This window comes from Streptomyces sp. NPDC030798 (assembly GCF_055572275.1).
The window spans coordinates 50188-107196 of the sequence record NZ_JBVIDR010000011.1 but is presented as its reverse complement, the minus strand read 5'-3'; the positions used below and the strand labels follow the sequence as shown (position 1 = coordinate 107196).

Genomic DNA, 57009 nt, shown 5'->3' with positions numbered 1-57009 from the left:
ACCCCGGTGACACCACGTCGCCCGACGCCGCGCTGCAGGCCTCGCTCGACACGGCGGCACCGGACAAGAACACCGTGGCCACCACCGCGGCCTCGTACTGGCAGTCCTTCACCTACGACGACATCGGCAACCGGGCCGCTCTCACCGAGCACGCCCCCGGCAACGCGGCACTCGACGCCACGTACCGGTACCAGTACGGCAAGCTCGTCACCGGCAACGGAACCTCCGAGCCCAAGCTGGTCCAGCCGCACATCCTCGCGGGCGTCGACCGCCCCACCGGTACGGATGCCGGCTACGTGAGCGACGCCACCGGCAACATGACCGACCGCCACCTCGCCGGGGGTGACCAGAGCCTCGCATGGAACGCCGAGAACAAGCTCACCACGGTCACCGGCATCGGCGACGGCGCCGCCCCCCTGGTCGGTCTGAGCGGCAAGTGCATGGACGTGCAGGGCGCCGGGACAGCCGACGGCACCCCGATCCAGCTCTACCGCTGCAACACCACCACGGCCCAGAACTGGTCCGTCACGGGCGGCACCCTCCGCGCGGGCGGCAAGTGCGCCACCGTCAACGGCACCCTGGTCCAGCTGGCCACGTGCGACGGCGGCACCGCGCAGAAGTTCACCCTCCGTGCCGACAAGACGCTGCTGAACGCGGCCACGGGCAAGTGCGTGGTCGTCCCGGGCGGCACCGACGCCGACGGCACGGACCTCCAGGTCGCGACCTGCGCCGCCACCTCCACCGCCCAGCAGTGGTCGCTCGCCGACAAGACCACGTATGTCTACGACGCGAGCGGAAACCGGGTGCTGCGCAAGTCCGCTGCCGCGACCACCCTCTTCCTCGGTGAGACCGAGGTCACCACCGACCCGAACGGCAGCTTCGTCAAGGCCAGCCGCTCCTACCAGCACCCCGGCGCGCCCACGGTGGTCCGGGTCAGCAACTACGGCAGCTCCACCCACCATCTCAGCGTCCTGCTGAGCGACACCGTCGGCACCGCCACCACCGCCGTCGAACTGAAGGACGGCCAGCCGGTCACCCGGCGCGCCTTCAAGCCCTTCGGGGAGGTCCGCGGCACCCGGGCCGTTTCGTGGCCGACCACCCGCTCGTACCTGGCCGCCGGCATCGACGACACCGGATCGGGTCTGACCCACCTGGGCGCACGCGAGTACGACCAGTCCACCGGGCGTTTCCTGTCCGCCGACCCGATGGTGGACTTCGCCGATCCGCTGCAGATCAACGGGTACGCGTACGCGAACAACAACCCCGTCACCAAGAGCGACCCGGACGGCCTCCAGCCCATCGAGTGCTGGGAGGGCACCGCCATCTGCCGTGGCGGCCGGATCATCGGCATGAAGAAGGAGGAGGTCAAGCCCCAGAACGCGCTGACGGAGCAGACGGTCAAGACCAAGACCGGCGAAAGGCGGGTCTTCTACGACGACCGGGGTGTGCCCCACACGGTGGGTGCGGCCGGCAAGAACCAGTCCGAGCGTGTGGCCATCCAGTACATGAACGAGGACCTCCGGATCGGACTGCAGTACTACGACGCGAAGACCGGCAACGGCAGCGAGTACTTCTGGCAGGACGAGTCCAACGGCGTCATCAAGGACAAGGGCCTGGTGCACGACGCCAACGGCAACCACCGGGCCGCCGGCGCCACCGCCGACTTCATCAAGGTCACCTGGAAGAACGGAAAGATCGTCAGCGTCACGACATGGGACGCGAACGAGTCCAAACGCGGCTACGACGCGGAAACCGTCGACGACATCGAGAAGACGGTCAGGAACAAGATGGACCCCCTCGGCAAGAAACAGGCGCAGAACGTGGTGTTCGTCGCCAACAGCCTCGAACAGGCCCAGGCGGTCGCGGACCGGTTCGTCGGAAACGCCAACGTCCGTGTGATCTACCCCGGTACCGGGGCAGCCGGTGAGACGATCTTCGACACCCATATCTCGGGCGGCGTCAAGGGCGCGGGCGGCATAGGTGCGGGCACCCCCCGTGCCACCGGCGAAGGCGAGGGTGAGGGCGGCGGAAAGCGGGGCACCGGCGGCCGCCTCGGCGGAAAGCTGCTCGGCGGCGCGGGCGCCCTCGGTGACCTGCTCTGGATCTGGGAGGGCATGAAGACCCTGGAGCGCGGATGCGACGATGTGGTGGTCCAGTGCGGGCCGCCACCGAGCGCCTGAGCCCCCGCCCCTCGCCCGCCCCGACGACATCGCGAGACACACAGCCATGGCAAAACAGCGGATCACCGTCTGCGTCCCACCACCCAGCGATCCTGCCGACCCCGACGCCCTGCACCGGGCGATCGGGGAGGCCATGGCGCCGTACTCCTACGACCGCGAGGACAGACCGCACCCCGACTGGGTGGGCGAGTGGGACCACTGGTTCGTCTCCGGGGCCAACTGCCCCTTCGCGGTGCTCCCCGGCCACGAGGACGACCCCCGGCTGGTCCGGTACGACGAGTGGACCGAGTCGTCCGAGGAGCTGCCCCGGGACCGCTGCCACGGCGGGCCCCGGGCCCTGCTCGACCTCGACACCGACCGTCAGGCGGCCGGGCAGGAGGCAGCCCGGCGGTGGGACGACTGGGCCCGGTTCGCCGCCGGCCACCCGCCGGCCCTGTCCAGCAGCCACTACCTCGGCCGGGCGTACCGGGACCCGGTCGGCTACCCCGAGCAGCGCGCCCGGGCCGAGTACGCCGCGCAGCCGCTGATCCGGGCCGTACTCGAGGACCCGGAGCTGGACGAACGGTTCACCTACGACCCGATCGAGTTCTTCGGCCCCGACCGTGAGGCGTTCGTGGCGGACCGCGTCGCGGAGGCCCTGCCCACCGTCGCCCTGCTCACACTGGACGGCCGGTGGGTCGAGTGCGGCGGGCCGGACCACCGCCGATGGTTCAACGACTATCTGGACGCGCTGCCGCCCGAGACGATGGTGGTCAGGGTGCTGTACCACGCGTAGCCGCGTACGCCGCAGGCCCCCACCAGCCCTCCGCCGGTCACCGGCGGAGGGCTGGTTCCGTCGGTGCTCCTGGGCAGAAATTCATGCAAGCATGCTTGATTGTTTTCGGCGCCGCTGCCATGCTCCCTGCCATGTCCGAGCCGACGCCCGTCTTTGACGATCTGCGTGAGGAAAGCGAAGAACTCGACCGGCTGGTAGGCGGGTTGAGCGAGGAGCGGTGGGGGCTGGTGACGCCCGCGCCGGGCTGGAGCATCGCCCACCAGATCGCCCATCTGCACTGGACCGACCGGGCCGCCCTGCTCGCCGTCACGGACCAGGGGGCCTTCCTCGAGGTCGTCCGGAAGGCGCTCACGGCGCCCGAGTCGTTCGTGGACGAGGCCGCCGAGGAAGGCGCCCGCGTCCCGGCCGCCGAGCTGCTGGAGCGGTGGCGCGCAGGGCGGGCCGCGCTGGACACCGCGCTGCGGGCGGCCCCGCACGGGTCCCGCTTCCCCTGGTTCGGGCCACCCATGTCCGCCGCCTCCATGGCCACCGGCCGGCTCATGGAGACCTGGGCCCACGGCCAGGACGTGGCAGACGCACTCGGGGTGGCGAGAACACCCACCGACCGGCTTCGGCATGTGGTCCGCATCGGGGTGCGGGCGCGGGACTTCGCCTTCGGCCTGCGGGGGCTGCCCGTGCCGGCGGAGGAGTTCCGGGTCGAGGTCGTGGCGCCCTCCGGCGCGCTGTGGGCCCACGGCCCCGAAGACGCCCGCCAGCGTGTCACCGGGCCCGCCCTCGACTTCTGCCTCCTCGTCACCCAGCGCGCCCACCGCGCCGACCTCGCCGTCCGTGCCGAGGGACCGGACGCCGACCGCTGGCTCGACATCGCGCAGGCCTTCGCGGGACCGCCCGGCACCGGCCGCCCGCCGCAGGGGGCCGCCCGGTGAATCCGCTGCGCATCGGCAACTTCTCCGGCTTCTACGGCGACCGCTCCGACGCCCTGCGCGAGATGCTCACCGGCGGCGAGGTCGACGTCCTCACCGGCGACTACCTCGCCGAACTCACCATGCTCATCCTCGGCCGCGACCGCCTGAAGGACCCGGCCGCCGGATACGCCCGTACCTTCCTGCGCCAGCTGGAGGACTGCCTCGGCCTCGCCCAGGAGCGCGGGGTGCGGATCGTCACCAACGCCGGCGGCCTCGACCCGGCCGGGCTCGCCCACGCCGTGCGGGAGCTGGCCGAGCGGCTCGGCGTCCCCGTCCGTGTCGCCCACGTCGAGGGCGACGACCTCACCGCCGCTCACCCCGGCGCCCTCGCCGCCCACGCCTACCTCGGCGGCTTCGGCATCGCCGAGTGCCTGCGCGCCGGGGCCGACGTGGTGATCACCGGTCGGGTGACCGACGCGGCGCTCGTCAGCGGGCCCGCCGCCGCCCACTTCGGCTGGCGGCCGGGGGAGTACGACCGGCTCGCGGGCGCCGTCGTCGCCGGGCACGTGCTGGAGTGCGGGGCGCAGGCGACCGGCGGGAACTACGCCTTCTTCCGGGAGGGCGACGTACGCCGCCCGGGGTTCCCGCTCGCCGAGATCCACGCCGACGGCAGCAGCGTCATCACCAAACACCCCGGCACCGGCGGCTTCGTCGACGTCGGCACCGTCACCGCCCAGCTGCTCTACGAGACCGCCGGCGCCCGCTACCTCGGCCCCGACGTCACCACCCGGCTGGACACCGTACGGCTCGGCCAGGACGGGCCCGACCGGGTGCGGATCACCGGGGTGCGCGGGGAGGCGCCGCCGCCGGCGCTCAAGGTCGGGGTCAACCGGCTCGGCGGGTTCCGCAACGAGGTCGTCTTCGTCCTCACCGGGCTCGACATCGAGGCCAAGGCCGCCCTGGTGCGCGAGCAGTTGGCCGACGCGCTCGCCAAGTCGCCGCCCGCCGAGGTGCGCTGGGACCTGGTCCGCACCGACCACGCCGACGCCGACACCGAGGAGACCGCCGGCGCCCTGCTGCGGCTCGTCGTACGGGACCCCGACCAGCGGGTCGTCGGGCGGGCCCTCACGGGAGCGGCCGTGGAGCTGGCGCTGGCCAGCTACCCGGGATTCCATGTGCTGTCCCCACCGGGAAAGGGCGCCCCTTATGGGGTCTTCGAGGATGTGTACGTCCCCCATGGCGCCGTAGACCATGTGGCTGTCCTCCACGACGGACGGCGTGTCCCTGTGCCGCCGCCCCAGGACACCCGGCCCCTGGACGCCGTACCGGAACCCGCCCTGCCCGAGCCCCTCCCGACCGGACCCACCCGCCGCGCGCCCCTCGGCCTGGTCGCCGGAGCCCGCAGCGGGGACAAGGGCGGGAACGCCAACGTCGGCGTCTGGGCCCGTGACGACGAGGCGTGGCGGTGGCTCGCGCACGAGCTGACCGCCGAAAGGTTCCGGCAGCTGCTGCCCGAGACCCGGGACCTGCCGGTCGTCCGGCACCTGTTGCCGAACCTCCGCGCGGTCAACTTCGTCGTCGAGGGCATCCTCGGCGCGGGCGTCGCCTCGGGAGCCCGCTTCGACCCGCAGGCCAAGGCCCTCGGCGAATGGCTGCGCTCCCGCCACCTGGACATCCCGGAGGCCCTCCTGTGACGGTTCTCAGCACCTCCCTGGACCCCGCCGGCGCGGACTACCGCGCCGCCCGCGAGGCCATGCTCGCCAAGCTCGCCGACCTGGAGGCCGAGCACGCCAAGGCGCTCGCCGGCGGCGGCGAGAAGTACGTCCAACGGCACAGAAAGCGCGGCAAGCTGCTCGCCCGGGAGCGCATCGAGCTGCTCCTCGACCCCGACACACCGTTCCTGGAGCTGTCCCCGCTGGCCGGCTGGGGCAGCGACTACACGGTCGGCGCCTCCCTGGTCACCGGCATCGGCGTGGTCGAGGGTGTGGAGTGCCTGATCACCGCCAACGACCCGACCGTGCGCGGCGGAGCCAGCAACCCCTGGTCGCTGAAGAAGGCCCTGCGCGCCAACGACATCGCCCTCGCCAACCGGCTGCCCTGCATCTCCCTCGTGGAGTCCGGCGGCGCCGACCTGCCCTCCCAGAAGGAGATCTTCATCCCCGGGGGCGCCATCTTCCGGGACCTGACCCGGCTGTCCGCCGCCGGCATCCCCACCGTCGCCGTCGTCTTCGGCAACTCCACCGCCGGAGGCGCCTACGTGCCCGGCATGTCCGACCACGTGATCATGGTCAAGGAGCGGGCGAAGGTGTTCCTCGGCGGGCCGCCCCTGGTGAAGATGGCCACCGGCGAGGAGAGCGACGACGAGTCCCTGGGCGGCGCGGAGATGCACGCGCGCGTGTCGGGTCTCGCCGACCACTTCGCCGTCGACGAACCGGACGCGCTGCGCCAGGCGCGCCGGGTGGTGGCCCGCCTCAACCACCGCAAGGCCTGTCCGGACCCCGGCCCGGCCGAGCCGCCCGAGCACGACCCGGAGGAACTCCTCGGCATCGTCCCCGGCGACCTGAAGACCCCCTTCGACCCCCGCGAGGTCATCGCCCGCATCGTCGACGCCTCCGACTTCGACGAGTTCAAGCCCCTCTACGGCACCAGCCTCGTCACCGGCTGGGCCACCCTGCACGGCTACCCCGTCGGCATCCTCGCCAACGCCCAGGGCGTCCTGTTCAGCGCCGAGTCGCAGAAGGCCGCCCAGTTCATCCAGCTCGCCAACCAGCGCGACATCCCGCTGCTCTTCCTGCACAACACCACCGGCTACATGGTCGGCAAGGAGTACGAACAGGGCGGCATCATCAAACACGGCGCGATGATGATCAACGCGGTCAGCAACAGCCGCGTGCCCCACCTCTCCGTCCTCATGGGCGCCTCCTACGGCGCCGGGCACTACGGCATGTGCGGCCGCGCCTACGACCCGCGCTTCCTGTTCGCCTGGCCCAGCGCCAAGTCGGCCGTCATGGGCCCGCAGCAGCTCGCCGGCGTGCTCTCGATCGTCGCCCGGCAGTCGGCGGTCGCGAAGGGGCAGCCGTACGACGAGGACGCGGACGCCGCGCTGCGCGCGATGGTGGAGCAGCAGATCGAGTCGGAGTCCCTGCCGACGTTCCTGTCCGGGCGGCTGTACGACGACGGCGTCATCGACCCGCGCGACACCCGCACCGTCCTCGGCCTGTGCCTGTCCGCCGTCCACACCGCCCCCTACGAGGGCGCGCGCGGCGGCTTCGGCGTCTTCCGGATGTGAGGCTCATGATTACTTCCGTTCTGGTGGCCAATCGCGGCGAGATCGCCTGCCGCATCGCCCGCACCTGCGGTGAGCTGGGAATCCGGACGGTCGCCGTGCACTCGGACCCCGACGAGAACGCGCTCCACGCGCGCATGGCCGACACGGCGGTACGCCTGCCGGGCGCGACACCCGCCGAGACGTACCTGCGCGGCGACCTCGTCGTGAAGGCCGCCCTGGCGGCCGGCGCGGACGCCGTGCACCCCGGCTACGGCTTCCTCTCCGAGAACCCCGGCTTCGCCCGCGCCGTCCTCGACGCCGGCCTGATCTGGATCGGCCCGCCCCCGGAGGCCGTCGAGGCGATGGCGTCCAAGACCCGCGCGAAGCGGCTGATGGGGCTCGAGCCCCTCACCGACGTCACCGCGGACGACCTGCCCGTGCTGGTGAAGGCCGCCGCCGGCGGCGGAGGGCGCGGGATGCGGATCGTGCGCCGCCTGGAAGAGCTGCACGCCGCCCTGGAGAGCGCACGCGCCGAGGCCACGAGCGCCTTCGGCGACGGCGAGGTGTTCGTCGAGCCGTACCTCGAACACGGCCGCCACGTCGAGGTGCAGATCCTCGCCGACGCCCACGGCACCGTCTGGCCCCTCGGCACCCGCGACTGCTCCCTCCAGCGCCGCCACCAGAAGGTCATCGAGGAGGCCCCCGCACCGGGCCTCTCCCAAGGACTCGAGGACGAACTGCGCACGCTGGCCGTCCGCGCCGCCCGCTCCGTCTCCTACGTCGGCGCCGGCACCGTCGAGTTCCTCGTCGCCGACGGCCGCGCCCACTTCCTGGAGATGAACACCCGCCTCCAGGTCGAACACCCCGTCACCGAAGAGGTCTTCGGCATCGACCTCGTCGCCGAGCAGATCCGCATCGCCGAGGGCCACGCCCTCCCCGTGGACCCGCCCCGCCCGCGCGGCCACGCCGTCGAGGCCCGCCTCTACGCCGAGGACCCCGCCCGCGACTGGGCCCCCCAGACCGGCACCCTGCACCGCCTCGCCGTACCGTCCGGCGTCCGCCTCGACACCGGCTACACCGACGGCGACACCATCGGCGTCCACTACGACCCGATGCTCGCCAAGGTCGTCGCCCACGCCCCCACGCGCGCGGAGGCGCTGCGCAGACTCGCCGGCGCGCTGGAACGCACCCGGCTCCACGGCCCGGTCACCAACCGCGACCTGCTCGTACGCTCCCTGCGGCACGAGGAGTTCGCGAGCGGCCGCATGGACACCGGCTTCTACGACCGCCACCTGACCGCCCTCACCGCCCCCGCCCCCGACCCGTACGCCCCGCTCGCCGCCGCCCTCGCCGACGCCCACGGCCGCTCCCGCTTCGGCGGCTGGCGCAACCTGCCGTCGCAGCCGCAGGTCAAGCGGTACGAGATGGCGGGGGAGGAGCACGAGGTCCGCTACCGGCACACCCGGCAGGGCCTCACCGCCGACGGCGTCCGGGTCGTGCACGCCGACGCGGGGCTGGTCGTCCTCGAAGCGGACGGCGTCCGGCGCACGTTCCACGTCACGCGCTACGGCGACCAGATCCATGTCAACACCACCCGCCTGACCGCCCTGCCCCGCTTCCCCGACCCCACCGCCCAGCTCGCCCCGGGCTCCCTGCTGGCCCCGATGCCCGGCACGGTCGTACGCATCGCCGACGGCCTCACCGAGGGGACCGCCGTCGAGGCCGGCCGGCCACTGATCTGGCTGGAGGCGATGAAGATGCAGCACCGGATCACGGCCCCGGTCACCGGCACGCTCCACGCTCTGTACGCCAGGACCGGGCAGCAGGTGGAGCCCGGCACCTTGCTCGCCGTAGTGCAGGAAACCCCTTCTTAGGAGCCCCATGACTCCCGTCATCGAATCCGAGGAACACAAGGCCCTCCGAGCCGCCGTCGCCGCCCTCGGCAACCGCTACGGCCGCGACTACATCACCCGCACCATCGCCGAGGGCCGCCACCCCACCGAACTCTGGTCCGAGGCCGGCAAACTCGGCTACCTCGGCGTCAATCTGCCTCAGGAGTACGGCGGCGGAGGCGGCGGCATCACCGAACTCTCCATCGTCCTCGAAGAGTTGGGCGCCGCCGGTACCCCCCTCCTCATGCTCGTCGTCTCACCCGCCATCTGCGGCACGGTGATCTCCCGCTTCGGCACCGAGGAACAGAAGCGCACCTGGCTCCCCGGCCTCGCCGACGGCACCCGCACGATGGCCTTCGGCATCACCGAACCCGACGCCGGCTCCAACTCCCACCGCATCACCACCACCGCCCGCCGCGACGGCGCCGACTGGCTCCTCACCGGCCGCAAGGTCTTCGTCTCCGGCGTGGACCAGGCGGACGCCACCCTCGTCGTCGGCCGCACCGAAGACGCCCGCACCGGCACCCTCAAGCCCTGCCTGTTCATCGTGGACCGCGACGCCGAAGGCTTCGCACGGCACCGCATCGACATGGAACTCAACGCCGCCGAGAAGCAGTTCGAGCTGGTCCTGGACGACGTACGCCTGCCCGCCGACGCGCTCGTCGGCGACGAGGACGCCGGCCTGCTGCAACTCTTCGCCGGACTCAACCCCGAGCGCATCATGACGGCCGCCTTCGCGATCGGCATGGGCCGCCACGCCCTCGCCAAGGCCATCGGATACGCCCGCGACCGCACCGTCTGGAAGGTACCCATCGGCGCCCACCAGGCCATCGCGCACCCCCTCGCCCAGGCCCACATCGACCTCGAACTGGCCCGGCTGATGATGCAGAAAGCCGCCCACCTCTACGACACCGGCGACGACGTCGGCGCCGGAGAAGCCGCCAACATGGCCAAGTACGCGGCCGGCGAGGCCTGCGTGAAGGCCGTCGACCAGGCCGTGCACACCCTCGGCGGCAACGGCCTCACCCGCGAGTTCGGACTCGCCTCGCTGATAACGGCCGCGCGCGTGGCTCGTATCGCTCCGGTGAGCCGGGAGATGATTCTCAACTACGTCTCCCACCAGACCCTGGGCCTGCCCAAGTCCTACTAGGCCGCCGTAGCCGCTTGGAGGAACCGTGTTCCGCAGCGCGTACGCAGACGTCCCGCCCGTAGACCTCCCCATCCACGAGGCCGTCCTCGGCCGGGCCGCCGAGTTCGGCGAACGGCCCGCCCTCGTCGACGGCACGGACGGCACCACCCTCACGTACGAACAGATCGACCGGTTCCACCGGCGCCTCGCCGCCGCGCTCGCCGACGCAGGAGTCCGCAAGGGCGACGTCCTCGCCCTGCACAGCCCCAACACCATCGCCTTCCCGACCGCCTTCTACGCGGCCACCCGCGCGGGCGCCTCCGTCACCACCGTGCACCCCCTCGCCACACCCGAGGAATGCGCGGGGCAGCTCCGCGACAGCGACGCCCGCTGGATCGTCACCGTCTCCCCCCTGCTGGGGCCCGCCCGCCGGGCCGCCGAACTCGCCGGCGGCATACGGGAGATATTCGTCTGCGACCACGCCCCCGGACACCGCTCCCTCATCGACCTGCTCGCCACCACCGCCCCCGAACCGGCAATCGCCTTCGACCCGGCCGAGGACATCGCCGCCCTGCCCTACTCCTCCGGCACCACCGGCATCCCCAAGGGCGTCATGCTCACCCACCGGCAGATCGCCACCAACCTCGCCCAACTCGAACCCGCCGTGCCCGCCGGACCCGGTGACCGCATCCTCGCCGTGCTGCCCTTCTTCCACATCTACGGCCTCACCGCCCTGATGAACGCGCCCCTGCGCAAGGGCGCCACCGTCGTCGTGCTGCCCCGCTTCGACCTCGAGACCTTCCTCGCCGCCATCGAGACCCACCGCATCACCGGCCTGTACGTCGCCCCGCCGATCGTCCTCGCCCTCGCCAAGCACCCCGCGGTCACCCGCTACGACCTGACCTCCCTGAAGTACGTCATCAGCGCCGCCGCACCCCTGGACGCCCGGCTCGCCGCCGCCTGCGCCGAACGCCTCGGCCTGCCCCCCATCGGCCAGGCCTACGGCATGACCGAACTGTCCCCCGGCACCCACGTCGTCCCCCTCGACACCCTCCACCGGGCACCCGCCGGCACCGTGGGCCGCCTCATCGCCGGCACCGAGATGCGCATCGTCTCCCTCGACGACCCCGACAAGGACCTCGGCACCGGCGAACCCGGCGAGATCCTCATCCGCGGCCCCCAGGTGATGAAGGGCTACCTCGGCCGCCCCGACGCCACCGCCGCCATGATCGACGCCGACGGCTGGCTGCACACCGGCGACGTCGGCCACGTCGACCCCGACGGCTGGCTCTTCGTCGTCGACCGGGTCAAGGAACTCATCAAGTACAAGGGCTTCCAGGTCGCCCCCGCCGAACTCGAGGCCCTCCTCCTCACCCACCCCGGCATCGCCGACGCCGCCGTCATCGGCACCCGCAACGACGACGGCAACGAGATCCCGCACGCCTTCGTCGTCCGCCGGCCCACCGGCAGCGACGACCTCACCGAGAACGAGATCATGCTCTACGTCGCCGAACGCGTCGCCCCCTACAAACGCGTCCGCCGGGTCACCTTCCTCGACACCGTCCCCCGCGCCGCCTCCGGCAAGATCCTGCGCCGACAGCTCAGGGAGCACCCATGACCCCCCTCATCACCCGCACACGCGCGCGCGGCGTCGACACCCTCAGCCTCGACGCCACCGCCACCCGCAACGCCCTCTCCGCACCCCTCGTCGCCGAACTCGCCGCCGCGCTGACCGACTGCGCCGAGGACCCCGACGTACGGGCCGTCGTCCTCACCCACACCGGCACCACCTTCTGCGCCGGCGCCGACCTGCGCGACCCGCCCCACCCCGACGCCCTGGTCCGCCTGCTCCGGCAGATCGTCGAGCTGCCCCGGCCCGTCGTCGCCCGGATCACCGGCCACGTCCGCGCCGGCGGCCTCGGCCTCCTCGCCGCCTGCGACATCGCCGCCGCCTCCGCCGACGCCACCTTCGCCTTCACCGAGGTCCGCATCGGCGTCGCCCCCGCCGTCATCTCCCTCCCGGTGCTCCCGCGCACCGACCCCCGCACCCTCGCCCGCTACTACCTCACCGGCGAACGCTTCGATGCCGTCGAAGCCGTACGCCTCGGCCTGCTCACCACCACCGCCGACGACGTCGACGACGCCCTCGCCCCCATCCTCGACGGCCTGCGCCGCTCCTGCCCGCACGCCCTGACCGAGACGAAACAGCTGCTCACGGCTAGGGTGCTGGAGACGTTCGACCGGGACGCGGCCCACCTGACCGCGCTCTCGGCCCGGCTGTTCTCCTCCGCCCACGCCCGGGAGGGGATGACGGCCTTCCTGGAAAGACGGGATGCGGCATGGGTGGTGTGAGTACGACGGCGGAACGCGACCGCGTACCCAAGCAGGACCGCAGCCGGGCCACCCGGCAGCGGCTCCTGGAGGCCGCCGTGGCCTGCCTCGCCGAACACGGCTGGGCAGGCTCCACGGTCGCCGTCGTCGCCGAACGCGCCGGCGTCTCCCGCGGCGCCGCCCAGCACCACTTCCCCACCCGCGAGGACCTCTTCACCGCCGCCGTCGAATACGTCGCCGAAGAGCGCTCCACCGCCCTGCGCGCCCTCTTCCCCGACGGGCCCGCCGACCGCACCGCCGTCGTCTCCGCCCTCGTCGACCTCTACACCGGGCCCCTCTTCCGCGCCGCCCTGCACCTGTGGGTCGCCGCCTCCAACGAGGACCAGCTGCGCGGCCGGGTCACCGAACTTGAGGCCCGCGTCGGCCGCGAGACCCACCGCATCGCCGTCGACCTGCTCGGCGCCGACGAGACCCGCCCCGGCGCCCGCGAAACCGTCCAGGGCCTCCTGGACATGGCCCGCGGCCTCGGCCTCGCCAACCTCCTCACCGACGACACCACCCGCCGCGCCCGCGTCGTCGCCCAGTGGGCCGCCCTCCTGGACGACGCGCTCGGCTGAGAACGCCACCGCGGGGGCGCGTTACCCTTGGCCCCATGCCTCTGCTGCTCGTCCGCCGCCGCCACGTGGACTACGTGCGCGTCACGAGCATGGGCTGTCGGCGCCCGTCCGCCTGACCCAGCCCCCTGCTCTCTCCAGCACCCGGGGGCCGCCCCCACCCCTCGGCGGCCACCCGTGCCCCGTACACCCCGCGGACGCACCATGACCACGCACACAGCGATGTCGTACGACCAGCTCCCCGTCATCGACCTCTCGGCCGCCGACCGCGGCCCCCAGGCCCGCACCCTCCTCCACGCCCAGCTGCACAGCGCCGCCCACGACGTCGGCTTCTTCCAACTCACCGGACACGGCGTCACCCCGGCCGAGACCGACGCGCTGCTCACCGCCATGCGCGCCTTCTTCACCCTCCCCGAGGCCGACCGGCTCGCCCTCGACAACATCAACTCCCCGCACTTCCGCGGCTACACCCGCACCGGCGACGAACGCACCGCCGGCGCCCGCGACTGGCGCGACCAGCTCGACATAGGCGCCGAACGCCCCGCCCGCGTCCCCGCCCCCGGCGAGCCCCCCTACTGGTGGCTCCAAGGCCCCAACCAGTGGCCCGCCGCCCTCCCCGGACTCCGCACCGCGGCCCTCGCCTGGATCGACCGGCTCAGCACGGTCGCCGAGCGCCTCCTGCACGAACTCCTCACCGCCATCGGCGCCCCCGCCGACTTCTACGACCCGATCTTCGGCCCCCACGCCCACCCGCACCTCAAACTCGTCCGCTACCCCGGCAGCGCGGACGACGGCACCGACCAGGGCGTCGGCGCCCACAAGGACTACGGCTTCCTCACCCTGCTCCTGCAGGACACCGTCGGCGGCCTCCAGGTCCAGCGCGAGGACGGCCACTTCCACCACGTACCGCCCCTCGACGGCGCCTTCGTCGTCAACCTCGGCGAACTCCTGGAGGTGGCGACCAACGGCTACCTGATCGCCACCAACCACCGCGTCGTCAGCCCGCCCGGAGCAACGGAACGCTTCTCCGTCCCGTTCTTCTACAACCCCCGCCTGGACGCCAGGGTCGAACCCCTCCCCTTCCCCCACGCGCCCCACGCCCCCGGCATCACCACCGACCCGACCAACCCGCTCCACGCCGAGTACGGCTACAACGAACTCAAGGGCAAGCTCAGGGCCCACCCCCTGGTGGCGGAGAAGCACCACAGCGCGCTGCTGACACCGGCGTGAGGACACACCGAGGGGCGCGTGGGCCGCATCCGCCTCCCACGCGCCCCTCGGTGCCTGTCAGTGGGCGATGTCCGCGAACCCCGCGATCTCCTCGGGCCGCCGCGCCCCGGGCCCCACATACCGGGCCGAAGGCCGCACCAGCCTCCCCGTCCGCTTCTGCTCCAGAATGTGCGCCGACCACCCCGCGGTCCGAGCACACGTGAACATCGACGTGAACATGTGCGCCGGCACCTCGGCGAAGTCCAGCATGATCGCCGCCCAGAACTCCACGTTGGTCGCCAGCACCCGGTCCGGCCGCCGATTGTGCAGCTCCTCCAGCGCCGCCTTCTCCAACGCCTCCGCGATCTCGAACCGCGGAGCCCCCAGCTCCCGTGCCGTACGCCGCAGCACCCGCGCCCGCGGATCCTCGGCCCGGTACACCCGGTGCCCGAAGCCCATCAGCCGCTCACCCCGGTCCAGGGCCCGTTTGACGTAGGCCTCCGCGTCCCCGGTGCGCTCGATCTCCTCGATCATGCCGAGCACACGCGAGGGCGCACCGCCGTGCAGCGGCCCCGACATGGCACCCACCGCACCCGACAGCGCGGCGGCCACGTCCGCGCCGGTCGAGGCGATGACCCGCGCGGTGAACGTCGAGGCGTTCATGCCGTGCTCGGCGGCCGACGTCCAGTACGCGTCGACGGCCGCGACATGCTTCGGGTCCGGCTCGCCCCGCCACCGGATCATGAACCGCTCGACCACGGAACCCGCCTTGTCGATCTCCCGCTGCGGCACCATCGGCAGCCCCTGCCCGCGCGCGGACTGCGCGACGTACGACAACGCCATGACAGCGGCGCGCGCCAGGTCCTCGCGGGCCTGCGCCGCGTCGATGTCGAGCAGCGGTTTCAGCCCCCACACCGGGGCCAGCATGGCCAGCGCGGACTGCACGTCGACGCGGATGTCGCCGGAGTGCACCGGGATCGGGAACGGCTCGGCGGGCGGCAGACCGGGGTTGAAGGCGCCGTCCACCAGCAGCCCCCACACGTTCCCGAAGGAGACGTGCCCGACCAGATCCTCGATGTCGACGCCCCGATAGCGCAGGGCGCCGCCCTCCTTGTCCGGTTCGGCGATCTCCGTCTCGAACGCGACGACCCCTTCGAGCCCGGGTACGAAGTCGGACATCAGGCGGCTCCTCGTGAAGTGTCGGCGGCGGTCACCCCGGTGATGCCCCGATGGGCCGGTGGTCACCCAAACCGCAGCGGAACCAGCACGATAACCCCGAGTGCCACAGTTGGGGAGCCCATACGACACTGAGTGCCATGCGCGTTCGATACGGCAGGATGACCGCGTGACCGACAGCGACGCCAGCCTCGACCCCCTCCTGGACCCCGCCGCCATGCGCAAGCAGTACCGGGCGGCAGGACTGGACGAGAAGGACCTCGCCACCCACCCCATGGACCAGTTCGCCGGCTGGTTCGAGGACGCCGCACGGGCGGCCCTGCACGGCACGCTCTACGAGCCCAACGCGATGGTCGTCTCCACGGCGGACGCCTCCGGCCGCCCCAGTTCGCGCACGGTCCTGATGAAGCAGTTCGACAGCGAGGGCTTCGTCTTCTACACCAACTACGACTCCCGCAAGGGCCGCGACCTGGCGGTCAACCCGCACGTCTCGCTGCTCTTCCCCTGGCACCCCATCGCCCGCCAGGTCATCGTCACCGGCGTCGCCCGCCGCACCACCCGCGAGGAGACCGCCGCCTACTTCCGGACCCGCCCGCACGGCTCCCAGCTGGGCGCCTGGGCCAGCGCGCAGTCCTGCGTCATCGCCTCCCGCGCCGACCTGGACACGGCCCAGGCCGACCTCGAGGCCCGCTACCCCGAGGGTGAACAGGTCCCGGTCCCACCCCACTGGGGCGGCTACCGCATCGTCCCGGAGACGGTCGAATTCTGGCAGGGCCGCGAGAACCGCCTCCACGACCGCCTGCGCTACGTCGCCCAGGCGGACGGCACCTGGACGGTCGAGCGCCTGAGCCCCTGACCGCCCCGAAAACGCAGACGACCCGCGGGCTGGGTTCCTCAAGGAGGAGCCGGCCGGACGTACCGGCAGCCCGCGGGTCGGGTGACTGCGTTGGATTGGGCCGGCTGCGTGTTTCTCGCACACGCTGGTCCGGCACCGCACAGAGTGTGGTGACGAGCCGCTAGCCCGCAGCCACCTCGCGCGTCCGGGTTTCACTCATGTACCGGATCACCTCCTTTCACACGTGGCCTCAGCCTAAGAAGCAGTCGGAGCAGACTCAACTGTTTTTCGAAGATGCTGCAGGAGTGGCTTCCGGCCGGACGTCGTAGCCGTATCCGTCGCCCCGCTGGAGTAGCCGCAGATGCCAGTGAGAGACGCTGATCCGGCCGGCGGCCGCGGTGAGGCTGTGCTGTCCCCTTGCCCGAACGGAGATGCGCCCGACCCAGGTGCCTTTCCACTTGCCCGAGGGCACGTCTGCGCGCACGAGGTCTCCGGTCACGTATCCGAAGTGCTGCTTCGTGCGAGCCCGCCACCCGGGGTGCGCGGTAGCGGCAGTTGGCCGAACGTCGTCTGTGCCGGTAGCCCGCGCGTTGCCGCATGGAGGTCTGGATCTGCGCGCCTCGATGTTGGAGCTCGACGGAGACGAGCCCGCGTCGGACCGTGACTGCACGACCGTCTTCGGTGGTTTCCTTCTTCTCGTCGGTGAGGGCGATCCCGGTCCCCTGGGAGCCGGGGTCGATGCGTAACTGCACGCCCTGGACTTCCGAGCCGGCCAGGGTGCGGTCCTTCAGCCGGATCGTGAAGGGCACCTGGCGCGCGACCGCAGCTCTGCCCTTGCGAAGGAGTTCGCGGGCGCGGGCGGGATGGCAGGGCATGAGTGGTCGTGCGTCCTTGGAGAGGACGAAGACCCTGCCGTCGCCCGTTCCGCCTGTGTGCCGGGACTGGCCCTGAGGAGCGTCACCGCTCCCGTTCTCTGCCGCCTTCGCTGCCTGAGCAGCGCGTTTGGCGTGACGCCGACGGGATCCGGTGCCGTGCCCGTCGGTCTCCCCTCGCCCATGTTCCCCGCCGGCGCCCCGCGCGGTGGCGGGGTGTCCGTGAGCCGTTTCGTCCCTGCTCCCGGGGGTGTCTGCTCTCACGGATTCCAGAGCAGGCTGCTGAGGAAGCACAGCCTGGTGGGTCTGCTCGCCTGCGGGAAACGTAGTCATCGGGGCACCTCCCTGATCTGTTGATCGTGATGACTGGGGCTGGTCACTCGACGGACGGCGCTGTGTCCCGGAGCGAGTGACCTCCCTTCTCGTGTGAAGGGGAAGCTAGTGAACTGCGACCTGGCGGGCCCCTTGATCAGCCTGAAAGTCGCCCAGAGTTGCGAAACCCTCGCATCTCCCGAACGCGTGAGCGGCCTTGATGGTAAAGGTGCTCGATGTGACTGATCTTCGTATCAAGCCCGTCGACGGCGACGACATGCTCGAGCAGTGGCGGTACGTGCACAACGTGATCGTGCCGCCCGCTGCGATGTCCGTGGAGGAGGTGCGGGAGCGGGCGGGGCGGTATCGGCTGGAGAACGCCTATCTCGGGGATGTGCTGGTGGGGTGTTCCACGGTGCGGCCGCCGGGTGGGGAGGGGGACGTGGCGACGGTGATCGCCCGGGTGCTGCCGGAGTTCCGGGGGCGCGGGTTCGGGGCGGCGCTGTACGAGAACGGGCTGGCCCGGGCGCGGGAGATGGGGGCCGCCGTGGTCGAGACGTGTGTGCTGGCCGTGAACGAGGACGGGCTCCGGTTCGCCGAGCGGCGGGGGTTCGTGGAGGTCGACCGGTATGTGCTGGACGGCGAGACGGACGAGTGGGTCGACCTGCGGCTGGGGGCCGGGGCCGGGCATTGATTCCCGCAATCTTGCGGGAACAGGATGTGTGCTGTGTCACGTTCCAGTTGAATGAAAGGCCAGTGAGCGAACCGAGCGCCGTACGTGCGCCGACGCAGCCTCAGGGGGTCCAGGTGAGTGCTTCCCGGCGGAGTGGGACCACCGACGAGCTGGGGCCGGACGAACCCGACGGTCCCGAGGAGTCCGGCGGTTCGGATCTGCTCGCCGCGCTGCTGGACGGCATGGACGCGGCGTTGTGCGCCTTCGACGCCGACGGGGTCGTCACGCACTGGAACCGGGAGGCCGAGCGGATTCTCGGCTGGACGGCGGCCGAGGCGGTGGGGCGGCACGGGTTCGCGGGGTGGGCGGTGCGCAGTGCCGACGCGGAGGAGGTGCAGGGGCGGCTGATGGCGGCCATGCACGCGCCCGGCCGTCAGGTGCACGAGTTCGCGCTGGTCACCAAGGACGGCGGTCGGGTGCTGGTGCGGACGCAGTCGGCGGCCGTGCGCGGGCCCGACGGGAAGCCGGCGGGGCTGTACTGCGCGTTCAGCGAGGTGCACGCGCAGATCGATCTGGAGCGGTCGATCGCGCTCAGCGAGGCGCTGTTCGAGGACGCGTCGTGGGGGGTCGTCCTCGTGGACGCGGATCTGCGGCCCGCCGTCGTCAACGCGCATGCGGCGCGGGCGCTGGGCATCGGGCGCACGTCCGCGCTGGGGCGGCCGCTCGGGGAGCTGCTGGCGCAGGGTGTGGAGGAGCTGGAGGGCGCGCTGACCCATGTGCTGGCGGAGGGGGCGCCGCCGGCGCCGGCCGAGATGTGGGTGACGGTGCGTACGGCCGAGGGTGAGAAGCGGCGGTGCTGGCGCAGTGGTTTCGTGCGGCTGGCCTCGCCGCTCGCGGAGGAGCCGGTGCCGCTCGGGGTAGCCTGGTTGTTCGTGGACGTCACCGAGGGCAAGCAGGGGGAGCAGGAGGGGGCGCTGCTGCGGTTCCGTACGAACCAGTTGCACCGGGCGGCGCGTGCCGCCGCCGAGTGCGAGGATCCGGCGGAGGCGGCCACCGTGCATCTGGACTTCGCGCTGGCCGGTTTCGCCGACCACGCCCTGCTGGACAGGGTGGTGGGCGCCCCGCGCGCGGAGGGTGACGAGGCGTCGGGTCCCGTCCGGCTGGTGCGGCTCGCCGCGACGCCCGCCGGGGCGCCGGGGCCCAGTTTGGTCACGGGTGCGGCGGGGCTGCCGCTGCGCTACGGGGAGGGGCATCCGGCGCTGCAGTGCGTGGCGCGGGCGGGTGCCGTGCGGGCGGACGCGGGGGCGGTGTCGGCCGAGCGGGCGCGGGAGTGGGCGCTGGAGCGGCAGTGGCCCGGCGACGTGGTGCACGCGCTGTGCGCGGTGCTGCGCAGCCGGGGGCGGACGCTGGGCGTGGTGACCTTTCTGCGCGGGGCCGGGCGCAGTCGCTTCGAGCGGGCGGACGCGGCGTACGCGGAGGACGTGGCGGTGCGGATCGCGGCGGCGCTGGACCTGGCGGACGCGGTGCGGGAGCGGCCGGGGGAGTGAGTCCCGGCCGGTCGATGCCGCTGGAGGATCCGGTTCAGTGCCGGTAGAAGATCCGGTCGCCGTACTGCTCCATGATCCGGTCGTTCCAGTCGTGGCCGCCGTCGACGTTGCCGGAGCGCAGCAGCGGGGGTTCGATGCCGCGGTCGGCGAGGGTGGCGGCGGTGGTGGCCATGACGGCCTGCATCAGGGCGGCGGTGACCACCGTGGAGGCCGGTGCGAAGGGGGCCGGGATGGTGTCGAGGGTGAGTTCCGCGTCGCCCACGGCGATCTTGGAGTCGAGTACGACGTCGCAGTGGTCCTTCAGGAAGGTGCCCGTGGTGCGGCGGGAGGTGGTCTGCGCGGCGTACGCGACCGAGGTCACGCCGATGACCTTGATGCCGCGGGCGCGGGCGGTGAGGGCCATTTCGACGGGGAGGGCGTTGCGGCCGGAGAGGGAGATGATGACGAGGGCGTCGCCGGCGCGGAGGGGGGAGGTGCCGAGGACGGCGGTGGCGAGGCCGTCCACGCGTTCGAGGGCGGAGCCGAGGGTGGCGGGGGTGACGTCGACGCCGACGACTCCGGGGACGGTGAGGAGGTTCATCAGGGCGAGTCCGCCGGCGCGGTAGACGACGTCCTGGGCGGGCAGGGAGGAGTGTCCGGCGCCGAAGGCGAACAGGCGGCCGCCGGCCGCGACCGTGTCGGCGAGCAGGGTTGCGGCGGTGGTGATGGCCTCGGCCTCTTCCTCCCTGACCCGGTGCAGGAGGGTGAGGGCGGCGTCGAAGAACAGGTCGGCAGGCGTGCCGTCGCTCATGCGGTGCCCCTTCGCAGCGTCTGTGTCGCGGATCACCGTGCGGTCTGGACCAATGCGGTGTCAAGGCCCTGCGCCGTGGCGCCCCGGTGCCCGCCGAGGACGACGCCGGTGCGCACCCCTGTTTTTTTGGTGTCGCACGGTTGTCAGTGGTATCCGGCAGAATTGAAGTCAGGGCCAGCGCACACCGCCGGGCGAGGTTCCGGCAGAGGTAATCGAGGGGCACGTATGTCCGGACTGATCGACACCACGGAGATGTATCTCCGCACCATCCTCGAGCTCGAAGAGGAAGGCGTCGTCCCCATGCGCGCCCGCATCGCGGAGCGGCTGGACCAGAGCGGGCCGACGGTGAGCCAGACGGTGGCGCGGATGGAGCGCGACGGTCTGGTGTCGGTGGCCAGCGACCGGCACCTGGAGCTGACGGACGAGGGCCGCCGGCTGGCCACGCGCGTGATGCGCAAGCACCGCCTGGCCGAGTGTCTCCTGGTCGACGTGATCGGCCTGGAGTGGGAGCAGGTGCACGCGGAGGCGTGTCGCTGGGAGCACGTGATGAGCGAGGCCGTGGAGCGCCGGGTGCTGGAGCTGCTGCGGCACCCCACCGAGTCGCCGTACGGCAACCCGATCCCGGGCCTGGAGGAGCTGGGCGAGAAGGACGGGGCCGATCCGTTCCTGGACGAGGGCATGGTCTCGCTGGCGGACCTGGACCCGGGTTCGGACGGCAAGACGGTCGTCGTGCGCCGGATCGGCGAGCCGATCCAGACCGACGCCCAGCTGATGTACACGCTGCGCCGGGCGGGCGTGCAGCCCGGCTCGGTGGTGAGCGTGACGGAGTCGGCCGGCGGGGTGCTGGTGGGCAGCGGCGGTGAGGCGGCCGAGCTGGAGGCGGACATCGCCTCGCACGTGTTCGTGGCCAAGCGCTGACGTGAGAGGGCCCCGGCGCCTGGTGGCGCCGGGGCCTGTCCTCCCCTGCACTGACCCGGAGCCCCGAGCTCTCAGGGTCAGTCCCCCTCGGACCGTTTTTCCCCGAGCGGTCCGCCTCCCGCCAGAAGAGATCCCCTCGGCGGCGGCGATCATTCCTTGAGGGGTGTCACTCGAATGAGGGGTGTTGCCCGCAGAGACCCCATTTTCGAAAATGCATTCGAGAACGTTGGGTAGGCTGCGGGGGCAGTACCACGGCACGACGGCGACAAGGGCAGTACACCGGTACGAGGCGGGCGGAGCTGGGGGGTGCCAGGCCGATGGCACGGCGTATCGATGTGGCGGGAGCGGGCGGGGTGCGCCTGGCCGCCTGGGAGTTCGCGGACCCTCCCAAACCGGAGGCGGAGCCCGGCGCCCCGGGCGTGCTGTTACTCCACGGCCTGATGGGCCGCGCCTCGCACTGGGCGTCCACCTGCCGCTGGCTCGCCGAGCGGTACCGCGCCGTCGCGCTCGACCAGCGCGGCCACGGCCAGAGCGAGAAGCCCCCGGGGGCCGCCTTCACCCGCGAGGCCTACGTCGAGGACGCCGAGGCCGCGCTCGAGCAGCTGGGCCTCGCCCCCGCCGTCCTCATCGGCCACGCCATGGGCGCCCTGACCGCCTGGCAGCTCGCCGCGAAACGCCCCGATCTGGTGCGTGGCCTGGTCATCAGTGACATGCGGGCCTCCGCGCTCGGTACGGCGTCCCAGCGGGAGTGGGCCGACTGGTTCCGCTCCTGGCCCGTCCCCTTCGCCACCCTCGCCGAGGTGCGCAAGTGGTTCGGCGAGGACGATCCCCGGCTGGAGCGGCCGAGCCCCTCCCGCGGGGATTTCTACGCCGAGGTGATGCACGAGGCAGCGGACGGCTGGCGGCCCGTCTTCGAGCAGGAGCAGATGCTGCGGACCCGGGAGAGCTGGGTGTACGACGCGCACTGGGAGGAGCTGGCCCAGGTCCGGTGCCCCGCGCTGGTGGTGCGGGGGCTGGACGGCGAGCTGGGGCGGGCGGAGGCGCAGGAGATGGTGCGCGTGCTGCCGCGCGGGGAGTACGCGGAGGTGGCCGAGGCGGGGCATCTGGTGCACGGGGACCAGCCGGTGGCCTGGCGGCGGGTCGTGGAGCCGTTTCTCGAGGGGGTGTTCGGGGCCTGAGGGGCCCTGTGGAGTCGGACTTGCCCACGCCGGTGAGTTCCTCCGGGCCGCTCAGCCCTTGCTCACCGCCGTCAGTATCTCCGGGAGGCGGGACGCTGTTCGTGGGGCCGCCAGGTGCAGGCCCAGCCAGGTGAGGGTCGCGCCGTAGGCGGCGCCGGCCGGGAGGAGGAGCCAGGTCCAGGTGTCCCCGCCGGCGCTCACGTTGAGCCAGATCGTCGCCGCGATGACGGGTGAGCACAGCAGGGCCGCCGAGACCATGCCGCCGAAGATGGAGATCCAGGCGAGGCCGGCCTGGCCGGGGGCGACGTTCTTGTGGCCCTCCTGCGGGATCGAGTAGGGGAAGCGGGCCGAGGTCCACGCGCCGGTGGCCAGCATCGCACCGAGCAGGGCCAGGGAGAGGCCGAGCACCTCGGGCAACCGGGCCCAGGCGCCGAGCAGGGCGGTGGTCACGACGGTCACGAGGGTGGCGTAGGGCAGGGTGATGGTCAGCAGGGCCAGGGCCCGGCCGCGCAGCTCCTCGTAGGCGTCCCGGGGTGAGGAGATGGTCAGGGCCACCATCCAGAAGGCGGAGGTGTCCTGCCCGAACTGGTTGTACATCTGGATGCCGAGCATGCCGGCGGCGAAGCAGGCGAAGTAGAGGGATCCGGTGCCCTGCACGGCGTTGAACACCGGCACGATCAGTCCGATGGCCAGCGAGGTGACCCAGGCGGCCTTGGTCTTCGGGTCGCGCCAGACGTAGCGCAGGGTGCGCTCCATGACCGTGCCCGTGCGTCCGTCCGGCAGCAGCCGCCTGAAGGCCCCGGGGGCGCGGTCCCGGGTCGTGGCGTCGGCGGCCTGCAGGGTGGAGCCGTCGGGCGAGGTCATCAGCCGGGTCAGGCTGCGCGCCCACAGCGCGACCAGAACCGCGAGTGCGGCCACGGACACCAGCAGTTGGGCGCCCGCGACGGCGTACGATCCCTCGCTCGCCGCCCGGACGGCGCCGATCGCCGAGGCGGGTGGCACCCAGGACAGCACGTCGGCGACCGGCTGCAGTTGCCCGAGGCCGGCCGAACCGAGCCGCTGGGCGCCGAAGTTGACGAGCTGGGCGCCGATCGCGATCACCAGTCCGCTCAGGACGGCGAGATCGCGGCCCTTCCTGCTGGTCAGCAGCCGTACGTTGGCGGCGGCGACGGCCCGCGCGAGGGCCACGCAGACCAGCAGGGCGAGGACGACGGAGAGGACGGCGACGGCGAAGCCGGCGCCGCCGTGGGCGACGCAGAGCGCGCACCCGGCCAGCACCAGCAGGGTGAACAGGGGGCCGATGCCGACCAGGGAGGCCGCGAGCAGGGCCCGGACGAGCGGCCGGGGGCGCAGTGGCAGCATGACCAGCCGGGTCGGGTCCAGGGTCTCGTCGCCGGTCGGGAAGAACAGCGGCATCACCGCCCAGCCGAGCGCCAGCACGGCCGTGCCCGGTACGGCGACGGCCTCGGCGTGGGCGTGGCCGCGCAGCGCCACGAAGCCCAGGAGCTGCAGTGCGGCGAAGAGGAGGGCGACGACGGCGGAGGCGACGAACGCGGCCCGGCGGCCCGTGGACTGGCGCAGTCCGTTGCGCAGCAGCGACAGTTTCAGTCGTACGACGGTGGAGGTCAGGCGTGTCATCGGGCCGCCCCGCCGCCCAGCCAGTCCAGGTCGGAGCCGGTGTCCCGGCCGCGTGCCCCGACGAGTTCCAGGAAGGCCGCCTGCAGGGTGGGGTGGTCCCCGCGCACCTCGGCCAGGGTTCCGGTGGCCCGGATGCGGCCGGCCGCCATCACCGCGACCCAGTCGCACAGCGACTCGACCAGCTCCATGACGTGGGAGGAGAAGACGACGGTGGCACCGGAGGCGGTGTAGCGCTCGAGCACGCCCCGGATGGTCTGCGCGGACACCGGGTCGACGCCCTCGAAGGGCTCGTCGAGGAAGAGGACTTCGGGGTTGTGGAGGAGAGCGGCCGCGAGTCCGATCTTCTTGCGCATGCCGGTCGAGTAGTCGACGACGAGCTTGTGCTGGGCCCCGGCGAGGTCGAGCACGTCCAGGAGCTGGGTCGTCCGCTTGTCGACCTCCGCTGCGGGCAGCCCGCGCAGCCGTCCCGAGTACCCGAGCAGTTCCCGCCCCGACAGCCGCTCGAACAGCCGCAGTCCCTCGGGGAGCACGCCGATCCGTGCCTTGACGGCCACCGGGTCCCGCCACACGTCGTGGCCGACGACCGAAACGGTGCCCTCGTCGGGCCGCAGCAACCCGGTCACCATGGACAGGGTCGTCGTCTTGCCCGCCCCGTTGGGTCCGACCAGCCCGATGAACTTCCCGGCGGGCAGCTCCAGATCAATTCCCCCGACAGCGACTTGCTGCCCGAACCGCTTCCAGAGCCCCCGCACGCACACTGCAGCTTCGGTCATGCCTGAAGGCTACGGGGCGGGACCGGCCAGGGGGGACGGGTGGGCGTCAGCGGTCCCGGCCGCAGGCGTAGGCGAGCGGTGAGATCAACTCCTCCGCGTCCGGCAGCCACCGGTTCGCGGGCGTGGGCCGGCAGGCCCACTGCACGGCCCCGCGCGAGGCGAACCGGGTCGGGGGAGCGGCCACGTAGGCGCCCTCGCCCAGCAGTACGAGGTCCAGCGAGGCCGGCGACCAGCCGAGCTTGCGCACCAGCTCGGGGAGCTTCGCCGCGGCCCCCGGAAGGACGAAGAAGTGCATGCGCCGGTCCGGGGTCAGGGTCACCGGCCCCAGCGTCAGCTCCATCCGCTCCATGCGGGCCAGCGCCAGGAACCCCGCGCTCTCCGGGACCGACAGCGCGTCGAAGGTACGCCCCGTCGGCAGCAGAATCGACGCCGTCGGCTGCTGCTGCCACATCCGCCGGGCCACGGTCGCGCTGCCGGTCGCCTGCGTCGCCCAGTCGGGGCGCGCGGGGTGCGCACCCGGCGCTGGGCAGGTGGCATCGCCGCACGAGCAGCGCTGCGCCCCGTCGACGGCTTCCAGCCAGGTGCCCGGGACCACGTCCCAGTGCCGCTCCTCGGCGTAGCGCACGGCGGTTTCCAGCAGCGACTCCCCGCGCTGCTGCGGAATCTGGGGTGCTTTGGTTCCCGCGATCGTCTCTTCCACGCTCCACTCAACTCCCGCACTCACCTCGGGTTACGGCCGGGGCGCGCGCGGGGGAGGAGCATCGATTCGGCAGCCGGGGCGCATGGGTGCACATCCGGGGGCGCGCAGGAGGAAGGCGGGTCTGGGCTGGGTAGCCAGGGGTGGGGTGGCATCAGCCGTTACCCCGGCAAACCGCACATGTCACGCATTGACGGTATGTCAGCTGGGCAGTGATCTTCCGGAACTGATCGACTGATCCAGGGGTTCGCAGGGGGTAGCGCATGGCGGCAAGACCTCTCGTGGCGAGGCAGCCGAACGAACGGCTGCAGGCGCTCATCCAGGAAGCGGGGTGCTCGAACGCCGGGCTGGCCCGGCGGGTCAACATGTGCGGGGCCGAGCACGGTCTCGACCTGCGCTACGACAAGACGTCCGTGGCCCGCTGGCTGCGCGGTCAGCAGCCGCGGGGCCGGGCCCCGGCGATCATCGCGGAGGCGCTCGGGCGCAAGCTCGGCCGTACCGTCACGATCGACGAGATCGGCATGGCCAACGGCAAGAACCTCGCCTCGGGCGTCGGTCTCCAGTTCTCGCCGACCGTACTGGGGGCCATCGAGCAGGTCTGCGAGCTGTGGCGCAGCGACGTGGGGCGCCGGGACTTCCTGTCCGGCTCCTCCGTCGCCGCCTCCGCGCTGGTCGAGCCCAGCCGCGACTGGCTGATCTCGGCGCCGGACGCGCAGGTGGCACGGCAGGCGGGGCCGCGCGTCGGCATGTCCGACGTGGCGGCCGTACGGTCCATGACCCAGGCGCTCACGGACCTCGACCACCAGTACGGCAGCGGGCACGTCCGCCCGGTCGTCGTGCACTACCTGAACAGTGTCGTCTCCGGGCTGCTCGCCGGCTCCTACCGGGAGGCGGTCGGCCGGGAACTGTTCGCCACGGTCGCCAGGTTGACCGAGCTGGCCGGGTACATGGCGGTGGACACCGGGCAACCGGGCCTCGCCCAGCGGTACTACATCCAGTCGCTGCGGCTCGCGCAGGCGGCCGGCGACCGCGGCTACGGCGGCTACGTCCTGGCCGCCTCCATGAGCCACCTCGCCGCCCAGCTCGGCAACCCGCGCGAGATCGCGCAGTTGGCACGAGCGGCGCAGGAGGGCACACGGGGGCGGGTGACCCCGCGCGCGGAGGCGATGTTCCACGCCGCCGAGGCCCGTGGCCACGCCCTGCTCGGTGACGCCCGGGCGGCCCAGGCGGCCTCCGGGCGGGCGGTCGAGGCGATGGAGCACGCGGACGCCGCCTCCGGGGACGACCCGGCCTGGATCACGCACTTCGACGAGGCGTATCTGGCGGACGAGCTGGCGCACTGCCACCGGGACCTGGGGCAGGCCGAGGCGGCGGCCCGGTGCGCCGAGCAGTCGCTGGCCGGGCACCCCGAGACCCGGGCCCGGCGCCGGGCCATCGGCTATGTGCTGCTCGCCACGGCCCAGGTGCAGCAGCGCGAGATCGAGCAGGCCTGCAGCACCGGCATGAAGGCGGTGGAACTGCTCGAGACCCTGCGCTCCAACCGGGGCGCGGAGTACCTGGAGGACCTCCAGCAGCGCCTGGAACCCTTCCGGGAGGAGGCGGTCGTCAGGGAGTTCGGAGCCCGGCTGGACCTGCAACAGGCCGCGTGAACACCGGCCCCGCGGTCGCGTGAACGCCAGGCAAACGCCGCACCGGGACGCGGCGGTTGGCGTGTACAGCGCGCCGCGGGGCGGCTCTGTTACCGCCGTCACAGGAGAAAGGGCCGCGATCCGAGCTGCGTGGCACCCGGCTCGGGGGACCCGGTAGCGTGAGCCGACGATTCACAAGGTCCCCCATTCGTAGGAGTCCCGGTGACGCAGAGTGGACAGGGCGAGGAGCCCTCGGCGCGGCCCGCGCGCGAAGGCATCGTGCTGCCCTCCGACGGAGGCGAGCCCCTGCTGCCGGGCATGACGGGCACTCCGGCGCCGGCCGCACCGGCCGACGGCCAGGCCTGGGGCGGCGCCTGGGGTCCCGGCCGGCAGGAGCCGTCGGGGCCCGGCCAGGGCTGGCCTCCGGCGGCCGCCCAGCAGTGGGGTACCCCGGACCAGCAGCCGCCCGCCCAGAGCGGCCCCGGCCCGATGCCCCCTGAGGGCGCACCGGCACCGTCGTACGGCGGACAGGCCTACGACGGACAGGCCTACGACGGACAGGCCTACGACGGGCAGGCCTACGACGGGCAGGCCTACGGCGGACCGGCCTACGGCGGACAGCAGCAGTCGTACGACGCGCAGGGCTACGGGCAGGGCGGCGGGCAGGACCAGTACGGCGCCGCCCCCGCCCCGCACCAGCAGCCGCAGGCCCAGCAGCCGTACCCGGCGCAGAGCGCGCCGCTCCCCGCCACGGCCGACGGCGCCACGCAGTACCTCCCGCCCGTCCCGGCGGCCCCCGCCGACGAGGGCGCCACGCAGTACATACCGCCCGTTCCCGCGAGTCCCGCCGACGAGGGCGCCACGCAGTACATACCGCCGGTCACGTCCGGCGCGCTGCCGCCGGAGTCGGCCGGGGAGCAGACGCGGTACCTGGGCACCGGCGCACCGCGGCCGGGCGGCCACCCCGACGCGGAGGCCACGCAGTACATCCCCCCGTACGCCGCTCAGGCGCAGGGCGGGGAGCAGCAGCCGCCCGCCGGGTTCGAGAACCTCTTCCGCGGCGGCCCCGCCGGCCCGGAGAGCCCGGCCGGGGCCACCCAGCAGATGCCGCGCGTCCAGCAGCCCGGCGCCTACCCGGGCCCGGCGCAGCCGCCGCGGCCGTCGTACGGGCCGCCCGTGGACGAGGACGGCGACGGGCGCCGGACGGGCCGCTCGCGGGTGCCGCTGATCGCCGCCGTCGGGGTCGGCATCATCGTGCTCGGCTTCGGCGTCGGTGCCCTGCTCAGCGGCGGAGGCGACGGGGACAAGGGCGACGACAGCAAGACGGTCGCCGCGTCCTCCCCGACCGCCCAGCAGTCCTCCGCGGCCGCCGCCGACCCCGCCAAGGAGCAGGCGGTCGCCCTGGACAAGCTGCTCGCCGACAGCGGCAGCAGCCGCGCCTCGGTGATCGGGGCGGTGACGAACGTCCGGCAGTGCAACAACCTCGGCCAGGCCGCCACCGACCTGCGCAACGCGGCCAAGCAGCGCACCGACCTGGTCACCCGGCTCGGCAGGCTGTCCGTGGACAAGCTGCCGGCCAACGGCGAACTGACCGCCGCGCTCACCAAGGCCTGGCAGGCGTCCGCCGCCGCCGACAACCACTACGCGGCCTGGGCCGACCAGGTCGGCGGGGGCAAGAAGGGCTGCCACAAGGGCCACGCCCGCACCACCGGCGAGACGCTGGCCGGCAACCGGGAGAGCGGCACCGCCAGCGCGCAGAAGGTGAAGGCGGCGGCGCTGTGGAACGCCATCGCCCGCAAGTACGGCCTGACCCAGCGCCAGCCCACCCAGCTCTGACCGGCGCCGGCCCGGGCGCCGCCGTCAGTCGAGGTCCGCGTTCTTCAGCGTGTCCGTCATGTCGGTGGCCCCGTCGATGCCCGAGCCCGGGGTGCGCTCCGCCTCGACCAGTTCCCCGTCGCGGACCATCTGCAGGGTCACGTCGGCGTTGACGAGCCGGGGCAGGCCGAGCCCGGCGAGCCGGCTCTCGTAGGGCCAGCGCAGGGTCGGGGTGAGGCCGCCGGTGCTCACCTTCAGGCCGCGGTCGAGGGTGCGGCGCACCGTGTCGCCGCTCACCTCGCCGCCGCCGATCTTCTGCAGGACGGCGTTGAGCACGGTGTAGGCGATCCAGGTGGTCTGCACTCCGGCGTCCGCGGGGTCGATGCGGTTGTCGCCGAAGGCCTCCTCGTCGATCACCTTCTTCATCGGGTTCCAGCGCCGGTCGGAGGCCGGCGGGTACCAGCCGGTGACGTACGCCCCCTCGTACGGGCCCGACGCGCCGCCGGTGGCGTTGATCAGGCTCTGGTCGACGCTGCCGAGGACGGTCGCCGTGCGCACCGCGGGGAAGCCGTCGCGGCTGCGCCGGAAGGAGTCCATGAAGGTGTCGGTGTGGTCGCCGAGGGCGGGCACCACGCAGCCCTTCTTCGCCGGCTGCCCGGCCGGGCCGCCCACCCGCCCGCTCGTCTGTCCGTTCGTCTGTACGGTCGCCTGTCCACCGGCCTGTCCGCTCGGCGTCCCTGCCGAGCCCTCGGTGGCGTACCGGAGGGCCTGAGCGGCCTGGTCGGTGTATTCGGTGGCGTTCTCGGCGGCGAGCTGGTCGCCGGCCGGTGCGTGGCCGCCCGCCTTCAGGCCCGAGTCGATCAGAGCGGGCAGCTGGTCGCCGGCGATGCTGTCGGGGCGGACCAGGGCGACCGGGCCGCAGACGGCCGCCAGCGCCCGGCCGAGGCCGGCCAGCAGGGCGGGCTGACCGCCGTTGACCGGGTACGACATCGTCCCGGTGAACTCGTCGTTGGTGACGCCGTAGCCGCCGATGTAGGGGATGCCGGCGCTCTCCAGCGGGGCGAGGAAGGAGTCGCCGAACTGGCTGTAGGAGCCGACGACCGCGACCACGCCCTCGGCGGCCGCGCGCCGGCCGCACCTCGAGGCGCCGACGCTGTCGTTGTGGTCGTTGCAGGTCAGGATCTCCAGCTTGCGGCCGTGTATGCCGCCGTGGGCGTTGATCCACTTGCCGTAGGCGCGGGCCATGGCGGGCATGCCGGGTTTGTTGGTGGCGTCGGTGCCCTCCGGCGCCCAGGTCATGACCTTGACCGGGCCGTCCCCGGAGCCCCCCGTGGCACCGGGGACGGCCCCGCATCCGGCGGTGAGCGACGCACAGGCGGCCAGTGCCCCCGCCGACAGCGCGGTCGCCCTCAGGGGTCGGGAGAGGGAGGGGAGAAAGGTGCTGCGGAAGCGTCGGCTGCCGGTCATGGGCCCACACGATTCCGTCACACCCCTAACCTGGGAGTTACCCTCGGTCAACGAACGGTGACGCGGAGGTGAATTGCGGGGGCTGGTGAGACCACTGCGACGGGGAACGTACGATCGATGACCGTGCAAGGTTCGGAGAACTCTTCCCGTCGCGGCCGTCGCTCCTCCACCATGGGCGGCATGCCACTGAACGACATGCCGTGGTGGCGCTGGCGCAGCAATGTGCGCTCCGCGCTGCACATGCTCTCCGATCCGGTGTTCCAGCGGGACGTCTGGCTGGCCGGCGTGGACGGATACGGCGACGTCACCGACGCCGTGTACCGGCTGGTTGAGGACACCTGGCTGGACAGCTGGTCCGCGGAGAAGTACGTCGGCACGATCTTCCGGGACTCCCAGGAGGCGGCGCTCGTCGACACGGCGGTGCTGCGGGTGCTGCGGATCATGCACCAGGTGGGCCCGGACGCGCCCGTCGCCGCCTACGTCGACCACCACGCCTGGCCGGAGGCGGTGCGGGCGGCCCGCGACGCGCACATACGCCTCGCGGCGAGCGACGGGGACGACCCGGACGCGCCGCCGAAGAGCCTGGAAGTGCTGCGCATCATGACGCGGTCCGCGTAGCCGGGGGCGGCGCTCTCGTCCCGTCCTGCGGGACGACTGCCCGCGGTGCTGCGGCGGTGTGGGAACCTGTAGTGCATGAATGAGCAGTCCGCCCCCGTCGCCGCCCCGGGCGACCAGTACGTCCTCACGCTCTCCTGCCCGGACAAAAAGGGCATCGTGCACGCCGTGTCGAGCTACCTGTTCATGACCGGCTGCAACATCGAGGACAGCCAGCAGTTCGGCGACCACGACACGGGTCTGTTCTTCATGCGCGTCCACTTCTCGGCGGAGGAGCCGGTGACGGTGGACAAGCTGCGGGCGAGTTTCGCGGCGATCGGTGACTCCTTCCGCATGGACTGGCAGATCAACCGGGCCGACGAGAAGATGCGCATCGTGTTGATGGTCAGCAAGTTCGGGCACTGCCTGAACGACCTGCTGTTCCGGGCGCGGATCGGGGCGCTCCCGGTGGAGATCGCGGCGGTGGTGTCCAACCACACCGAATTCGCCGAACTGGTGGGCTCGTACAACATCCCCTTCCACCACATCCCGGTGACGAAGGAGACCAAGGCCGAGGCCGAGGCGCACCTGCTGGACATCGTGCGCGAGGAGAAGGTCGAACTGGTCGTCCTCGCCCGCTACATGCAGGTCCTCTCGGACGACCTGTGCAAGCAGCTGAGCGGGCGGATCATCAACATCCACCACTCGTTCCTGCCGAGCTTCAAGGGTGCGAAGCCGTATCACCAGGCGCATGCGCGGGGTGTGAAGCTGATCGGCGCGACGGCGCACTACGTCACCGCCGACCTCGATGAGGGACCGATCATCGAGCAGGAGGTCGAGCGGGTCGGGCACGACGTGACGCCGGAGGGGCTGGTGGCCATCGGGCGCGACGTGGAGTGCCAGGCGCTGGCGCGGGCCGTGAAGTGGCATGCGGAGCGCAGGATTCTGCTCAACGGGCGGCGGACGGTCGTCTTCGCCTGACGACGGCCGCCGGTTACATCCGGCTCAGCCCGGCCGCAGCGAACAGGACCTCTCGGATCGCCTCCCGGTCGCCCACCTGCCCGGCAGCGGCCTCCTCGGGCGGTACGTGGCCCGCGGCCAGCCTGCAGAACTCGACGCCGTCCAGCGCGACATGGGCCACCTCGAACTCGGCGGAGCCCACCGCGCCGGGGGCGTCGAGGGGGATGAGCCACTCGCCGCCGGCCGCGCCCTCGATCTCCAGGCGCAGGCTGCGCCCGGGGGAGCCGGCGGGGACCAGGTGCGGGGTGGCGGCGGGGGCGGCCAGTCCCTTTCGGCGGCGCTCGGCGAGGGCGAGCGGCAGCATCCTGGCCGCGAGGTCGATCATCTGGTTCAAGTGGCGGGGCGCGGGCGGTTCGTAGGGGTAGTCCACCGCCTCGGCGATGTCCTCCGCGTGCACCCAGCACTCGAACGCCCGGTCCAGCATCGCGTCGTGCAGGGGCAGGGTGAAGTCGCCGTACGGCACGGGCAGGGCGCCGGTGCCGCCGCCGGTGAACGACACCGTGCGCACGAGGTGGTGGCTCTGCTCCCGCCACGGGCCGCGTACCGACCGCGTCGGCGGGAAGTGGGACGTCCGCCAGTACGCCTCGGTGCGGCCGGCCGGCCCCGCGGCGCCCAGCCCGTCCTTCGCGACGAGGTCCGCCAGCGGATCGTCCAGCCCGAGCGCCACGGCCACCAGCCCGTCCACCGACAGCAGATGCGCGATGACCCCGGCCACCGTCGTGCGCCGGCTCGTTGCCGCGTCGCCCTCGAACCACCGCAGCCGCACCGGCGCGTGCCACTCGGCGTCCCCGAAGTCCTGCAGCAGCGCGTCGAGACGGGCGGTCTCGGCGTCGTAGGGAGCCGCCCAGCCGGGCACCGGGATGCGGGGCGGCCGCCGGTCCAGGCAGCTCGCCAGGACGCGGGTGCGCAGCGCGGGGTCCAGGTCGAGGGTCTCCGGCTGGTGCAGCAGGCCGACCGCCTCGCGCAGCCGCAGCGCCTCCTCCGCGCAGGAGCCGCAACGGCCGAGGTGGTCCTCCACGGCGGCCGTCTCCGCCGCCGAGCAGGCGGCCAGCGCCCAGGCGCCGAGGAGCGACTTCAGGACGTCGTGCGACAGGTCGAGCGGCACGGGTGCGAGATCCCCCAGGTCGGTGAGGTCGGGCAGCGGCCGTCCGCTGTCCTCGACGGAGGTGCGGGGCAACGGTATGCGCGGCGTGCGGCCGGGACCCGCAGCTCCACCGCCACCGGCCCCGCCGCCCGAGCCGGTGCCCCGGCCCCCCGGGTTCCGCCGCTCGCGCCCGGGTCCCTCGTCGTACGCCCCGGAGCCGTCCGTGCCGCTCACATCGCACCCCCGGGTTCCGGCGGGGTCCCGGCGTCGTGGGCGGTGGACAGCAGTTGGAGTCCGAGGCGGAGCCGGCGGCGGGCCTCGTCCTCGGTGACGCCGAGGTCGACCGCAGTCTGCCGGTAGTCGCGCCGCTGGAAGTAGGCCAGTTCCAGCGCGGCGCGCAGCGGCGCGGGCATGGAGTGGACGATGTAGTCCGCGCGGGCGGCGACCGAGGCGCGGCGCACCTTGCGCTCCAACTCCTCGGCACCGTCGCCGTCCGCCTCGGTGAGGGAGGCGGTCTCGGTGGCGCGCAGCCGCTGCACGGCCAGCCGGTGGGTCACCGAGGCGACCCAGGAGCGCAGCGGGCCCTGCTGGGGGTCGTAGGTGTCGGGGTGTTCCCAGAGGTGGCCGAAGACCTCGCGGGTGACGCCGTCGGCGGCCCGCTCGTCGCCGAGGACCCGGTGGGCGAGGCTGTGCACGAGAGAGGCGAACCTGTCGTACAACTCGCCGAGAGCGGCCGCCTCGCCGCGCGCGAGCCGCTGCTGCATCTTGCGGTCCCAGCGGGGCGGTACGTCCTTCTGCGCCATGCTGCCCCTCCCTTCGCGCTCGTCCGGCACGTCCAGCCTGTCCGCACCCTCATCCCGAATGTAGTCGGCACATCTGACAGCGCACGCCCCTTTATGCCAATGTGCGCCCCCCGAGGCGTTGCAGGTGATAGTGCCCCCTTCACACTTCCTCCACACAACGGGTGTCCATCTACGATCGAACAGGATCGATAGTGACTGAAACAAGCCCCTTGTTGATCGCGCTCCGTTTGCTGCCCGAAGTTTCAGGGAACGGCCGCTGGGCAGCCGCGCGGAAAGAAACGTAGGAACTGCTTCCGTTTCCGGGCGGTTCCGGGGATCCGCGAGTGGAGGGGCATGGCCGTGGCATTCAAGGTGACCGGCGTCGAACAGGGCGAGTGGGCCGTGCTCCGGGTGTCCGGGGAACTGGACCTGGTGACCTCACCGGTGCTGCGGCAGCGGGTGCACGACGTGGTCGCCGAGGGCCACCACAGTCTGGTCCTCGACCTCTCCGAGGTCTTCTTCTGCGACTCCAGCGGGGTCGGCGTCCTCATCGCCGCCCGCCGGCTGATCCGCTCCTGCCAGGGCCGGCTGCGGCTGATCCTGCCGGACCGGGGCGCGGACGACGGCTCGCACGTCAACCGGGTCCTCGGCGCGCTCGGCGTGCGCCGGCTCTTCGACGTGCGCCCCGACGTGGCCGCCGCGACCGACGACGAGGCGGGCCCGCTCTCCGCCTGAGCCGCGCCCCGCCCGTCGCCGTGAAGTTGTCGCAGAATTCCCCCGGTCTTGGCACAACCGGCGCTTTCCCGCCACGTCACCGCCACCCGCGACGTACGCTCCCGTCCAGATCAGCCCCCACGTCAACGTAAGGCGGCCCGAACAGACATGGTCAGCACCGAGTACGAACGCAGGATCGCCGCCCGGTTCGCCACCTTCGACCAGGATGGCAACGGTTACATCGACCGCGCGGACTTCAACGCGGCGGCCCAGGCCCTGCTCACCGAGTTCGCCGTACCGGCCCGCTCCGACCGGGGGCAGGCGCTCTACGCCGGTGCCGAGGCCTTCTGGCAGGGCATGGCCGGCATCGCGGACCGCGACGGCGACCAGCGCATCACCCGCGAGGAGTTCGTCACCGGCGCGGTCAAGCGCCTGCGCGACAACCCCGACCGCTTCGCCGAGATCGCCCGCCCCTTCCTGCACGCGGCCCTCGCCGTCGCGGACCCCGACGCCGACGGCCGCGCCACCGTCCCCGACACCGTCCGTGTCCTGCGCGTCTTCCACGTCCCGGAGGACGTCGCCCGGGCGACGGCCACCGCCCTGGACGGCGACGGCGACGGCAGGGTCGCCGAGACGGACATCGTCCCGGCGTTCGCGCGCTACTTCACCGTGCCCGAGTAACCGGCGTCACCGGGCGGGGCGCAGGCGGTGCCGAGAACCGCTCGCGCAGCTTGTACTTGAGCACCTTGCGCAGGGTGTCGTTCCGGGGAAGCGCGTCCACCACCTCCAGGCGTTCCGGCAGCTTGTGCACGGACAGTCCCCGCGACCGCAGGTACGAGACGACCTCCGGCAAGGTCACGGCCGAAGCTCCCGGCGGCTGTTCGACCACCGCGCAGACCAGTTCCCCGCGTTCGGTGTCCGGCAGGCCGATCACCGCCACGTCGGCCACCGCCGGATGCGCGGCCAGCAGGTCCTCGATCTCCCTGGCCGAGATGTTCTCCCCCTTGCGGATGATCACGTCCTTCAGGCGCCCGGTGAGCACCAGATGCCCGGAGCCGGTCAGGTGCCCCAGGTCGCCGGTGCGCAGGAAGCCCGAGGGGTCGAAGGCCGCCGCCGTCTGGGCGGGGTCCAGGTAGCCCTGGCAGACGGCCTCACCGCGCAGGCGTATCTCACCGTCGACGACGCGGATCTCCATGCCCCGCGGTGGACGGCCCTCCGTCGTCGCGAGGTTCTCGGGGGTGTCCTCCGGGTCACCCATGGTGATCATCGGCACCTCCGTCATGCCGTAGCCGTGCGTGAGCTGGACGCCCATCTCGCGGACGACGGCGTGGTAGACCTCGGGCGGCTTCGGGGCGCCGCCGCCCGCGAGGAGCCGCAGCGAGGGGATGACCTTCTCGCCGGGCCGTTTGCGCTGCTCGGCCAGGAACATCGAGTAGAACGCCGTCGAGCCGCCGGCCACCGTCACCCCGTGCCGCCGGTACTCCGCCAGCGCCTCCGGCAGCGCGAAGTGCTCGAACATCACCGCCGGGAAGCCGTACAGCAGCAGCATCACCGTGTAGTCGGGGCCGGCGATATGGGCGTACGGGAAGGCCATCGAGCCCACGTCGTGCGGCGTCAGGCGCAGCGCGTGGGCGAGACAGGCGCCGCCCGCGATCAGCGAGCGGTCGGTGTGCAGGACGCCCTTGGGATCGGAGGTGGTGCCCGAGGTCCAGTAGATCCAGCGCACCGAGGTGCCGTCGGCGGGCGGGGCGGGCAGCACGGACGGGTCGCCGTCGGGCAGGTCGTCGTACGCCTCGAACACGCCCTTGGCGCCCAGCCGGCGGGCCATCGCGGTGTGGTCGTGGCCGCGCCAGACGCCCGGTACGGCGAAGAACCCGGCCCCCGACTCGCGCAGCGCGAAGCCGACCTCGCGGTCCCGGTAGAAGGGGATGACGGGGGACTGGACGGCGCCGAGGCGGGCCAGGGCGAAGGACAGCAGGGCCGTCTCGATGCGGGTGGGCAGCTGCCAGGCGACCACCGTGCCGGGGCGCACACCCATGCCGTACAGGCCGGCCGCGACCCGCTCCGACCGGGCGCGCAGCTCGCCGAAGGTCAGCAGGCGGTCGCCCTGCAGCAGGACGGGCCGGTCGGGGGTGAGGCGGGCCCGGCGGTCCACCAGTTCCCACAGCGTGCGCGAGGCGCCCAGGGCGTGTGCGGTGTCGTTCACGTCGACCCCCTGCATGGCTGACGAAGCGTCAGATCGTGGGCAGAGCGTAGGGCCGTGCGCCTTGTCGGTCCAGAGGGCGGGGGCTAGCCTGCTGGGGACGGTAGATCTGACGGCCCATCAGATAAGTAGGTGGGGGACCCATGACCGAACTGCCCCGCGTCATCAGCGTCGACGACCATGTGATCGAGCCCGCCCACCTCTTCGAGACCTGGCTGCCGGCCAAGTACCGGGACCGGGGGCCCAAACCGCTGACCGCCGGGATCGGTGAGCTGGCCTACGTCGGCGGGAAGTACCAGATCACCATGGACCCGGAGGGGCCGCCGACGGACTGGTGGATCTACGAGGACCTGAAGTTCCCCTACAAGCGCAACATCGCCGCCGTCGGCTTCGACCGCGACGAGATGACCCTGGAGGGCATCACCCGCGAGCAGATGCGGCGCGGGTGCTGGGACCCCAAGGCCCGGCTGGAGGACATGGACCTCAACCATGTCGAGGCCAGCCTCTGCTTCCCGACCTTCCCGCGGTTCTGCGGCCAGACCTTCGCCGAGGCGCACGACAAGGAGGTCGCGCTCGCCTGCGTGCGCGCCTACAACGACTGGATGGTGGAGGAGTGGTGCGGCGACAGCGGAGGCCGGCTGATCCCGCTGTGCCTGATCCCGCTGTGGGACGTGGAGCTGGCCGTCGCCGAGATCCGGCGCAACGCCGCGCGCGGGGTGCGTGCCGTGACCTTCTCCGAGATCCCCACCCACCTCGGGCTGCCGTCCATCCACTCCGGGTACTGGGACCCGTTCTTCTCCGCATGCCAGGAGACAGGCACGGTCGTCAACATGCACATCGGCAGCAGCTCCCAGATGCCCGCCGCCTCCCCCGACGCGCCGCCCGCCGTACAGGCCTCGCTGAGCTTCAACAACGCGATGGCCTCGATGATGGACTACCTCTTCAGCGGCGTCCTGGTGAAGTTCCCGCGCCTCACCCTCGCCTACTCCGAGGGGCAGATGGGCTGGATCCCGTACGCCCTGGAACGCGCCGACGACGTGTGGGAGGAGCACCGCGCCTGGGGCGGGGTCAGGGAGCTCGTCCCGGAGCCGCCGTCGACGTACTACTACCGGCAGATCTTCTGCTGCTTCTTCCGCGACAAGCACGGCGTCGCCTCGATCGACGTCGTCGGCCGGGACAACGCCACCTTCGAGACCGACTACCCGCACGTCGACTCGACCTTCCCGCACACCAAGGAGGTCGCCCTCGACCATGTGAAGGGCCTGGACGACGAGACGGTGTACAAGCTGATGCGGGGCAACGCCATCCGCATGCTGGACCTCGACCTGGACCGGTAGTGGACCTCTCCTGCACGCCCGAGGAGGAGGAGTTCCGGGCGCGGCTGCGCGAGTGGCTGGCCAAGGTGCTGCCCGGCCTGCCCCCGAAGCCCTCCCCGGACGACTGGCCCGGCCGCCGCGCCTACGACCTCGGCTGGCAGCGGATGCTGTACGACGCCGGGTACGGGGAGGTGCACTACGCCTCCCCGACGGTACGGCTGATCTTCCTGGAGGAGACCGAGCAGGCGGGCGCGCCCTATGTGGGCGCGAACTTCGTCGGGCTGCTGCACGCCGGGCCGACCATCGCCGCCGAGGGCACCCCCGAGCAGCGGGCGCGCTGGCTGCCGGCGATCCTGCGCGGGGAGGAGGTGTGGTGCCAGGGGTTCAGCGAACCGGACGCCGGCTCGGACCTCGCGGCGCTGCGCACGCGCGCGCGGCGCGACGGCGACCACTACGTGGTGAGCGGGTCCAAGATCTGGACCTCGCACGCGGAGGTCGCCGACTGGTGCGAACTGCTCGTGCGCACCGACCCCGGCGCGCCCCGGCACCGGGGCATCACCTGGCTGGCCCTGCCCATGGACGCCGAGGGCATCACCGTACGGCCGCTGCGCACGCTCGCCGGGTCGGCGGAGTTCGCCGAGGTGTTCCTGGACGAGGTGCGGGTGCCCGTCGCCCACCGGATCGGCGAGGAGAACGACGGGTGGCGGGTGACCATGGTGACGCTGTCCTTCGAGCGCGGCACCGCCTTCGTCGGCGAGGTCGTCGCCTGCCGCCGGGTGCTGCGCGAACTGGCCCGCGCGGCACGGGAGAACGGCCGCTGGGACGATCCGGTGCTGCGGCGCCGGCTCGGGCGGCTCAACGCCGAGTTCCGGGCGCTGTGGCGGCTGACCCAGTGGAACGTGAGCGCGGCGGAGGCGAGCGGGGGCGTGCCCGGCGTCGGGGGTTCGGTTTTCAAACTGAGGTACTCGCACGCCCGGCAGGAGCTGTACGACACCGCCGCCGACGTCCTCGGCGCCGACGCCCTCGACCTGGACCGGCCCTGGGTGCTGGACCGGCTGTCCGCGCTGTCGTACACCATCGCCGCCGGCACCTCCCAGATCCAGCGCAACATCGTCGCCGAGCGCGTCCTCGGCCTGCCGAAGGGACGCTGACGTGCGGTTCCGACTCACCGAGGACCAGAGAGCCCTGCAGGCAGGGGTACGGCGGCTGCTGGAGCGGCGGTTCGGGCCGGCGGCGCTGCGGGCGGCGGTGGCCCGGCCCGGGCACCTGGACCGGGAGCTGTGGCGGGAGCTGGGCGCGGCGGGACTGTTCGCGCTGCGGCTGCCGGAGGCGCGGGGCGGGGTCGGGCTGGGACTGCCCGAGGCGGTGCTGGTCTTCGAGGAGACCGGCCGCGCCCTGCTCCCGGGGCCCGTGCTCGCCACCCACCTCGCCGCCGGGACCGTGCCCGGGGCGGCCACCGGGGAGTGTGCCGTCGCGCGCGTGGACGGCCGCCTGGCGGAGTGGCTGGACGCCGCGGACGCGGTGTGCGGGGACGCCTCCGGTGCCGTACCGCTGCGGTCGGTGGACCCGCTGACGCCGCTGCACCGCGTCCCGGGCGCTGGGGAGCCCGACCCGGTGGCGGTGCTGCTCACCGCCGCGGAACAGCTCGGGACGGCCGTGCGGGTGTGCGAGCTGGCCGTGCAACACGCCCGGGCGCGTGAGCAGTTCGGTCGGCCCATCGGAGCCTTCCAGGCGGTCAAACACCTGTGCGCCGACATGCTGGTGCGCGCCGAGACGGCCCGCGTGGCGGTGTACGCGGCCGCGGTGACCGCCGACCCCGTCGACATCGCGGCGGCCCGGCTGCTCGCCGACGAGGCCGCCGTGCGCGGCGCCCGCGACTGCCTCCAGGTGCACGGCGGCATGGGCTTCACCTGGGAAGCCGACGTCCATCTGCATCTCAAGCGCGCCTGGGTGCGGGCCGGGCGCGGCGGCGGCAGCACGGAGAGTGAGGAAGCCCTGGCCATCGACCTGACGGCCTGACGGACCGGCGCCGCTCTGTTCAGGGGTACCGGAAAAGCCTTGGCCCAGGATGTCGCGGATCGTGGCAACGGCGTTGTTACGGAGCGTCGATACCGGGTTGTTTCCGTCCCGCGTCTCGTCACGGCCCGGAGTCGGCCGCCCGCTCCGGTACCTTGTGTGGGATGCGAGTGGCTGCGAGCACGAGCCGTGCCGGTGGTGCCCCTGGGGCGTCCCCGCAGCGCGCGGTGCGCGCCGCTGCTCACCGGGCGGTAAGGGCTTGCGCCGCCGCCTGTTCGACTGCCCCGCACATGCGTCGCACAGTATGCCGCACGCGTACTCCTTCGCGCTGGAATATGCCCGAAGCGCTTGTTGGGGTGACTGTACGTCAACCATGCTGTCTCGTAAGGGAATCACGTTCCGTGACCCTTGCTCTGGCCGTTGTTCTGGCCATGCAGAAAATGGCTACGATCGTGGCCCTCGTCGTGCTGCTCGTCGCGGTGTACGCCGCGACGGCCGCGTGGCGCGGGGTCGTGAGTCCGCCGGTTCGGATGGTGTGAGCGGTGCAGGTGCTTCAAGTGCAGCTGGAGATCCGGCCCGACCCCACGGAGGTGGGCCGGGCCAGAAGGTGGGCCCGGTCGCGGCTCGCCGGGCTCGGTATAGAGGCCGACGAGCCGCTGGCCGAGACCCTGGTCCTGCTCGTCTCCGAGCTGGTGACCAACGCCGTGGTGCACACGGGCCGCCCGGCCGTGCTGCGGCTCTCCCTGCCGGGTACGGCGGAGGCGGCGCCCGCGGCCACCGTGCGGCTGGAGGTGGCCGACGCCAGCAGCCGCGCGCCCGTCCCGCGCTGCGCCGGCGGTGACGCCACCGGCGGCCGGGGACTCGCCCTCGTCGACTGCCTCGCCGACCGCTGGGGCTGGAGCCCCGAGGACACCGGCAAGCGCATCTGGTGCGAGCTGGACCGCTGCTCACCGGCCGGACAGGGCGCAGCGGTGGCGTACGGGGGCGGCCTGTCCGCCTATGAGGATCTCGCGTTCGAGGCGGTCTAGGACCCGGTGCCGTGGTGCGCCGGGGGGTGCATCCGTGCGCGGGCGTCGTGAAGCGCGCGTAACGGAAAAACCGCCCTCCCGGTGTTGACGGCTGGTGACTGTTTGATCACGCTGGTGGGCGACGATTCGCCGTGAGGGGACGACGAGGGCAAGGGTGACGGCGGCCCTCGTCGAGTGTGGGTCGCACCGGGTGGCGGCGCGGAGGAGGAGCGCAGGGGGAGGCGCGCCGCCAACCGGACCCCGCCAACCGGGCCCCACGGCGGGCTCCATGGGTTCACAGGACGGCCACCGGCGCCACCGGCGTCCCCGTCGCGCCCGTGAACGGCTCCGGCATCGCCGACAGCAGGAACGCGTACCGCCGCTCTTCTCCACAGGCTGTGGACAACTCCTCGAGATTCCAGTTCTGGCCCTGCAGCATCCCCATCTCCACCAGATCCAGGGCGTGCACGGGCAGCCACAGGTCCTCCCTCTCCGGCGGGAAGATCTCGAAGGTGAGCGTGTCGTTCGCGACCGCTGCCACATCACGCGCGTGGAACCACTCCGGGCAGCGCATCGACAGCCCCGGCGACGGATGGCCGTACCCGTGCTTGTCGCCCGCCAGATACACCCGCACCTGGCCGGTGCGCACCAGCACGATGTCCCCGGGGCCCACCCGGACCCCGCCGAACTCCTCGGCCGCCCGAAGGTCCTCCGGAGTGACCGCGTGCCCGCCCGCCAGCCGGTCCACGCCCCGCGCGCGGGCCACGTCCAGCAGCACCCCGCGCGAGACCACGTGCCGCGCCTTGTCGATGCCGCTGAACTCCGCGCCGCCGTGCGCGGTGACGGTGTGCGCCGGGCGGCCGTTGTAGAGCTTCCCGGAGTGCGAGACATGGGTCAGCGCGTCCCAGTGCGTACCCGCCTGCAGCCCCATCGTCACCGCGTCGTCGCTGCACGCCACCGTGCCCGGGCCGAACAGCTCCTGGTTGATCTGCACCATCGCGTGCAGCGGGTTGACCCGCCCCGGGATCATGCCCGTCTGCACCCCGTCCTCCTTCAGGGGCAGCGCGAGCGGCACCCGCCGGCCGGAGCGGACGCAGGACGCGGCGGCCCGCACCACCTCGTCCGTGATCAGGTTCAGCGTGCCGATCTCGTCGTCCGCCCCCCAGCGCCCCCAGTTGTTCACTCGCTTGGCGATCTCGTGGAACTCGGCCGGCAGTGACATCCGGTGCCTCCCCGGGGCTTGTGTCCGCGCATCCGACGCGCCATAAAATCTAACGGTCCGTCAGAAACCGCGGGAAGGGGCCGGGCGTGGGGAACTTCTTGGCAGGCAAGGTGGTCGCCGTGACGGGCGCCGGACGGGGCATCGGGCGGGCGGTCGCGCTCGCGGCCGCGGCCGAGGGGGCGAGGGTCGTCGTCAACGACTACGGCGTCGCCACGGACGGCACCGCACCGACGAGCGAGGTCGCGGACGCCGTCGTCAAGGAGATCGAGGCCGCGGGCGGACAGGCGGTCGCGGTCGCCGACGACATCTCCACCATGGCGGGCGGTCAGCGGGTCGTGGACGTGGCCCTCTCCTCGTACGGCCGGCTCGACGGGGTCGTGTGCGTCGCCGGGATCCTGCGCGAGCGGATGCTGTTCAACATGTCCGAGGAGGAGTGGGACCCGGTCATCGCCACCCACCTCAAGGGCACCTTCACCGTCTTCCGGGCCGCCTCCGCGGTGATGCGCCGGCAGCGCTCGGGCACGCTGATCGGCTTCACCAGTGGCAACCACCAGGGGTCCGTCTCGCAGGCCAACTACAGCGCGGCGAAGGGCGGGATCATCTCGCTGGTGCGGAGCGCGGCGCTGGGCCTGCACAAGTACGGGGTCACCGCCAACGCGGTGGCACCGGTGGCGCGGACGCGGATGTCGGCGGGGGTGCCGATGGAGCTGAAGGAGATCGGGGAGCCGGAGGACGTGGCGGCGCTCGTGGTGTACCTGCTGTCGGAGGGGGCCGCGGCGCAGGGCATCACCGGGCAGGTGTACACGGTTGCCGGGCCGAAGATCGCGGTGTGGGCGCAGCCGAGGGAACTGCGAGCCGCGTATGCCTCCGGCGGCTGGACCCCGGAAACGATCGCGGAGGCGCTGCCGGGGTCGGTGGGGGTGGATCCGATGCCGATGCTGTCCCAGCTGTCGGCGATGGAAGCGGCTGCGGGGAGTGGGGCTCGGCCCAACGCCTCATAGCCCGGGGTGCGTGGTGAGTCGGCGGGTGCGGGTTTCGTTGTGGTTGCTCGCGCCCACGCGGCGGAGCCGCATATCGGTACAGCCCCGCGCCCCTGGGGATGCTCTCCCGAGTTGATTGGAGACCGGTGTGGAGTTCGGGTTCGGGTGTGCCGACGAGGTGTTCCGGGCTGAGGTCCGGGGGTGGTTGGGGGAGCATGTCCGGCCCGGGGTGGACAGGCGGGAGTGGGAGCGGGTTCTCGGTGGGGCCGGGTGGATCGGCCTCGGGTGGCGGGAGTCGGGCTATGGGAACCGGACCGGCACGCTCACCCAGCAGGTCGTCTGGGCCGAGGAGTATGCCCGCTCCCAGGCGCCGCCGCGTTCGGGGCACATCGGGGAGAACCTGCTGGCGCCGACGCTCGTCGCGCACGGCAGCGCGGAGCAGAAGCAGCGGTTTCTGCCCGCCATAGCCGCCGGTGAGGAGCTGTGGTGTCAGGGGTACAGCGAGCCCGGGGCGGGGTCGGATCTCGCCGGGGTGCGGACGGCGGCCGTGCGGGACGGGAACGGGTACCGGGTCAGCGGGCAGAAGATCTGGACGTCCCTCGCCCACGAGGCCGACTGGTGCTTCGTGCTGGCCCGTACCGATGCGGAGTCCCGGCGCCATCACGGGCTGAGCTTTCTGCTCCTGCCCATGGACCAGCCCGGGCGCATCGAGGTGCGGCCGATTCGGCAGATGACCGGCACCAGCGAGTTCAACGAGGTCTTCTTCGACGGGGCACGCGCGCGCGTGGAGCACGTCGTCGGGGAAGAGGGACGGGGCTGGGAGGTGGCGATGAGCCTGCTCGGGTTCGAGCGGGGAGTGTCGACACTGGCCCAGCAGATCGGGTTCGCACGGGAGTTGGGTGCCGTGGTGCGCGCGGCCGTCGACAACGGCGCCGTCCGTGACCCCGTGGTGCGCGCGCGGCTGGTGCGGCAGTGGGCCGAGTTGCGCACCCTGCGGTGGAACGCCCTGCGCACGCTCGGTGGCGCCGGAGACGCCGGAGCGCCCAGTGCGGCCAAGCTGCTGTGGGGCAACTGGCACCAGCGGCTGGGCGAGCTGGCCGTACAGGTGCGGGGCGCGGAGGCGGCGGTGGGGCCGGAGGACTGGTCGCCGGCGCGGTCCTACGCGCTCGATCCCGACCAGCATCTGTTCCTCTTCTCCCGGGCCGACACCATCTACGGCGGCTCGGACCAGGTCCAGCGCACGATCATCGCCGAGCGGGTGCTCGGTCTGCCGAAGGAGCCGAGAGGGGCCGTGTGATGCGTGGCGTGGTGTTCGACGGCAAGCAGGTCCAGGTGGTGGACGACCTGACGGTGCGCGACCCGGGGCCCGGTGAGGTGCTGGTGGCCGTCTCGGCGGCCGGGCTGTGCCACAGCGACCTGTCGGTGGTGGACGGCACCATTCCCTTCCCGGTTCCGGTGGTGCTGGGACACGAGGGTGCGGGGGTGGTGGAGGCCGTCGGTGTGGGAGTCACCCATGTCGCGCCGGGTGACCATGTGGCCCTGTCCACGCTCGCCAACTGCGGTACGTGCGCGGAGTGCGACCGGGGCCGGCCCACCATGTGCCGGCAGGCCATCGGGCGGCCCGGAAAGCCGTTCGGGCGCGGGGAGCGAAGAATGTACCAGTTCGCCTCCAACTCGGCCTTCGCGGAACGCACGGTCGTACAGGCCGTGCAGGCGGTGCGGATCGCGGAGGAGATCCCGCTGCCGTCCGCCGCGCTGATCGGCTGCGGAGTGCTGACCGGGGTCGGCGCGGTGCTCAACCGGGCCCGGGTGGGTCTCGGGGAGAGCGTGGTCGTCATCGGCACCGGCGGCATCGGCCTGAACGTGCTGCAGGGCGCGCGGCTCGCCGGTGCGTCGCGGATCGTGGCCGTGGACGCCAACCCGGCGAAGGAGGCGGTGGCCCGGCAGTTCGGCGCGACCGACTTCCTGCCCTCGGCACAGGGCGTACGGGACCTGCTGCCGACGGGCGCCGACCACGTCTTCGAGTGCGTCGGCCGGGTGGAGCTGATCCGTCAGGCCGTCGACCTGCTCGACCGCCACGGCCAGGCCGTCCTGCTCGGCGTGCCGCCGGCCACGGCCGAGGCGTCCTTCCTCGTCTCCTCGCTCTACCTCGACAAGGCGATCCTCGGCTGCCGCTACGGCTCCTCCCGCCCCCAGCGCGACATCGCCCTCTACGCCGACCTGTACCGGCAGGGGCGGCTGCTCCTGGACGAGCTGGTGACGGCCACCTACCCGGTGGAGGACTTCGAGAAGGCGCGGGCCGACGCGGAGGCGGGGCGCGTGGCGCGGGCGGTGCTCACGTTCTGACGCCCGCCCGGAAGGTCCGCCGGTAGGCGCTCGGGGTCACGCCGAGCGCCTGCTGCAGATGCTGGCGCATCGACTGGGCCGTGCCGAAGCCCGCGTCCCGGGCCACCTGGTCGACCGACAGGTCGGTGGACTCCAGCAGCTGCCGGGCGCGTTCGACGCGCTGCTGCGTGAGCCACTGGCCGGGGCTGATGCCGGTCTCCTCACGGAAGCGGCGGGTGAAGGTGCGCACCGACATGGCCTCCTGCTCGGCCATGTCCCGCAGCTGGATCGGCTCGTGCAGGCGGCCGAGGGCCCAGGCGCGGGCCGCGGTGGTGGTGGCGAGCTGCGGGTCCGGGACGGGGCGGTGGATGTACTGGGCCTGGCCGCCGTCCCGGTGGGGCGGGACGACCGTGCGGCGGGCCACCTCGTTGGCGACGGCCGTGCCGTGGTCGCGGCGCACCATGTGCAGGCACAGGTCGATACCGGCCGCCACCCCGGCCGAGGTCAGCACGTCCCCGTCGTCGATGAACAGCACGTCCGCGTCCACCTCGACCTTCGGGAACATCCGCTGGAAGCGCTCGGCGTCGGCCCAGTGCGTGGTCGCCGGGCGGCCGTCGAGACACCCGGCGGCGGCCAGGACGTACGCACCGGTGCAGATGGAGGCCAGGCGGGTGCCGGGACGGATGCGGGCGAGCGCGGCGGCGAGCTCGTCGCTCAGCCTGCCCTCGTCGTAGACCGGTCCCAGCTCGTACGACGCCGGGACGATCACCGTGTCGGCCCGCTCCAGCGCCTCCGGGCCGTGGTAGACGTGCACCGTGAAGTCGGCGTCGGTCTCCACGGGCCCGGGCGGCCGCACCGAGCAGGTCACCACCTCGTACAGCTGCCGCCCCTCGGCGTCCCTGGGGCGGCCGAAGATGCGGTGCGGGATGCCCAGTTCGAAGGGGAGCAGGCCGTCCAGCGCGAGGACGACGACGCGGTGCGGGCGGAAGTCCTGGCCGGGGGTCATGGCCCGATCCTAGCGAATGCTGTCCTCCGGGCCACTCGATGGGAGGGGCCGGTTTCCCCGACCCTTGCTGACGTGACTCAGACAAGCGAAGCCGTAGCTCCCGCGCACGCCCCCGCCCCCCGGCGCCGGCGTGTGCACCGTGCCTGGTTCGTGGCCGCCGTCACCTTCGTCACGATCGTCGGCGCGGCCGCCTTCCGCTCCCTGCCGGGCCTGCTCATCGACCCGTTGAACGGCGAGTTCGGCTGGTCACGCGGCACGATCGGCGCGGCCGTCTCCATCAATCTCGCGCTCTACGGGCTCACCGCGCCCTTCGCGGCGGCGCTGATGGACCGCTTCGGCATCCGCCGCATCGTCGCCCTCGCGCTGACCGTCATCGCGCTCGGCTCCGGGCTGACCGTGTGGATGACGGCGCCCTGGCAACTGCTGCTGTGCTGGGGCCTGCTGGTCGGCCTCGGCTCCGGGTCCATGGCGCTGGCGTTCGCGGCGACGGTCACCCACCGCTGGTTCACCGAGCGGCGCGGCCTGGTCAGCGGCATCCTCACCGCGGCCTCCGCCTCCGGGCAGCTCGTCTTCCTGCCGCTGCTGTCCTGGATGGTCGAGGCGCACGGCTGGCGCCCGGCCGCCGTGACGGTCGCCCTGACCGCGCTCGCCGTCGTGCCGTTCGTCTGGATCCTGCTGCGCGACCACCCGGCCGACGTGGGCCTGAAGCCGTACGGCGCGACGGAGTTCGTGCCCAAGCCGCCGCCGCTCACCGGCGCCGCCCGCCGCACGCTCTCCGTGCTCGCCTCCGCCGCCCGCACGGGCCCCTTCTGGCTGCTCGCCGGCACCTTCGCGATCTGCGGCGCCTCCACCAACGGCCTGGTGCAGACCCACTTCGTGCCCGCCGCGCACGACCACGGCATGCCGGTCACGGCGGCGGCCTCGCTGCTCGCGGTCGTCGGCGTGTTCGACGTCGTCGGCACCATCGCCTCCGGCTGGTTCACCGACCGCTTCGAACCGCGCCGCCTGCTCGCCGTGTACTACGCCCTGCGCGGTGTCTCCCTGGTCTTCCTGCCGATGCTGCTGGCCCCGTCGGTCCACCCGCCGATGGTCTTCTTCATCGTCTTCTACGGCCTGGACTGGGTCGCCACCGTCCCGCCCACCCTGGCGCTGTGCCGGGAGCGGTACGGCGAGGACAGCGCCATCGTCTTCGGCTGGGTGCTCGCCGCCCACCAGGTCGGTGCCGCCCTCGTCGCCTTCCTCGGCGGTGTCGCCCGCGACGTCTTCGGCTCCTACGACGTCGTCTGGTACGCCTCCGGCACCCTGTGCGCGGCGGCGGCCCTGATGGCCCTGGTGATCCGCCGCCGCCCGGCAGCCCCGGCCCTCGCGGTGTCCTGACCCGTCCTACGAGCCTTCCTGAAGCCGGGTGAACCGCCCTCGGTGGAACACCAGCGGATCGCCCGGCCCGTCTGCCCCGAGGGCGTCCACCCGGCCCACGACGATGAGGTGGTCGCCCCCGGTGTGCACGGCGTGGACGGTGCAGTCGATCCAGGCCGCCGCCCCCGCGAGGCGCGGCGCCCCGGAGACCGGCGCCGCGTCGTACGCCACCCCCGCGAACTTGTCCCCGCCGCTCACCGCGAAGCCCCGGCACAGCTCGCCCTGCCCGGCGCTCAGCACGTTGACGCAGAAGACGCCCGCGCGGGCGATGCGCGGCCAGGTGGCGGACGTACGGCCGACGAGAAAGCAGACCAGGGGCGGGTCGAGGGACAACGAGGAGAACGACTGGCAGGCGAACCCGGCCGGGCCCGCCTCACCCTCGGCGGCCGGTGCCGTGATCACCGTGACCCCGGTCGCGAAGCTGCCCAGCACCCGCCGGAACTCGGCCTGCCCGACCGGCGCCCGCTCACCCTCCCGCACGCATCGCAACTCCGGCCGCGGCAACGGCTCCACCGACTCCGCCCGGGAACCGCCCCCGAGGTACCGAACAGCGGCAGCCGCCGCGCCTGCGTGTCCCATCATTCCCTCATTGAAGCTGACGCGGTGTCAGACGGGAAGAGCCGGAACCGGGCCGTCTCGGTGGCCGAACTAGAGTCGGAGCGAAGCGACTTGATCATTCCTTCTTCGGTGAGGTTTCCGTGTCCGTGATTCCCGACTCCCATGTCGACCTGCTCGAGCGTCCCCTCTTCGGCCACCTCGGCACGCTGCGCCCGGACGGTGCCGTGCAGGTGAACCCGGTGTGGTTCCGCTGGGACGGTGAACTGCTGTGGTTCACCACCGAGAAACGGCGTCACAAGTACCGCAACATCACCAAGAACCCGCAGGCCACCCTCTCCGTCAACGATCCCGAGCGGCCCTACCGCTACCTGGAGGTGCGCGGCACGATCGAGCAGATCGTGGACGATCCCTCCACCGACGGCTTCTTCACGCTGGCCGAGCGCTACGGCATGAGCTTCGAGCGCCCCCTCCCGGACGCCCCGCACCGCGTCCTGCTGGGTCTGCGGCCGCGGCACGCCACCTACCAGTAGCCGATCCCGGGCGGCCCCGCCGTCGTACCCGCGCCGGCCTGTCCTTACGCTGTGCGGCCATGGGGTGGGCAAACGCGCACGAGCAGCGCATACGCGAGGAACGCACGGACGACGAGGGCCAAAGAACAGGGCCGGCCCTGTGGGCGGCCACCGACCTGGGGGCGGCCGTGTCCGTCGGCGGGGCGCAGCTTCCGGCGGCCGGGCTGCTGTGGTGGATCGACGTCGCCGCGACCAAGGACGACTACGGCGCGGGCAGCGGCGGAGCCCTCGGCGCGCTCTGCGTGCTCCTGTTCGCGCCGCTGCTGCTGCCGCTGCTGGGCCTGGGGCTGACGTTCGCGCTCACCCTGCCCTCGGTCGTCCTCGCCCGGCTCGCCGTCCGTCGGCTCGGCGGACCCGCCTGGGTGTGGCACCTGCTCGCCCCGCTGGCTCCGGCCGCCGGCTGGGGCGCGCTGACGGCCCCGCTCTGGCCGTTCGGCACCTCCGTCCCGGTCCTCGCGGCGCTGGGCCTGCTGCCCACCCTCTGGGTCGGGCTCGCGCGCAGGCGGGCCTGGCGGCCGTGGGGCGTGTGGTGGCGCGCGGCGCTCGGCTCGGCCGTGCTCTTCGTGGTGGCCCTGGGCGGCGGCATCCTCGCCACCGAGACGGGCCTGATCCGGCAGTACGAGCCCCCGAAGCTGAGCACCGGCCGGCTCGCCGGGGTCTGGCGCGGCCCGAACGGGGCCGAGCTGCGGCTGAGCGCCGACGGGCGGGCGCAGGCGGTACGGCTGCCGGCCCAGCCCCCGGACTACGACTGGCTGGAGAAGGAGTTCGTGACCTGCGAAGGCACCGGCGACTGGCGGGCCGAGCACCGGACGGACCTCGGCCGGGACGGCATCCGGCTCCGGCTCGACGGCGACTGCGGTGAGGACACCGACTGGTCCTTCGGCGGCACCGAGGACGCCCCCGAACTGTTCGTCCTCTTCGGCGACCCGGACTCCGGCACCCTGCGCATCCTCAGGCCGGCCGAGGGCGGCTCCGCCCAGGAGTAGGGGTCGCCCCGCGCCTCACCGCCCCCGGAACTCCGGGCTCCTGCGCTCCACGAACGCCCGCAGGCCCTCCCCGGCGTCCTCCGTGGTCAGGTTGATCTCCTGGGCCCACGCCTCCGCCGCGAAGGCGGTCGAGCGGTCGGTGTCCAGGGAGGCGTTGACCAGGTGCTTGGTGAGGGCGATGGCCCGGGTCGGGCCGGAGGCCAGCCGGGTCGCCCAGTCGCGGGCCGTCTTCGCCAGCTCCGCGTCCGGCACGACCCGGTTGACCAGGCCCAGCCGCTCGGCGTCCGCCGCCGGCAGGGCGTCGCCGAAGAACATCAGCTCCTTCGCCCGCTGCGGCCCGACCAGCCGGGGCAGCAGGTGGGCGCCGCCGCCGTCCGGCACGAGGCCGCGCCGTACGAACACCTCGATGAACCGGGCCGACTCGGCGGCCAGCACCAGGTCGCAGGCGAGCGCGAGATGCGCGCCGAGCCCGGCCGCCGTACCGTTCACGGCGGCCAGCACCGGCTTCTCGCAGTCCAGCACGGCCGCGATCAGCCGCTGCGCGCCCAGCCGCAGAGTCCGCGCCACATCCCCAGCCAGACGCATCTCGCCCGAGGTCCTGTCCGGGGCGTCGCGTGTTCCGCTCGCGGTCCCGTCCGCGGCGGCGCGTTCCCCACCCCCGGCCCCGTTCCCGGCGGCGCGTCCCCCGGTTCCGCCCCGCAGGTCCGCGCCCGCGCAGAATGCTCGGCCGGTGCCGGTGAGTACCACCGCCCGCACGTCCGGGTCCGCCGACGCCTGCGCCAGTAGCTCGATCAGGCGGTCCCGCATGGCGGGGGTCAGGGCGCCCAGGGCCTCCGGGCGGTCGAGGGTGAGGTGGCAGACCTGGTCGCGGATCTCGTGAAGGACGCCGCTCACCGGCACACCACCAGCGCGTCCAGCGCGACCGCACCCTGCCCGCGCGGCAGCACCATCAGGGGGTTGATGTCCAGCTCGGCGATCCGGTCGCCCAGCTCCAGGGCCATGCGCTGGACCCGCAGGACGACCTCGACCAAGGCGTCCAGGTCGGCCGGTGGCCGCCCCCGGACCCCGTCCAGCAGGGCACGCCCGCGCAGGTCGCCGAGCATGTCGCGGGCCTGCTCCTCGCCGAACGGCGGGACGCGTACGGCGGCGTCGCGCAGCACCTCCACGAGAACCCCGCCGAGCCCTACGGTCACCGTCGGCCCGAACAGCGCGTCGTGCGTCACCCCGACGACCATCTCGACGCCCTGCTCGACCATCTGGCACACCAGGACGCCGTCCAGCGAGACGCCCTCGTAGCGGGCGATGTCGGTCAGCTCGCGGTAGGCGTCGCGGACCTGGCTGGCCGAGGTCAGGCCGATCTTCACCAGGCCCAGCTCGGTCTTGTGGGCGATCTGCGCGCCGGACGCCTTCATCACCACCGGGTAGCCGACCTGTCCGGCCGCCCGGACGGCCGCCGCCGCGCTGGTCACGAGCTGCTCGCGCGGCACCCGGATGCCGTAGGCGCGCAGCAGCTGCTTGGCCGCGTGCTCGCTGAGCTGCTGGGCGGGGCGCATCAGCAGCTCCGCCTTGCGGAAGGACGGGGAGGGGGTGCGCGGGGCCGCGTCGAAGGGGGAGCGGTAGTCGCGCACGAAGCGGTGGTGGTCGAGCCACGCGCGCACGGCAGTCAGGCAGTTGCCGACCGTGCGGAAGGTGGCCACCCGGGAGGAGCCGAGCAGGACCTCCCGGTACGCCGGCTCGGTGCCGACCGGTGACCCCCACACCACGCACACCAGCTTGTCGGTCTCCTCGGCCGCCTCGACCAGGTCCCGCACCAGGTGGTCGCTGAGCGGCGGGAAGGGCCCGGTGACGGGACAGACGAGCACGCCCACCGCAGGGTCGGCGAGGATCGCGTCGATGATCTTCCGGCCGCGCCAGTCACCCACCGGGTGCCCGCCGTTGTCCACCGGGTTGGCCACACTCAGGTACTCCGGTATCCACTGGTGCAGCTCCGCCTGCCGCTCCTGCGACAGTTTCGGCAGCCGCAGGCCCAGCCCGGCGGCGAGGTCGGCGACATGCGCGCCGGTGCCGCCCGAGATGGAGTAGACGACGACACCGTCGGCCCGCGGCGCCCGCGCCCGGGCCAGCAGGGTTGCGGTGTCCTGGAGTTCGTCGAGGCCGTCGACGCGGATCACGCCGTACTGCCGCATCGCCGCGTCCACCACGTCGTCGGCGCCGGTGAGCTTGCCGGTGTGCGTGGCCGCCGTCCGCGCGCCCTCCTCGGTCCGGCCCACCTTCACCGCGACCACCGGCACTCCGCGCCGGGCGGCCCGGTCGGCGGCCAGCAGGAAGGCGCGGCCGTCCTTGAGGCCCTCCAGGTAGCAGGCGATGGCGCCGACCTCGGGCTGCTCGGCGAAGTACGAGAGGAAGTCGGCGGTCTCCAGGTCGGCCTCGTTGCCCGTCGGCGCCCAGTGGGAGAGCCGGATGCCCAGCTCCTGCAGCGCGAAGAGGGGCCGGCCCTGGTGTCCCGACTGGGTGATGAGCGCGATCGCGGGCCCTTCGAGGTCCTCCCGGAACCGCTCGAAGGCGTTGAGGTTGGTGTTCGGCCCGAGCAGCCGCAGCCCCGAGCGCCGTACCGCCTGTGTCAGCCGCGCCTGGGCCTCGGCGCCCGCCTCGCCGGTCTCGGCGAACCCGGAGGCGAAGGCGACGGCGAACTTCGCCTTGGCCTCGGCCAGTTCCTCGATCACCGGCAGCGGATCGGCGACCAGCAGCACCGCCAGGTCGACCTGTTCGGGCAGTGCGCCGACGGACGGGGAGCAGGCGAGACCGAACACGGACGGCCGGGTCGGGTGCACCGGATGCACCCGCGCCCCCACCCGCTCGGCCCAGGCGAGCAACTGCCTGGTGATCCCCGTGTTGGGCCGCCCCTCCGTGTCGGAGGCGCCGACCACGGCGACCGACTCGGGGCGGAAGAACCGCGTCAGATCGGGTACGCCGGCGTAGCGCGGGCGCCCGCTGACGTCGAGGTCGTCGTCGACCTGGTCGTGGACGACGGGTCCGGGCCGTTCCTCACCGCAGGCGAGGACCCGGGCCCGGCGGGAGTCGGTGGTGAGGGTGCCGTGGGTTGATCCAAGCATCGTTCCGCCCGCTCCTGTGTGACAGCGCAGGACAGCGCTGGAGGACAGCAGATTCAACTGACGCAGTGTCAGATTACTGAACTGACACAACGTCAGGAACGGGTCGGACCGGCAAAGTTACGGCCGGACGCACCACGGAGGGGCTGCGAAGGGACGACGGAGGGGCGGGGGAGGCCTACCCCAGCCGCTTCGCCACCGCCCTGGCGACCTTCTCCGCGTCGATCGCCAGCTCCCGGAACATGCCGCTGATCGGGTTGGTGAACCCGGTGAAGTACAGGCCGGCGGCCTGCGCCGGCGTCCGGCCGCCGTGCACCACGGGCCTGCCGCGCTCGTCCAGCACCCCGAGATGCCCGACCAGCCCCTCCAGGGCCCGCACGTACCCGGTGGCCGCGATCACGGCGTCGGGGGAGATGCGGCTGCCGTCGGCGAGGACCACCTTCCCGTCCTCGAAGCCCTCGACGGCCGCCACGACCTCCACGCTGCCCTTGCGCACGGCGTCGATGAGGCCGACGTCCTGCACCGGGATGGCGCCCTCGCGGACCCTGCTGTAGAGCCCCGTCCCGGGGCGCGGCAGCCCGTGCGCGGACAGGTCCGGCGTGCTGACCTTCGCGAGCGGCCGGGCCAGCCGGTCGACGAGCCGCACCGGCAGCCGTCGTACCAGCACGCCCGTGTACTGGGCCGCCCACCCGGCGGTCGAGCGGCGCACGATGTGCGGGGCGGTGCGCACCGCCAGCCGTACCCGCGCGGCCCCGCCCTCCACCAGGTCGACGGCGATCTCGGCACCGGTGTTGCCGACGCCGACCACGAGCACGTCGCGGCCCGCGTAGGGCAGGGCGTTGCGGTAGGCGCCGGCATGCAGGAACTCCCCGCCGTAGCCGTCGAGGCCGGGCCAGTCGGGGACGCGGGGGGTGTGGTTGAAGCCGGTGGCGACGACCACCGCGCTCCCGGTCAGCTCCCGCCCGCCGGAGGCGTGCAGCAGCCAGCCCTCCCCGTCCCCGGACCGCTCGACGCGGAACACCTCCACGCCGGTGACGATCTCCAGCTCGTGGTGTTCGGCGTACTTCTCCAGGTAGCGCACCACGTTGTCGCGGGACACCCAGCGCCCGAACCTGCGGGGCATCGCCAGGCCCGGCAGCGCCGACAGGCGCCGGGTGGTGTGCAGGTGCAGCCGGTCGTAGTGGCGCCGCCAGGAGGCGCCCACGTGGTCGGCCTTCTCCAGGACCACCGCCCGTATGCCCCGCGCCCGCAGCGCGTACGCGGCGGCCAGCCCGCCGGGACCGGCGCCGATCACATAGACGGGGCGGTCGGCGGGGGTCGGGGAGGGCTGCGCGGAGGCGGGGCGGGATACGGCCATGAGCGCGAGCGTAATCACGCACCCGCTTGATGGGTATCGGTCAAGACCGGAATTGGTTGCGGATTGATCACGGGTGTGCGGAAACCGGGCGGAAGAGGTGTCCTGGACGCCTCCCCCGTGACGGTCGGGTGTGCGGGCGGCATGGGTGCCGTCCCGGGCGAGCGCACGGCGAATCCCGGCGGGGGGCTCAACTTCCGGGCCGATCTGACGTACCGTCAGATGTCATGGACGCGATCTGGCTCGACGGTGCGGAGTGGCTCGCGGTGCTGCGCATGGGTCTTGGCCTGTGGTGGCTGGAGAGCTGGCGGCACAAGGACAAGAAGGCCTGGTTCCACCGCGGCAGCGGCATCGCGTGGGCGGCGGAGGTGGCGGAGAAACACCGCTGGGAGCTGGTGCGCTCGGGCTTCGACACGGTGGTGAAACCCCACCCGAAGCTCATGGCGTACCTCGTCGCCTACGCCGAACTCGCCCTCGGCCTGGGCCTGATCTCCGGCTTCCTGACCCCGGTGGCGCTGCTCGGCGGACTGCTGCTGAACGCGATCTACTTCGTCCTCATGATCCACGACTGGGCGGAGCAGGGGCAGAACTCGATGATGGCCCTGATCTCCCTGGTCGCCTTCTTCGGGATGGCCTGGCAGAGCTGGTCCCTGGACGCGGCGCTGGGGTGGTTCCGGTGACCGCGCCCCGCCACGACGTGCCCGAGCCCGACGCCCTCACCCGCCCCTACTGGGACGCGGCGGCACGGGGCCGCCTCCTGATCCGTCGCTGCGGAACCTGCGGCCGGGCCCACCACTACCCCCGCGAGTTCTGCCCGCACTGCTGGAGCGACGACGTCACCTGGGAGCGGGCGAGCGGCCGGGCCACCCTCTACACCTGGTCCACGGTCCACCGCAACGACCTCCCGCCCTTCACCGACCGCACCCCGTACACGGCCGCCGTGGTCGACCTGGCCGAGGGCCCGCGCATGATGACGGAACTGGTGGACTGCGCCGGCACCGAGCCGGTCGCCGGGATGGACCTCGAAGTGACCTTCCGGGACGAAAAACCGGTGTTCCGGCCCAAGCCCTGATCGCGACCATGTCCGCATGGACCCCGCTGCCCGGCATCCCACCCACGACCTGGAGGACTTCCTCACCCGCGCCGGCGCCTGCTGAGGGTCTACGGCGACCAGGTCCGGCACGCTCGGTGACGCGGAGGGCGGCGTACGGGCGGTCGTCTTCCACACCCCGCCGCACGCCCTGAACCTCACCCCGGCTCACCCCCGAGGACGCCGGGGCCCTGGCGGACCGCCTGGCCGGCTCGCCTCCGCCGGGCGGGTGCGGCTCACGGCCACAGGAGTTGCCGTTGCCAGCCCCACCCCGTCTTGCGGTACTCCAGGCGTACATGGCGACGGTCGGCGTCGCCCTGGAAGAACTCGACCGTGTCCGGGCGGACCCGGTACAGCGTCCAGGTCGGGGACGGCTCCGTCGGGTTCTGGCGGGCCCGCTCCCAGGCCGCCTCGGAGGCCTGCCGCAGCTCCTCCAGTGAGCCGAGGTCGTCGCTCTGCCGTCCGGTCAGCGCGGCGGCCAGGGCGCCGGTGGAACGGGCCTGCAGGTCGGCCTGGCTGTCGTGGGAGGGGGCCGAGGCGACCGGTCCCCGGAGCCGGACCTGGCGGCCCAGCGTCGGCCAGTAGAAGACCAGGGCCGCGTACGGGTGGGCGCTCAGGGCGCGTCCCTTGCGGCTGGTGGCGTGGGTGCCGAAGGACCAGCCCTCCGCGTCCGCGCCGTGCAGCATCACGATCCGGGCGTCCGGGTTGCCGTCCTCGTCGGCCGTCGCCAGGGACATCGTGTGCGGCTCCGTCTCGCCGGCCCGCACCGCCTCGGCGAACCAGCTCGTGAACAGGGTCAGCGGTGTCGGCGGTGCCGTGTCCGGGTCGAAGGACGGCAGTCGAGTCCGCTCGGGCGACCAGACCCGCAGGGTCCTGAGCAGTTCGTGGAGATCGGTGAGTGCCATGGGGCGAGTATCACCCGGGCTCGGGGGAGCCGGCCGCCGCACCGGGGACCGGTCAGCCGCGGCCCAGCACCACCGTCCCCGACGAGCAGAACCAGCCCCCCGTGCCGGAGGCGACCCCCAGGCGGGGCAG

General features: G+C 72.8%; 52 protein-coding genes (1 of these 52 only partly in view). 35 read left to right on the top strand and 17 right to left on the bottom strand.

Annotated features, from left to right (window positions below; translation table 11 throughout):
- The 11 genes from ACZ404_RS24780 to ACZ404_RS24730 all read left to right on the top strand — a co-directional run.
- Positions 1-2180 carry the 3' portion of a ricin-type beta-trefoil lectin domain protein gene (locus ACZ404_RS24780; protein WP_468443384.1) on the top strand. 5122 nt of this gene lie to the left of the window's left edge, so only the last 2180 of its 7302 coding nucleotides appear in the window; the start codon falls outside the window, past its left edge; it ends in the stop codon at positions 2178-2180.
- Between the two features lie 46 nt (positions 2181-2226).
- Positions 2227-2955: a hypothetical protein gene (locus ACZ404_RS24775; RefSeq protein ID WP_468443382.1), complete on the top strand. Its 729-nt coding sequence runs from the start codon at positions 2227-2229 to the stop codon at positions 2953-2955.
- 131 nt (positions 2956-3086) lie between these two features.
- Positions 3087-3881: a TIGR03084 family metal-binding protein gene (locus ACZ404_RS24770; protein ID WP_468443380.1), complete on the top strand. Its 795-nt coding sequence runs from the start codon at positions 3087-3089 to the stop codon at positions 3879-3881.
- Positions 3878-5554 carry an acyclic terpene utilization AtuA family protein gene (locus ACZ404_RS24765; protein ID WP_468443378.1) on the top strand — a complete coding sequence of 559 codons (1677 nt, stop codon included), beginning with the start codon at positions 3878-3880 and terminating at the stop codon, positions 5552-5554. The genes ACZ404_RS24770 and ACZ404_RS24765 overlap by 4 nt, the downstream gene beginning before the upstream one ends.
- Positions 5551-7149, top strand: a complete 1599-nt coding sequence (locus ACZ404_RS24760) for an acyl-CoA carboxylase subunit beta (protein ID WP_468443376.1) — start codon at positions 5551-5553, stop codon at positions 7147-7149. The genes ACZ404_RS24765 and ACZ404_RS24760 overlap by 4 nt, the downstream gene beginning before the upstream one ends.
- A gap of 5 nt (positions 7150-7154) precedes the next feature.
- Positions 7155-9002, top strand: coding sequence for an acetyl/propionyl/methylcrotonyl-CoA carboxylase subunit alpha (locus tag ACZ404_RS24755; protein WP_468443374.1), 1848 nt, complete (start codon positions 7155-7157; stop codon positions 9000-9002).
- A gap of 7 nt (positions 9003-9009) precedes the next feature.
- The gene (locus ACZ404_RS24750) at positions 9010-10170 is read left to right on the top strand and encodes an acyl-CoA dehydrogenase family protein (RefSeq protein ID WP_468443372.1); all 1161 of its coding nucleotides are present in this window, start codon (positions 9010-9012) and stop codon (positions 10168-10170) included.
- A 25-nt stretch (positions 10171-10195) separates the two neighbouring features.
- Entirely contained in the window at positions 10196-11767 is a 1572-nt protein-coding gene (locus tag ACZ404_RS24745; protein WP_468443370.1) for a 4-coumarate--CoA ligase family protein, read from the top strand.
- On the top strand, positions 11764-12501 hold the full coding sequence (locus tag ACZ404_RS24740; RefSeq protein WP_468443368.1) for an enoyl-CoA hydratase family protein: 738 nt from the start codon (positions 11764-11766) through the stop codon (positions 12499-12501). The genes ACZ404_RS24745 and ACZ404_RS24740 overlap by 4 nt, the downstream gene beginning before the upstream one ends.
- A complete protein-coding gene (locus tag ACZ404_RS24735) occupies positions 12489-13097 on the top strand; it encodes a TetR/AcrR family transcriptional regulator (protein WP_468443366.1) in 609 nt (202 codons plus the stop codon). Before ACZ404_RS24740 ends, ACZ404_RS24735 begins: the two co-directional genes overlap by 13 nt.
- A gap of 201 nt (positions 13098-13298) precedes the next feature.
- Complete coding sequence (locus tag ACZ404_RS24730) at positions 13299-14324, top strand: isopenicillin N synthase family dioxygenase (RefSeq protein ID WP_468443364.1); 1026 nt, start codon at positions 13299-13301, stop codon at positions 14322-14324.
- A gap of 57 nt (positions 14325-14381) precedes the next feature.
- Here ACZ404_RS24730 and ACZ404_RS24725 read toward each other — a convergent pair whose 3' ends face one another.
- Complete coding sequence (locus ACZ404_RS24725; protein WP_468443362.1) at positions 14382-15482, bottom strand: citrate synthase 2; 1101 nt, start codon at positions 15480-15482, stop codon at positions 14382-14384.
- Between the two features lie 166 nt (positions 15483-15648).
- Here ACZ404_RS24725 and pdxH point away from each other — a divergent pair, with 166 nt between their 5' ends.
- Complete coding sequence (gene pdxH / locus ACZ404_RS24720; protein ID WP_468443360.1) at positions 15649-16335, top strand: pyridoxamine 5'-phosphate oxidase; 687 nt, start codon at positions 15649-15651, stop codon at positions 16333-16335.
- 191 nt (positions 16336-16526) lie between these two features.
- Here the strand turns inward: pdxH and ACZ404_RS24715 are convergent, their stop codons facing one another.
- Positions 16527-17519 carry an RRXRR domain-containing protein gene (locus ACZ404_RS24715; protein ID WP_468443358.1) on the bottom strand — a complete coding sequence of 331 codons (993 nt, stop codon included), beginning with the start codon at positions 17517-17519 and terminating at the stop codon, positions 16527-16529.
- 217 nt (positions 17520-17736) lie between these two features.
- On the opposite strand from ACZ404_RS24715, the gene ACZ404_RS24710 reads away from it, so the two are divergent.
- Together ACZ404_RS24710 and ACZ404_RS24705 are read left to right on the top strand one after the other, a co-directional pair.
- Positions 17737-18192 carry a GNAT family N-acetyltransferase gene (locus ACZ404_RS24710; protein WP_468443356.1) on the top strand — a complete coding sequence of 152 codons (456 nt, stop codon included), beginning with the start codon at positions 17737-17739 and terminating at the stop codon, positions 18190-18192.
- 113 nt (positions 18193-18305) lie between these two features.
- Positions 18306-19718, top strand: a complete 1413-nt coding sequence (locus ACZ404_RS24705) for a PAS domain-containing protein (protein ID WP_468443354.1) — start codon at positions 18306-18308, stop codon at positions 19716-19718.
- A gap of 34 nt (positions 19719-19752) precedes the next feature.
- Here the strand turns inward: ACZ404_RS24705 and ACZ404_RS24700 are convergent, their stop codons facing one another.
- Positions 19753-20508 (bottom strand): SIS domain-containing protein, encoded by a 756-nt coding sequence (locus ACZ404_RS24700; RefSeq protein ID WP_468443352.1) that lies wholly within the window; start codon positions 20506-20508, stop codon positions 19753-19755.
- Between the two features lie 225 nt (positions 20509-20733).
- Here ACZ404_RS24700 and ACZ404_RS24695 point away from each other — a divergent pair, with 225 nt between their 5' ends.
- The gene (locus ACZ404_RS24695) at positions 20734-21426 is read left to right on the top strand and encodes a metal-dependent transcriptional regulator (RefSeq protein ID WP_468443351.1); all 693 of its coding nucleotides are present in this window, start codon (positions 20734-20736) and stop codon (positions 21424-21426) included.
- A 317-nt stretch (positions 21427-21743) separates the two neighbouring features.
- Positions 21744-22604, top strand: coding sequence for an alpha/beta fold hydrolase (locus ACZ404_RS24690; protein WP_468443349.1), 861 nt, complete (start codon positions 21744-21746; stop codon positions 22602-22604).
- Between the two features lie 51 nt (positions 22605-22655).
- On the opposite strand, the gene ACZ404_RS24685 is transcribed toward ACZ404_RS24690, so the two are convergent.
- The 3 genes from ACZ404_RS24685 to ACZ404_RS24675 are packed head-to-tail and all read right to left on the bottom strand — an operon-like array spanning position 22656 to position 25715.
- Positions 22656-24242: a transporter gene (locus ACZ404_RS24685; protein WP_468443347.1), complete on the bottom strand. Its 1587-nt coding sequence runs from the start codon at positions 24240-24242 to the stop codon at positions 22656-22658.
- The gene (locus tag ACZ404_RS24680; RefSeq protein WP_468443345.1) at positions 24239-25015 is read right to left on the bottom strand and encodes an ABC transporter ATP-binding protein; all 777 of its coding nucleotides are present in this window, start codon (positions 25013-25015) and stop codon (positions 24239-24241) included. Before ACZ404_RS24680 ends, ACZ404_RS24685 begins: the two co-directional genes overlap by 4 nt.
- A gap of 46 nt (positions 25016-25061) precedes the next feature.
- Positions 25062-25715, bottom strand: coding sequence for a bifunctional DNA primase/polymerase (locus ACZ404_RS24675; RefSeq protein WP_468443343.1), 654 nt, complete (start codon positions 25713-25715; stop codon positions 25062-25064).
- A gap of 260 nt (positions 25716-25975) precedes the next feature.
- Between ACZ404_RS24675 and ACZ404_RS24670 the strand changes: the two genes are divergently transcribed.
- Both ACZ404_RS24670 and ACZ404_RS24665 read left to right on the top strand, forming a co-directional pair.
- On the top strand, positions 25976-27361 hold the full coding sequence (locus tag ACZ404_RS24670; protein WP_468443341.1) for a transcriptional regulator: 1386 nt from the start codon (positions 25976-25978) through the stop codon (positions 27359-27361).
- A 201-nt stretch (positions 27362-27562) separates the two neighbouring features.
- Entirely contained in the window at positions 27563-29176 is a 1614-nt protein-coding gene (locus tag ACZ404_RS24665) for a hypothetical protein (protein WP_468443339.1), read from the top strand.
- A 24-nt stretch (positions 29177-29200) separates the two neighbouring features.
- Here the strand turns inward: ACZ404_RS24665 and ACZ404_RS24660 are convergent, their stop codons facing one another.
- Entirely contained in the window at positions 29201-30622 is a 1422-nt protein-coding gene (locus ACZ404_RS24660) for an ABC transporter substrate-binding protein (RefSeq protein ID WP_468443337.1), read from the bottom strand.
- 117 nt (positions 30623-30739) lie between these two features.
- Between ACZ404_RS24660 and ACZ404_RS24655 the strand changes: the two genes are divergently transcribed.
- Entirely contained in the window at positions 30740-31240 is a 501-nt protein-coding gene (locus tag ACZ404_RS24655) for an SCO4402 family protein (protein WP_468443335.1), read from the top strand.
- A gap of 75 nt (positions 31241-31315) precedes the next feature.
- Complete coding sequence (purU, locus tag ACZ404_RS24650; RefSeq protein ID WP_468443333.1) at positions 31316-32197, top strand: formyltetrahydrofolate deformylase; 882 nt, start codon at positions 31316-31318, stop codon at positions 32195-32197.
- Positions 32198-32210: 13 nt separating this feature from the next.
- Here purU and ACZ404_RS24645 read toward each other — a convergent pair whose 3' ends face one another.
- Positions 32211-33554 (bottom strand): MDMPI N domain containing protein, encoded by a 1344-nt coding sequence (locus ACZ404_RS24645; protein ID WP_468443331.1) that lies wholly within the window; start codon positions 33552-33554, stop codon positions 32211-32213.
- Positions 33551-34123, bottom strand: coding sequence for an RNA polymerase sigma factor (locus ACZ404_RS24640; RefSeq protein ID WP_468443329.1), 573 nt, complete (start codon positions 34121-34123; stop codon positions 33551-33553). Before ACZ404_RS24640 ends, ACZ404_RS24645 begins: the two co-directional genes overlap by 4 nt.
- A gap of 333 nt (positions 34124-34456) precedes the next feature.
- Between ACZ404_RS24640 and ACZ404_RS24635 the strand changes: the two genes are divergently transcribed.
- Positions 34457-34837 carry an STAS domain-containing protein gene (locus ACZ404_RS24635; protein ID WP_468443327.1) on the top strand — a complete coding sequence of 127 codons (381 nt, stop codon included), beginning with the start codon at positions 34457-34459 and terminating at the stop codon, positions 34835-34837.
- A gap of 147 nt (positions 34838-34984) precedes the next feature.
- Positions 34985-35497 carry an EF-hand domain-containing protein gene (locus ACZ404_RS24630; protein WP_468443325.1) on the top strand — a complete coding sequence of 171 codons (513 nt, stop codon included), beginning with the start codon at positions 34985-34987 and terminating at the stop codon, positions 35495-35497.
- Here ACZ404_RS24630 and ACZ404_RS24625 read toward each other — a convergent pair.
- A complete protein-coding gene (locus ACZ404_RS24625) occupies positions 35481-37022 on the bottom strand; it encodes a class I adenylate-forming enzyme family protein (RefSeq protein WP_468443323.1) in 1542 nt (513 codons plus the stop codon). The genes ACZ404_RS24630 and ACZ404_RS24625 overlap by 17 nt on opposite strands.
- Positions 37023-37162: 140 nt before the next feature.
- Between ACZ404_RS24625 and ACZ404_RS24620 the strand changes: the two genes are divergently transcribed.
- The 5 genes from ACZ404_RS24620 to ACZ404_RS24600 all read left to right on the top strand — a co-directional run bounded on the left by ACZ404_RS24620 (position 37163) and on the right by ACZ404_RS24600 (position 41379).
- Positions 37163-38356, top strand: coding sequence for an amidohydrolase family protein (locus tag ACZ404_RS24620; protein WP_468443321.1), 1194 nt, complete (start codon positions 37163-37165; stop codon positions 38354-38356).
- Entirely contained in the window at positions 38356-39486 is a 1131-nt protein-coding gene (locus ACZ404_RS24615; protein WP_468443319.1) for an acyl-CoA dehydrogenase family protein, read from the top strand. Before ACZ404_RS24620 ends, ACZ404_RS24615 begins: the two co-directional genes overlap by 1 nt.
- Position 39487: 1 nt before the next feature.
- On the top strand, positions 39488-40354 hold the full coding sequence (locus ACZ404_RS24610) for an acyl-CoA dehydrogenase family protein (protein ID WP_468443317.1): 867 nt from the start codon (positions 39488-39490) through the stop codon (positions 40352-40354).
- Positions 40355-40752: 398 nt separating this feature from the next.
- On the top strand, positions 40753-40890 hold the full coding sequence (locus tag ACZ404_RS24605; protein WP_468443315.1) for a hypothetical protein: 138 nt from the start codon (positions 40753-40755) through the stop codon (positions 40888-40890).
- 18 nt (positions 40891-40908) lie between these two features.
- A complete protein-coding gene (locus ACZ404_RS24600) occupies positions 40909-41379 on the top strand; it encodes an ATP-binding protein (RefSeq protein ID WP_468443766.1) in 471 nt (156 codons plus the stop codon).
- Between the two features lie 274 nt (positions 41380-41653).
- On the opposite strand, the gene ACZ404_RS24595 is transcribed toward ACZ404_RS24600, so the two are convergent.
- Positions 41654-42580, bottom strand: coding sequence for a cyclase family protein (locus ACZ404_RS24595; RefSeq protein ID WP_468443313.1), 927 nt, complete (start codon positions 42578-42580; stop codon positions 41654-41656).
- Between the two features lie 86 nt (positions 42581-42666).
- Here ACZ404_RS24595 and ACZ404_RS24590 point away from each other — a divergent pair, with 86 nt between their 5' ends.
- The 3 genes from ACZ404_RS24590 to ACZ404_RS24580 all read left to right on the top strand — a co-directional run bounded on the left by ACZ404_RS24590 (position 42667) and on the right by ACZ404_RS24580 (position 45906).
- Positions 42667-43581 carry an SDR family NAD(P)-dependent oxidoreductase gene (locus tag ACZ404_RS24590; protein WP_468443311.1) on the top strand — a complete coding sequence of 305 codons (915 nt, stop codon included), beginning with the start codon at positions 42667-42669 and terminating at the stop codon, positions 43579-43581.
- Between the two features lie 127 nt (positions 43582-43708).
- A complete protein-coding gene (locus ACZ404_RS24585; protein WP_468443309.1) occupies positions 43709-44857 on the top strand; it encodes an acyl-CoA dehydrogenase family protein in 1149 nt (382 codons plus the stop codon).
- Complete coding sequence (locus ACZ404_RS24580) at positions 44857-45906, top strand: alcohol dehydrogenase catalytic domain-containing protein (protein ID WP_468443307.1); 1050 nt, start codon at positions 44857-44859, stop codon at positions 45904-45906. The genes ACZ404_RS24585 and ACZ404_RS24580 overlap by 1 nt, the downstream gene beginning before the upstream one ends.
- Here ACZ404_RS24580 and ACZ404_RS24575 read toward each other — a convergent pair.
- Positions 45896-46891 carry a GlxA family transcriptional regulator gene (locus ACZ404_RS24575; protein ID WP_468443305.1) on the bottom strand — a complete coding sequence of 332 codons (996 nt, stop codon included), beginning with the start codon at positions 46889-46891 and terminating at the stop codon, positions 45896-45898. The two genes, ACZ404_RS24580 and ACZ404_RS24575, sit on opposite strands and share 11 nt — an antisense overlap.
- Positions 46892-46963: 72 nt before the next feature.
- Between ACZ404_RS24575 and ACZ404_RS24570 the strand changes: the two genes are divergently transcribed.
- Positions 46964-48268, top strand: coding sequence for an MFS transporter (locus ACZ404_RS24570; protein ID WP_468443303.1), 1305 nt, complete (start codon positions 46964-46966; stop codon positions 48266-48268).
- 6 nt (positions 48269-48274) lie between these two features.
- Here ACZ404_RS24570 and ACZ404_RS24565 read toward each other — a convergent pair whose 3' ends face one another.
- Positions 48275-48886, bottom strand: a complete 612-nt coding sequence (locus ACZ404_RS24565; protein WP_468443764.1) for a flavin reductase family protein — start codon at positions 48884-48886, stop codon at positions 48275-48277.
- 119 nt (positions 48887-49005) lie between these two features.
- On the opposite strand from ACZ404_RS24565, the gene ACZ404_RS24560 reads away from it, so the two are divergent.
- Together ACZ404_RS24560 and ACZ404_RS24555 are read left to right on the top strand one after the other, a co-directional pair.
- Positions 49006-49395, top strand: a complete 390-nt coding sequence (locus tag ACZ404_RS24560) for a PPOX class F420-dependent oxidoreductase (RefSeq protein ID WP_468443301.1) — start codon at positions 49006-49008, stop codon at positions 49393-49395.
- 59 nt (positions 49396-49454) lie between these two features.
- Positions 49455-50420, top strand: a complete 966-nt coding sequence (locus ACZ404_RS24555) for a hypothetical protein (protein ID WP_468443299.1) — start codon at positions 49455-49457, stop codon at positions 50418-50420.
- A gap of 15 nt (positions 50421-50435) precedes the next feature.
- On the opposite strand, the gene ACZ404_RS24550 is transcribed toward ACZ404_RS24555, so the two are convergent.
- From ACZ404_RS24550 to ACZ404_RS24540, 3 genes are all read right to left on the bottom strand, one after another.
- The gene (locus ACZ404_RS24550; RefSeq protein ID WP_468443297.1) at positions 50436-51320 is read right to left on the bottom strand and encodes an enoyl-CoA hydratase/isomerase family protein; all 885 of its coding nucleotides are present in this window, start codon (positions 51318-51320) and stop codon (positions 50436-50438) included.
- Positions 51311-53533 carry an acetate--CoA ligase family protein gene (locus ACZ404_RS24545; RefSeq protein ID WP_468443295.1) on the bottom strand — a complete coding sequence of 741 codons (2223 nt, stop codon included), beginning with the start codon at positions 53531-53533 and terminating at the stop codon, positions 51311-51313. Before ACZ404_RS24545 ends, ACZ404_RS24550 begins: the two co-directional genes overlap by 10 nt.
- 175 nt (positions 53534-53708) lie before the next feature.
- On the bottom strand, positions 53709-54887 hold the full coding sequence (locus tag ACZ404_RS24540; RefSeq protein WP_468443293.1) for a flavin-containing monooxygenase: 1179 nt from the start codon (positions 54885-54887) through the stop codon (positions 53709-53711).
- A gap of 224 nt (positions 54888-55111) precedes the next feature.
- Here ACZ404_RS24540 and ACZ404_RS24535 point away from each other — a divergent pair, with 224 nt between their 5' ends.
- A complete protein-coding gene (locus ACZ404_RS24535) occupies positions 55112-55564 on the top strand; it encodes a DoxX family membrane protein (RefSeq protein WP_468443291.1) in 453 nt (150 codons plus the stop codon).
- Positions 55561-55956, top strand: coding sequence for a Zn-ribbon domain-containing OB-fold protein (locus ACZ404_RS24530; RefSeq protein WP_468443289.1), 396 nt, complete (start codon positions 55561-55563; stop codon positions 55954-55956). The genes ACZ404_RS24535 and ACZ404_RS24530 overlap by 4 nt, the downstream gene beginning before the upstream one ends.
- A gap of 254 nt (positions 55957-56210) precedes the next feature.
- Here ACZ404_RS24530 and ACZ404_RS24525 read toward each other — a convergent pair whose 3' ends face one another.
- On the bottom strand, positions 56211-56879 hold the full coding sequence (locus tag ACZ404_RS24525) for a pyridoxine/pyridoxamine 5'-phosphate oxidase (protein WP_468443287.1): 669 nt from the start codon (positions 56877-56879) through the stop codon (positions 56211-56213).
- Between the last annotated feature and the right edge of the window lie 130 nt (positions 56880-57009).

Coding starts and splice junctions, on each gene's coding strand:
- ACZ404_RS24690 (WP_468443349.1), top strand. CDS start 21,744: ATGGCACGGCGTATCGATGTGGCGGGAGCGGGCGGGGTGCGCCTGGCC.
- ACZ404_RS24660 (WP_468443337.1), bottom strand. CDS start 30,622: ATGACCGGCAGCCGACGCTTCCGCAGCACCTTTCTCCCCTCCCTCTCC.
- ACZ404_RS24770 (WP_468443380.1), top strand. CDS start 3,087: ATGTCCGAGCCGACGCCCGTCTTTGACGATCTGCGTGAGGAAAGCGAA.
- ACZ404_RS24740 (WP_468443368.1), top strand. CDS start 11,764: ATGACCCCCCTCATCACCCGCACACGCGCGCGCGGCGTCGACACCCTC.
- ACZ404_RS24580 (WP_468443307.1), top strand. CDS start 44,857: ATGCGTGGCGTGGTGTTCGACGGCAAGCAGGTCCAGGTGGTGGACGAC.
- ACZ404_RS24735 (WP_468443366.1), top strand. CDS start 12,489: ATGGGTGGTGTGAGTACGACGGCGGAACGCGACCGCGTACCCAAGCAG.
- ACZ404_RS24640 (WP_468443329.1), bottom strand. CDS start 34,123: ATGGCGCAGAAGGACGTACCGCCCCGCTGGGACCGCAAGATGCAGCAG.
- ACZ404_RS24555 (WP_468443299.1), top strand. CDS start 49,455: ATGGGGTGGGCAAACGCGCACGAGCAGCGCATACGCGAGGAACGCACG.
- ACZ404_RS24565 (WP_468443764.1), bottom strand. CDS start 48,886: ATGGGACACGCAGGCGCGGCGGCTGCCGCTGTTCGGTACCTCGGGGGC.
- ACZ404_RS24525 (WP_468443287.1), bottom strand. CDS start 56,879: ATGGCACTCACCGATCTCCACGAACTGCTCAGGACCCTGCGGGTCTGG.
- ACZ404_RS24755 (WP_468443374.1), top strand. CDS start 7,155: ATGATTACTTCCGTTCTGGTGGCCAATCGCGGCGAGATCGCCTGCCGC.
- purU (WP_468443333.1), top strand. CDS start 31,316: ATGAATGAGCAGTCCGCCCCCGTCGCCGCCCCGGGCGACCAGTACGTC.
- ACZ404_RS24775 (WP_468443382.1), top strand. CDS start 2,227: ATGGCAAAACAGCGGATCACCGTCTGCGTCCCACCACCCAGCGATCCT.
- ACZ404_RS24655 (WP_468443335.1), top strand. CDS start 30,740: ATGACCGTGCAAGGTTCGGAGAACTCTTCCCGTCGCGGCCGTCGCTCC.
- ACZ404_RS24620 (WP_468443321.1), top strand. CDS start 37,163: ATGACCGAACTGCCCCGCGTCATCAGCGTCGACGACCATGTGATCGAG.
- ACZ404_RS24545 (WP_468443295.1), bottom strand. CDS start 53,533: ATGCTTGGATCAACCCACGGCACCCTCACCACCGACTCCCGCCGGGCC.
- ACZ404_RS24595 (WP_468443313.1), bottom strand. CDS start 42,580: ATGTCACTGCCGGCCGAGTTCCACGAGATCGCCAAGCGAGTGAACAAC.
- ACZ404_RS24750 (WP_468443372.1), top strand. CDS start 9,010: ATGACTCCCGTCATCGAATCCGAGGAACACAAGGCCCTCCGAGCCGCC.
- ACZ404_RS24575 (WP_468443305.1), bottom strand. CDS start 46,891: ATGACCCCCGGCCAGGACTTCCGCCCGCACCGCGTCGTCGTCCTCGCG.
- ACZ404_RS24715 (WP_468443358.1), bottom strand. CDS start 17,519: ATGACTACGTTTCCCGCAGGCGAGCAGACCCACCAGGCTGTGCTTCCT.
- ACZ404_RS24670 (WP_468443341.1), top strand. CDS start 25,976: ATGGCGGCAAGACCTCTCGTGGCGAGGCAGCCGAACGAACGGCTGCAG.
- ACZ404_RS24635 (WP_468443327.1), top strand. CDS start 34,457: ATGGCCGTGGCATTCAAGGTGACCGGCGTCGAACAGGGCGAGTGGGCC.
- ACZ404_RS24680 (WP_468443345.1), bottom strand. CDS start 25,015: ATGACCGAAGCTGCAGTGTGCGTGCGGGGGCTCTGGAAGCGGTTCGGG.
- ACZ404_RS24685 (WP_468443347.1), bottom strand. CDS start 24,242: ATGACACGCCTGACCTCCACCGTCGTACGACTGAAACTGTCGCTGCTG.
- ACZ404_RS24695 (WP_468443351.1), top strand. CDS start 20,734: ATGTCCGGACTGATCGACACCACGGAGATGTATCTCCGCACCATCCTC.
- ACZ404_RS24540 (WP_468443293.1), bottom strand. CDS start 54,887: ATGGCCGTATCCCGCCCCGCCTCCGCGCAGCCCTCCCCGACCCCCGCC.
- ACZ404_RS24630 (WP_468443325.1), top strand. CDS start 34,985: ATGGTCAGCACCGAGTACGAACGCAGGATCGCCGCCCGGTTCGCCACC.
- ACZ404_RS24700 (WP_468443352.1), bottom strand. CDS start 20,508: ATGAGCGACGGCACGCCTGCCGACCTGTTCTTCGACGCCGCCCTCACC.
- ACZ404_RS24730 (WP_468443364.1), top strand. CDS start 13,299: ATGACCACGCACACAGCGATGTCGTACGACCAGCTCCCCGTCATCGAC.
- ACZ404_RS24725 (WP_468443362.1), bottom strand. CDS start 15,482: ATGTCCGACTTCGTACCCGGGCTCGAAGGGGTCGTCGCGTTCGAGACG.
- ACZ404_RS24535 (WP_468443291.1), top strand. CDS start 55,112: ATGGACGCGATCTGGCTCGACGGTGCGGAGTGGCTCGCGGTGCTGCGC.